This is a genomic window from Saccharopolyspora taberi, from assembly GCF_039534165.1.
Lineage (GTDB): Bacteria > Actinomycetota > Actinomycetes > Mycobacteriales > Pseudonocardiaceae > Saccharopolyspora_D > Saccharopolyspora_D taberi.
The window spans coordinates 1-46,041 of record NZ_BAAAUX010000033.1; the positions used below are offsets into that span (position 1 = coordinate 1).

42 protein-coding genes, 2 pseudogenes and 1 riboswitch are annotated in these 46,041 nt (G+C 72.3%); of the genes and pseudogenes, 24 read left to right on the forward strand and 20 right to left on the reverse strand.

Annotation, left to right across the window (positions count from 1 at the left end; translation table 11 throughout):
• The 3 genes and pseudogenes from ABD691_RS30820 to ABD691_RS30830 form a co-directional block, all read left to right on the forward strand.
• Nucleotides 1-611, forward strand: a pseudogene (locus ABD691_RS30820) (hypothetical protein); the annotation flags it as partial.
• The gene (locus tag ABD691_RS30825) at nucleotides 612-1,343 is read left to right on the forward strand and encodes an ESX secretion-associated protein EspG (protein WP_344685755.1); all 732 of its coding nucleotides are present in this window, start codon (nucleotides 612-614) and stop codon (nucleotides 1,341-1,343) included.
• A 109-nt stretch (nucleotides 1,344-1,452) separates the two neighbouring features.
• Complete coding sequence (locus ABD691_RS30830; protein ID WP_344685757.1) at nucleotides 1,453-2,121, forward strand: DUF3159 domain-containing protein; 669 nt, start codon at nucleotides 1,453-1,455, stop codon at nucleotides 2,119-2,121.
• A gap of 6 nt (nucleotides 2,122-2,127) precedes the next feature.
• On the opposite strand, the gene ABD691_RS30835 is transcribed toward ABD691_RS30830, so the two are convergent.
• The 3 genes from ABD691_RS30835 to ABD691_RS30845 form a co-directional block, all read right to left on the reverse strand.
• On the reverse strand, nucleotides 2,128-2,949 hold the full coding sequence (locus tag ABD691_RS30835; RefSeq protein WP_344685759.1) for a hypothetical protein: 822 nt from the start codon (nucleotides 2,947-2,949) through the stop codon (nucleotides 2,128-2,130).
• A gap of 9 nt (nucleotides 2,950-2,958) precedes the next feature.
• A complete protein-coding gene (locus tag ABD691_RS30840; protein ID WP_344685761.1) occupies nucleotides 2,959-4,656 on the reverse strand; it encodes a WXG100 family type VII secretion target in 1,698 nt (565 codons plus the stop codon).
• A 69-nt stretch (nucleotides 4,657-4,725) separates the two neighbouring features.
• Nucleotides 4,726-5,694 (reverse strand): N-acetylglucosamine kinase, encoded by a 969-nt coding sequence (locus ABD691_RS30845; RefSeq protein ID WP_344685763.1) that lies wholly within the window; start codon nucleotides 5,692-5,694, stop codon nucleotides 4,726-4,728.
• Nucleotides 5,695-5,815: 121 nt separating this feature from the next.
• On the opposite strand from ABD691_RS30845, the gene ABD691_RS30850 reads away from it, so the two are divergent.
• On the forward strand, nucleotides 5,816-6,571 hold the full coding sequence (locus ABD691_RS30850) for an SDR family NAD(P)-dependent oxidoreductase (protein ID WP_344685765.1): 756 nt from the start codon (nucleotides 5,816-5,818) through the stop codon (nucleotides 6,569-6,571).
• Entirely contained in the window at nucleotides 6,568-7,410 is an 843-nt protein-coding gene (locus tag ABD691_RS30855) for an amidohydrolase family protein (protein WP_344685766.1), read from the forward strand. Before ABD691_RS30850 ends, ABD691_RS30855 begins: the two co-directional genes overlap by 4 nt.
• Nucleotides 7,411-7,781: 371 nt before the next feature.
• Here ABD691_RS30855 and ABD691_RS30860 read toward each other — a convergent pair whose 3' ends face one another.
• A complete protein-coding gene (locus ABD691_RS30860; RefSeq protein ID WP_344685768.1) occupies nucleotides 7,782-8,831 on the reverse strand; it encodes an SIS domain-containing protein in 1,050 nt (349 codons plus the stop codon).
• A gap of 226 nt (nucleotides 8,832-9,057) precedes the next feature.
• Between ABD691_RS30860 and ABD691_RS30865 the strand changes: the two genes are divergently transcribed.
• The 3 genes from ABD691_RS30865 to ABD691_RS30875 all read left to right on the forward strand — a co-directional run bounded on the left by ABD691_RS30865 (nucleotide 9,058) and on the right by ABD691_RS30875 (nucleotide 12,541).
• Complete coding sequence (locus ABD691_RS30865) at nucleotides 9,058-9,813, forward strand: GntR family transcriptional regulator (RefSeq protein ID WP_344685770.1); 756 nt, start codon at nucleotides 9,058-9,060, stop codon at nucleotides 9,811-9,813.
• 129 nt (nucleotides 9,814-9,942) lie between these two features.
• The gene (locus tag ABD691_RS30870) at nucleotides 9,943-11,220 is read left to right on the forward strand and encodes a hypothetical protein (RefSeq protein WP_344685772.1); all 1,278 of its coding nucleotides are present in this window, start codon (nucleotides 9,943-9,945) and stop codon (nucleotides 11,218-11,220) included.
• A 196-nt stretch (nucleotides 11,221-11,416) separates the two neighbouring features.
• A complete protein-coding gene (locus tag ABD691_RS30875) occupies nucleotides 11,417-12,541 on the forward strand; it encodes a S1 family peptidase (protein ID WP_344685774.1) in 1,125 nt (374 codons plus the stop codon).
• A gap of 243 nt (nucleotides 12,542-12,784) precedes the next feature.
• Here the strand turns inward: ABD691_RS30875 and thiE are convergent, their stop codons facing one another.
• Nucleotides 12,785-13,456, reverse strand: a complete 672-nt coding sequence (thiE, locus tag ABD691_RS30880) for a thiamine phosphate synthase (protein ID WP_344685776.1) — start codon at nucleotides 13,454-13,456, stop codon at nucleotides 12,785-12,787.
• A gap of 86 nt (nucleotides 13,457-13,542) precedes the next feature.
• A riboswitch (TPP riboswitch) is annotated at nucleotides 13,543-13,650 on the forward strand.
• Between thiE and thiO the strand changes: the two genes are divergently transcribed.
• The 3 genes from thiO to thiG all read left to right on the forward strand — a co-directional run bounded on the left by thiO (nucleotide 13,642) and on the right by thiG (nucleotide 15,720).
• Entirely contained in the window at nucleotides 13,642-14,757 is a 1,116-nt protein-coding gene (gene thiO, locus ABD691_RS30885; protein WP_344685778.1) for a glycine oxidase ThiO, read from the forward strand. Its footprint overlaps the riboswitch before it by 9 nt.
• Nucleotides 14,754-14,954, forward strand: coding sequence for a sulfur carrier protein ThiS (gene thiS / locus ABD691_RS30890; RefSeq protein WP_344685780.1), 201 nt, complete (start codon nucleotides 14,754-14,756; stop codon nucleotides 14,952-14,954). Before thiO ends, thiS begins: the two co-directional genes overlap by 4 nt.
• A gap of 1 nt (nucleotide 14,955) precedes the next feature.
• Nucleotides 14,956-15,720 (forward strand): thiazole synthase, encoded by a 765-nt coding sequence (thiG, locus tag ABD691_RS30895; RefSeq protein ID WP_344685784.1) that lies wholly within the window; start codon nucleotides 14,956-14,958, stop codon nucleotides 15,718-15,720.
• Nucleotides 15,721-15,756: 36 nt separating this feature from the next.
• Here the strand turns inward: thiG and ABD691_RS30900 are convergent, their stop codons facing one another.
• Genes ABD691_RS30900 through ABD691_RS30910 form a run of 3 tightly spaced genes read right to left on the reverse strand, consistent with a single transcriptional unit; the run spans nucleotide 15,757 to nucleotide 17,600 of the window.
• Nucleotides 15,757-16,371 (reverse strand): putative T7SS-secreted protein, encoded by a 615-nt coding sequence (locus ABD691_RS30900; RefSeq protein ID WP_344685786.1) that lies wholly within the window; start codon nucleotides 16,369-16,371, stop codon nucleotides 15,757-15,759.
• A gap of 13 nt (nucleotides 16,372-16,384) precedes the next feature.
• A complete protein-coding gene (locus tag ABD691_RS30905; protein WP_344685789.1) occupies nucleotides 16,385-16,690 on the reverse strand; it encodes a hypothetical protein in 306 nt (101 codons plus the stop codon).
• 58 nt (nucleotides 16,691-16,748) lie between these two features.
• Complete coding sequence (locus ABD691_RS30910; protein WP_344685791.1) at nucleotides 16,749-17,600, reverse strand: hypothetical protein; 852 nt, start codon at nucleotides 17,598-17,600, stop codon at nucleotides 16,749-16,751.
• A gap of 223 nt (nucleotides 17,601-17,823) precedes the next feature.
• Between ABD691_RS30910 and ABD691_RS30915 the strand changes: the two genes are divergently transcribed.
• Nucleotides 17,824-17,970 carry a hypothetical protein gene (locus ABD691_RS30915; RefSeq protein WP_344685793.1) on the forward strand — a complete coding sequence of 49 codons (147 nt, stop codon included), beginning with the start codon at nucleotides 17,824-17,826 and terminating at the stop codon, nucleotides 17,968-17,970.
• A 53-nt stretch (nucleotides 17,971-18,023) separates the two neighbouring features.
• On the opposite strand, the gene ABD691_RS30920 is transcribed toward ABD691_RS30915, so the two are convergent.
• The 3 genes from ABD691_RS30920 to thiC form a co-directional block, all read right to left on the reverse strand.
• Nucleotides 18,024-20,009 carry an FUSC family protein gene (locus ABD691_RS30920; protein WP_344685795.1) on the reverse strand — a complete coding sequence of 662 codons (1,986 nt, stop codon included), beginning with the start codon at nucleotides 20,007-20,009 and terminating at the stop codon, nucleotides 18,024-18,026.
• 189 nt (nucleotides 20,010-20,198) lie between these two features.
• Entirely contained in the window at nucleotides 20,199-21,065 is an 867-nt protein-coding gene (thiD, locus tag ABD691_RS30925) for a bifunctional hydroxymethylpyrimidine kinase/phosphomethylpyrimidine kinase (protein ID WP_344685797.1), read from the reverse strand.
• A 69-nt stretch (nucleotides 21,066-21,134) separates the two neighbouring features.
• Entirely contained in the window at nucleotides 21,135-22,787 is a 1,653-nt protein-coding gene (gene thiC, locus ABD691_RS30930; protein ID WP_344685798.1) for a phosphomethylpyrimidine synthase ThiC, read from the reverse strand.
• Between the two features lie 375 nt (nucleotides 22,788-23,162).
• On the opposite strand from thiC, the gene ABD691_RS30935 reads away from it, so the two are divergent.
• Nucleotides 23,163-23,741, forward strand: a complete 579-nt coding sequence (locus ABD691_RS30935; protein ID WP_344685825.1) for a Uma2 family endonuclease — start codon at nucleotides 23,163-23,165, stop codon at nucleotides 23,739-23,741.
• Nucleotides 23,742-23,949: 208 nt separating this feature from the next.
• Here the strand turns inward: ABD691_RS30935 and ABD691_RS30940 are convergent, their stop codons facing one another.
• The gene (locus ABD691_RS30940; RefSeq protein WP_344685800.1) at nucleotides 23,950-24,525 is read right to left on the reverse strand and encodes a peptide deformylase; all 576 of its coding nucleotides are present in this window, start codon (nucleotides 24,523-24,525) and stop codon (nucleotides 23,950-23,952) included.
• A gap of 163 nt (nucleotides 24,526-24,688) precedes the next feature.
• On the opposite strand from ABD691_RS30940, the gene ABD691_RS33820 reads away from it, so the two are divergent.
• Both ABD691_RS33820 and ABD691_RS30950 read left to right on the forward strand, forming a co-directional pair.
• Complete coding sequence (locus tag ABD691_RS33820) at nucleotides 24,689-25,138, forward strand: DUF3263 domain-containing protein (RefSeq protein WP_425565197.1); 450 nt, start codon at nucleotides 24,689-24,691, stop codon at nucleotides 25,136-25,138.
• Nucleotides 25,138-25,764, forward strand: a complete 627-nt coding sequence (locus ABD691_RS30950; RefSeq protein ID WP_344685802.1) for a LytR C-terminal domain-containing protein — start codon at nucleotides 25,138-25,140, stop codon at nucleotides 25,762-25,764. The genes ABD691_RS33820 and ABD691_RS30950 overlap by 1 nt, the downstream gene beginning before the upstream one ends.
• A 55-nt stretch (nucleotides 25,765-25,819) precedes the next feature.
• Here the strand turns inward: ABD691_RS30950 and ABD691_RS30955 are convergent, their stop codons facing one another.
• From ABD691_RS30955 to moeA, 5 genes are all read right to left on the reverse strand, one after another.
• Nucleotides 25,820-28,054: an AAA family ATPase gene (locus ABD691_RS30955; RefSeq protein WP_344685804.1), complete on the reverse strand. Its 2,235-nt coding sequence runs from the start codon at nucleotides 28,052-28,054 to the stop codon at nucleotides 25,820-25,822.
• A gap of 460 nt (nucleotides 28,055-28,514) precedes the next feature.
• On the reverse strand, nucleotides 28,515-29,453 hold the full coding sequence (locus ABD691_RS30960; RefSeq protein WP_344685805.1) for a CDP-alcohol phosphatidyltransferase family protein: 939 nt from the start codon (nucleotides 29,451-29,453) through the stop codon (nucleotides 28,515-28,517).
• The gene (locus tag ABD691_RS30965) at nucleotides 29,450-30,160 is read right to left on the reverse strand and encodes a phosphatidylserine decarboxylase (protein WP_344685807.1); all 711 of its coding nucleotides are present in this window, start codon (nucleotides 30,158-30,160) and stop codon (nucleotides 29,450-29,452) included. The genes ABD691_RS30960 and ABD691_RS30965 overlap by 4 nt, the downstream gene beginning before the upstream one ends.
• A gap of 1,064 nt (nucleotides 30,161-31,224) precedes the next feature.
• Nucleotides 31,225-33,192 carry a M48 family metallopeptidase gene (locus ABD691_RS30970; RefSeq protein WP_344685809.1) on the reverse strand — a complete coding sequence of 656 codons (1,968 nt, stop codon included), beginning with the start codon at nucleotides 33,190-33,192 and terminating at the stop codon, nucleotides 31,225-31,227.
• 65 nt (nucleotides 33,193-33,257) lie between these two features.
• The gene (gene moeA / locus ABD691_RS30975; protein WP_425565198.1) at nucleotides 33,258-34,502 is read right to left on the reverse strand and encodes a molybdopterin molybdotransferase MoeA; all 1,245 of its coding nucleotides are present in this window, start codon (nucleotides 34,500-34,502) and stop codon (nucleotides 33,258-33,260) included.
• A 204-nt stretch (nucleotides 34,503-34,706) separates the two neighbouring features.
• Between moeA and ABD691_RS30980 the strand changes: the two genes are divergently transcribed.
• The 6 genes from ABD691_RS30980 to ABD691_RS31005 all read left to right on the forward strand — a co-directional run bounded on the left by ABD691_RS30980 (nucleotide 34,707) and on the right by ABD691_RS31005 (nucleotide 42,160).
• Entirely contained in the window at nucleotides 34,707-35,390 is a 684-nt protein-coding gene (locus ABD691_RS30980; protein WP_344685810.1) for a TIGR00266 family protein, read from the forward strand.
• Nucleotides 35,391-35,721: 331 nt separating this feature from the next.
• Nucleotides 35,722-35,937 carry a cold-shock protein gene (locus ABD691_RS30985; RefSeq protein WP_344685812.1) on the forward strand — a complete coding sequence of 72 codons (216 nt, stop codon included), beginning with the start codon at nucleotides 35,722-35,724 and terminating at the stop codon, nucleotides 35,935-35,937.
• Between the two features lie 149 nt (nucleotides 35,938-36,086).
• Entirely contained in the window at nucleotides 36,087-37,340 is a 1,254-nt protein-coding gene (locus tag ABD691_RS30990) for a serine/threonine protein kinase (RefSeq protein ID WP_344685814.1), read from the forward strand.
• Between the two features lie 248 nt (nucleotides 37,341-37,588).
• On the forward strand, nucleotides 37,589-39,223 hold the full coding sequence (gene groL, locus ABD691_RS30995; RefSeq protein ID WP_344685816.1) for a chaperonin GroEL: 1,635 nt from the start codon (nucleotides 37,589-37,591) through the stop codon (nucleotides 39,221-39,223).
• Nucleotides 39,224-39,298: 75 nt separating this feature from the next.
• Nucleotides 39,299-39,970 carry a copper homeostasis protein CutC gene (locus ABD691_RS31000; RefSeq protein WP_344685818.1) on the forward strand — a complete coding sequence of 224 codons (672 nt, stop codon included), beginning with the start codon at nucleotides 39,299-39,301 and terminating at the stop codon, nucleotides 39,968-39,970.
• A 213-nt stretch (nucleotides 39,971-40,183) separates the two neighbouring features.
• On the forward strand, nucleotides 40,184-42,160 hold the full coding sequence (locus ABD691_RS31005; protein WP_344685819.1) for a glycoside hydrolase family 84 protein: 1,977 nt from the start codon (nucleotides 40,184-40,186) through the stop codon (nucleotides 42,158-42,160).
• A 46-nt stretch (nucleotides 42,161-42,206) separates the two neighbouring features.
• On the opposite strand, the gene ABD691_RS31010 is transcribed toward ABD691_RS31005, so the two are convergent.
• From ABD691_RS31010 to ABD691_RS31020, 3 genes are all read right to left on the reverse strand, one after another.
• Nucleotides 42,207-42,434, reverse strand: a complete 228-nt coding sequence (locus ABD691_RS31010; RefSeq protein ID WP_344685820.1) for a PspC domain-containing protein — start codon at nucleotides 42,432-42,434, stop codon at nucleotides 42,207-42,209.
• Between the two features lie 103 nt (nucleotides 42,435-42,537).
• A complete protein-coding gene (locus tag ABD691_RS31015) occupies nucleotides 42,538-43,092 on the reverse strand; it encodes a suppressor of fused domain protein (protein ID WP_344685821.1) in 555 nt (184 codons plus the stop codon).
• A complete protein-coding gene (locus tag ABD691_RS31020) occupies nucleotides 43,089-43,616 on the reverse strand; it encodes an SRPBCC family protein (protein ID WP_344685822.1) in 528 nt (175 codons plus the stop codon). Before ABD691_RS31020 ends, ABD691_RS31015 begins: the two co-directional genes overlap by 4 nt.
• Nucleotides 43,617-43,675: 59 nt before the next feature.
• Between ABD691_RS31020 and ABD691_RS31025 the strand changes: the two genes are divergently transcribed.
• The 3 genes and pseudogenes from ABD691_RS31025 to ABD691_RS31035 form a co-directional block, all read left to right on the forward strand.
• Nucleotides 43,676-44,242, forward strand: a complete 567-nt coding sequence (locus ABD691_RS31025) for a TetR/AcrR family transcriptional regulator (RefSeq protein ID WP_344685823.1) — start codon at nucleotides 43,676-43,678, stop codon at nucleotides 44,240-44,242.
• Nucleotides 44,243-44,816: 574 nt separating this feature from the next.
• Entirely contained in the window at nucleotides 44,817-45,701 is an 885-nt protein-coding gene (locus ABD691_RS31030; RefSeq protein ID WP_344685824.1) for an AAA family ATPase, read from the forward strand.
• A gap of 12 nt (nucleotides 45,702-45,713) precedes the next feature.
• Nucleotides 45,714-46,041: pseudogene (locus tag ABD691_RS31035) on the forward strand (vWA domain-containing protein); the annotation flags it as partial.

The following is a 46,041-nucleotide window of genomic DNA, read 5'->3' on the forward strand; positions in this document are numbered from 1 at the left end:
GCCAGCGGCCGGAAGGCGCGCCGGGCCCCGACGACGCGGCTCCGCCGCGTCCGGGCCTGCCGCTCCCGCCGCCTCCGGCCGCGGGTCCGCCGTCCCCGCCCGAGGGGATCCCGGCTCCGCCGGATGGTCCGCCGTCTCCGCCGGAAGGCGTCCCGCAGCTGCCTCCGCCGCCGCCCGGGGCGCGTCCCGGTCCGCCGCCGGAGGGCGCTCAGGCTCCGCCGCGTCCGGGTCCGCCGCCGCGACCTCCGCAGTCGCGACCTGAGGGCAGGCCGGTGCAGCCGCCGGAACCGGCTCCGAAGCCCAAGCCCGCGCCGCGACCGCCGAAACCGGCCATCCGGGCCGACGGCGGTTTCGGTCCGATGGGTTCCGGTGGCTGGCAGTCGTCCGGGTCGCGGTCGAACTACGACCGCAGCCCGACGCGCTGGGGCGCCGACGAGGTCAAGGACGAGCACCGGGACGCCGAGTTCCGCGCGCCGAGGCAGGGCGAGTCCGGCGAGGTGCCGCAGTTCCTCGTGGAGGCCGACGACCTCTACGACGACGACTACGGCGAAAGCAGGCTGGTCGCCCCACCGGTCCTCGGTGAGGCCCCTTCGAGCTACCGGGACTTCTAGATGGTCGAGACGATCACGCTGCCCGTTCCAGCCGTCGACGTGCTGGGCGAGCAGCTGAACCTCAACGTGCGGCAGTACCCGTTCGAGATTCCCCGGCTCGGGGAGTCGCCGGAGGACCGGGAGCGGATCTCCGACCAGGTGTGGGCCGAGCTGGAGTCGGTCGGCCTGGCCCGCTCGGGCCGTCCGGAGCCGGAGGTGGAGGACGCCCTATACCTGCTGTCGACCTCGGAGGTGTCGATCGCGGCGGCCGGGCTGCTGGACCTGCGCACCGGGCAGCGGCTGGCCGCCCGCGTGGTGGCCACCGGCGAGGTCGGGGTGGTCGGGGTGATCGACGGGCGCGGGCTGCGGATGAGCTTCATCGCGCCCGACGAGCTGCCCGGCGTGTGCGCCGACCTGCTCCCGGACGCCCCGCCCGGCCAGGGAGAGCAGGTCCGCGCGACCGCGGACCGCACCAACGGCCCGCCGCAGGACGCCGACATCGAGGGACTGCGGGAGCTGGAGGCGATCACGAACCGGCAGAAGTTCCGGCTCGGCCACTTCGTGGTGACCAGCACCGACCGCCGCGGCAGGCGGGGCAGGCTGCCCGGCCTGACCTGGTTCGACACCGACCGCGGGCGCTACACCCTGGTCGGCGAGCGCGGCGACGGGCAGGACGTGGTGACCTGCGGCCCGGCCGACCGGCAGCGGATCGCCGGGCAGGTGCACTCGATGCTGGGCCGCGCCCGGGGCTGAGCGGGCCAGGCGGCCGAGCCGCTCAAAAAGATCAAGGACCAGCACCGGAGCCCACGCCGCCACCCGGGGGTGGATGCGCTCGCGGCGGTTGTTAGGGCAGGCTTGGTGCGTGACCGACGAGCGGCAGACCGAGACTCCCCCGGAGCGCGACACCGACCGTGATTCGCTGATGACCCTGCTCGGCGGGCGGACCAGCGCGGTGGACGCGAGTCTGCCGCCGGTTGCCTTCGGTGTGGGCTGGTTCGCGTTCGGCGAGTCCATCGCCGCGGGCGGGGCGGCGGCCGTCGTGGTCGGCGCGGTCATCGCCGGGTGGCGGCTGCGCAAGGGCGACCGTCCGCTGGCGGTGCTGGTGAGCCTGCTCGCGGTCATGTTCGGGGCGATCATCGCGCTGCGGACCGGGCACGCGGCCGACTTCTTCCTGGTCCGGCTGGTCACCAATGCCGCCAGCGCGCTGGCCTGGCTGGTCAGCATGGCGGTGCGGTGGCCGCTGCTGGGGCTCGTCGTCGGCACCGTGCTCGGGCAGGGCCGCAGGTGGCGGCGCGACCCGGCGCTGCTGCGCGCCTACACCAGGGCGAGCTGGGTCTGGGTCGGCCAGTACGTGGTGCGGCTGGTGGTGTTCATCCCGCTATGGGCGGCCAACGCGGTGGTGGCGCTCAGCGCGGCGCAACTGCTGCTCACCTGGCCGCTGGTCGCGGTCTGCGTCGCGGTGAGCTGGTGGGTGCTGCGGCGCGCGCTGCCCGGTGATCACCCCGGTCTGCGGCACCCGGTCGTTCCCTGAGCCGCGTCACATGGCCTCGTAGCGGAAAACCGGAACCGGATCGTCGGCGCGGTCGGTGGTGACCGACCGCAACAGCGCGATCGCCTCATCGGCGGTCCGGGCCGACAGCTCGGCCAGGGCGACGTGCAGGATCTTCCCCCGGCTCTTGGCCTCGGCGAGCAGCGGCGGCAGTGCGGTGATCAGTTCCTCGGCCTGCGACCGGTTGCGCACCCAGAACTGCTCGAAGCTGCGCAGGAGAACACCGCCACCACCGAGCGCGTCCCGCGAGAGCATCCGGAGCAGTTCCATCGCCATACCGGATTCGTTGTCCCTGGGCGCGACCGACTGCCCGTTGACGACGACCACGTCCGGGTTGGTGAGCCGGAGGTTGACCTCCAGCGCGATCCCCGCCGACCTGGAGAAGTAGTCGTCGAACAGGTTGCACTGCATGGTCGGGAAGTCGACGTGCAGCGCGACGGGCGGTCCGCCGAACAGGGCGTCCCGGCTGTCCGCCGGTCCCCGGTGGATCCGGATGCCGGGCGCGGGCTCCGGTCGAGGATCCTCGACGACGTTGAGCCCCGCCATGACCTCGTCGCGGTCCCGGAAGTACGGGTAGTGGTCGTCGAGCGGCATGTCGTCGTCGTAGAGCAGCGCCCGCAGTTCTTCGCGCTCCTTCGGCGAGATCGGAATCCGGTCCTCGATGAACCGGCCGGCGATCTGGTGCATCAGCTCGACGTGCTCACCGCCGATGATGAAGTTGTAGTAGAGACCGTAGATCGGCTCCTTGATCCGCCCTTTCAAGCCCATCAGGAGTTCTTCCACGCGCTCGGCGTATTCCGCGTCTTCCATTGCCGGCTCTCAGTTCTTCGGGGGGTTCTTGACCACACCATCGCCGCTCAGCGGGAAGGCGGTGCGCACGGAACCGTCACCGTTGACGACGACCTGGATCTCGACGCCGTCCCGCGTACCGACGACGAGCCACCCGTTCCCCGTGTCGGGCTGGGGGACGTGATCGGGGTTCTTGGCGACATCCAGCGCCTCCTGAAGGATCTTGTCCGGCCCCCAGCTCGCGGGAAACTCGGTTTTGCCCGGCCTTCCGGTGCCGTGCAGGTGCCCGCCTCGGTTCTTGCTCTCGCCCTCGATGATGTGCTTCTCGCTCTTGGCGTCGTGGTGCACGGACGCGGGATCGGGGTGCGGGGCCGAAACCTGGTCCCAGAGACGTGGTTCAGGGGCCGTGCTGATCTCCTCGGCCAGGCCACGACTGGCCTCATCGTACTTCCGGCGCTGCTCGGACGGGGTCGCCGAGCGTGCCGCGTTCTCCAGCGCGACCCTCGACTCCTCGGGCAGCATGGCCGCGGCGTTGTCGATCTCCTTCAGGTAGGTCTCCTGGATGATTTCGAGGTATCCGCCCGCGAGCACGAGCTTGGCCAGCTGGACGATCGCGGTCGAAGCGCCCCGGGTGTACATGTCGACGATCCTGGCCACCCCGTCGAACGCGGACAGGTCGTCGTTCGCCTGGAGCGCGGCGAGTTCCGATTCGGTCCGCGCCTTCTCCGCGGCATCCGCGACGGCGCGGCAGGCGCTCGACAGCCCCTGAGCCGCGTTCGGCACGGCGCCGAACAAGGTCGTGGGGCCGCAGTTCTGGTACAGCGACGACCAGTAGCTGCGCATCTGGTCGAAGACCGGTCCGGCGTTGGCTTCGAACATCCCGGTGAACATCCGGTCGGCCTGGATCGAGACGTCCAGCAGATCCCTGTGCAGGAAGTTCCACTGCTTCGACGCCAGCCGCAGCCTGTCGACGTGCACGTTCGGCCATGCGTCCTGCATCCATTCCGGAACGACCGCTTCCGGCCCCGGCCCCTCGCACGGTGGCGGCGGGAGGAAGGTCACCTCCGTCTGCGCGGCCGGGGTCGGTAATCGCTCCAGCACGCCCGAGCCCGAGGCGTCGGAGGCGTTCTCCGAGTCGACGTAGTTGTTGCCCGTGTCGGCGAGTCCCTGCGCGATGGCGCCCAGGGTGTTGGCCGTCGCTTGCAGCGCGGGGAGCAGTGCGCGCACGTATGCCTCGTACTTGCTCCGCCATGTAGCCAGCGGCGCATCCGTGCCGGCCATGTCCCGCGTCGCCTCAAGGTCGCGGATGGCCCAGCGGACCTTGTCGACCACGCGCTGGTGCATGCTGTCGAAGGCTCGCGCGCATCGGCGTATTTCGTCGATGGACACGTCGAATCCGCCGCCGGGACCTCCGGGAGCCGGTGCGGCCGAACCTGAGGCTCCCCAGATGGCGAGGTTGGCTTTGTGGGCGCTCTGGTAGTTCTCGTGCACCAGAGCGAGCAGTTTCGCCAGCTCGTCGAGGTTCTCGACCATCCCGTCGGCGGCGCGCATCCACTCCGCTCGCGCGGTTTCGTAGGCTTCCGCGGTTTGACCGGACCAGGTCGCGCGAAGGGGACCGAGGTAGGAATCCAGGTCGACTAGGCGCTGGCGGACGTAGTTGCCGGTGTCCTCCAGATTCGAGGTCGAGTCGGAGAGGCCGGAGAACTGGGCGGCGATCCGGTCGGTCATCGACCGCGACGATACTTGCCCCGGACGTCCTTGATCAGGCGTTCGGCGGACCTCCGGCAGCAGCCGCCGCTATTCCCCCAGCAAGTGCGAGTGCAGGGCCGGCAGCTCCGCGGGATCGACGAGGTCGACGGCCGCGAGCCAAGCGGCGCCCGCCGCACCCGGGCCCGCGGTGAGCGGTTCGACCGGGAACCGCTCGGCCAGCCGGGCGCGGAGCGCGTCGCCGACCGGGTTGCCCGGCGCGACCAGCCCGCCGGCGAGCACGATCGGCGTGGTCTCGCCGGGCTCGCGGGTGATCGCGGCGGTGTCGGCCAGCAGGTCCGCTGCGCGCTCGACGAGGTCGATCGCCGCCTTGTCGCCGTTGCGCGCGGCCGTGGTGACCAGGGGCGCGAGTTCGGCGAGCTTGATCGGCGGCTTCGCGTTGACCGCCGTGATCAGCGCACCGCGCGGATCCGCGGCGTCGCCGGCCAGCTCGGCGAAGACAGCCGTCACCAGCTCGCCGCGCTCCTCGCGCCGGTCCAGCCCGCGCAGTGCCGTGCGGACCGCTTCGCGGCCGAGCCAGAACGCCGAGCCCTCGTCGCCGAGCAGCCAGCCGTGCCCGCCCGCGGTCGCCGCCAGCCGGTGGTCGGTGATCCGCGCGGCCACTGCTCCGGTTCCGGCGATCACCACGGTTCCGCCGGATTCCGCCGTCCCGGCGGCGAACGCCACCTCGCAGTCGCCGATCACCCGCATCGGGCAGCCCAGCCCCAGCTCCGACCACGCGCGCTGGAACAGCGCTGCCACGTCGGGATCGGCCAGCTTGCTCGCCCCGGCCATGCCGAGCACCCCGCCGCGCACCGCGGCCGGGTCGACCCCGGCCAGCGCGGTCCGCGCGGCCTCGGCGACCTGCGCGGCGGCGCGGTCCGGCGGATGCGAGTTCGGGTTGCCCCCGCTGGCCGCGCCGGTGCCGATGACCTGCCCGGACAGGTCGCAGACCAGGGCGCGGCTGGAGGTGCCGCCGATGTCCAGGCCGAGGACGAACGCCGGATCGTCGCTTCGCATGCGCTCTTTGTACTCGCCGTGCCACGCGTCGTGGTGGCGGATGGCGTAATCCGACAGGGCCTGGCCGTGGTGGGGTGGGAGCCGATATACATCGGATGTCGCTTGGAAGTCGGGGAGACGCATGGGCGAGTTTGATGGTTTGCGCGCTGCGGTGACCGGGGGAGCGTCCGGGATCGGACTCGCCACCGCGCGGCTGCTGGCCCGGTCCGGAGCCGCGGTCGCCGTGCTGGACCTCCAGCCGCGCGAGGTCGAGGACCCGCTGCTCGGGGTGCGCTGCGACGTGACCGACGACGGCGAGGTCCGCGCCGCGATCGACGTCGTGCGCGAGCGGCTCGGCGGCCTGGACGTCCTGGTCAACAACGCCGGAATCGGTGCGCAGGGCGATGTTTCCGCCAACGACGACGCCGAGTGGCACCGGGTGCTCGACGTCAACGTGGTCGGCATCGCGCGGGTCACCCGGGCCGCGCTGCCGCTGCTGCGGGAGTCGGCGAGCGCCGCGATCGTCAACACCTGCTCCATCGCGGGGATCGCGGGTCTGCCGCAGCGGGCGCTGTATTCGGCGAGCAAGGGTGCCGTGCACGCGCTGACCCTCGCGATGGCGGCCGATCACGTGCACGACGGCATCCGGGTCAACTGCGTGGCGCCTGGGACCGTGGACACCCCGTGGGTGGAGAGGTTGCTGGACGCTGCGGCCGATCCGGCGGCCGAGCGCGAAGCGCTGGAGGCCAGGCAGCCGACGGGACGGCTGGTGTCGGCCGACGAGGTCGCGCACGCCATCGCTCATCTGGCGGGCCCGGCCTCGGGCGGCACCACCGGCACCGTGCTCACGGTCGACGGCGGGATGTTCGGACTGCGACTGCGTGGAGGACGGGCATGACCGTCGACGCCCACCACCACCTGTGGGACCTCGACGTGCGGGACCAGCCGTGGATCACCGGCGACCGGATGAGCCCGCTGCGCCGGGACTTCTCGACCGGCGACCTGCGCGCGGCCATCCGTGAGTCCACAGTGGACTCCACGGTGCTGGTGCAGACGGTGTCGGACCCGGACGAGACGCCGGAGATGCTGGTGCTGGCCGACTCCTGCGAGCGCATCGCGGCCGTCGTCGGCTGGGTCGACCTGACCGGCCGCGACGCGCGGGAGCGTCTGGGCGGGCTGCTGAGCCACCCGGCGGGCCGGTGGTTGCGGGGGATCCGGCACCAGGTCGAGGACGAGCCCGATCCGGACTGGCTGACCCGGCCGGACGTGCTGGCCGGGCTGGCGGCGGTCGAGGACGCCGGGCTGCTCTACGAACTGCTCGTCCGGCCGCACCAGCTCCCGGCGGCGACCAAGGCCGTCAGCCGGTTCCCGCAGCTGACCTTCGTGCTCGACCACTGCGCGAAACCCCCGGTGTCGTCCGGAGAACTGGAACCCTGGGCGAGCGGGCTGCGCGAGCTGGCCGCGCATCCCAACGTGGTCTGCAAGCTCTCGGGTCTGGTGACCGAGGACGACTGGGACGCGCAGCCGGACGCCACGCGACTGCGGCCGTACTTCGACGTCGTGCTCGAAGCGTTCGGGCCGGGGCGGCTGATGTTCGGGTCCGACTGGCCCGTGTGCTTGCTGGCGGCGGAATACCGCGAGGTCCTCGGCGTCGCCCGGGATCTGACCGCTGATCTGACGGAGACGGAGCGCGCCGCCGTCTTCGACACCACCGCTCGGCAGGTTTACGAGCTCTAGCCGGGTTGTTGCGGGAGAAACGTGTTATCCACAGCGTTGTCCCCAGGTTTGCGGCCTGTGGACAACGATCTCCACATGTGGACAACTTGTCGTTGTCCAGGTGGAATCGCGGTCCGGCGCAAGCCCGTGTCCGGCGTTCGCCGGGTGAGCGGATGGGCACTCCGTCGTTTGATGTTGCGCCACCCCGCTTTGGATCGCTGCTCCGTTCGGCGTAGCCTGGCGTTGCCCGTCTCACCCCGCCCCCTCGGTGAGGCGGGCTTTTAACGGCCGGACCAGCCGAGTCTCCGATCAGGCGCGCCGCCGATCAGCGGAGTCTCCGATCAGCGGAGCCCTCGATCAGCCGAGTCTCGATCAGCGGGGTGTGCCTCCGATCAGCGGGTGCGGGTGACCTTCTTGAGGCCGCGCGGGTTGTCCGGGTCGCCGCCGCGTTCCAGCGCCAGGCCGAGCGCGAGCCGCTGCACCGGCAGAACTTCCAGCACCGGCGCGACTTCCTCCGCGCAGTCGGGCACGCCGATGCGGTGCGAGGCGCGCACGGCGTCGGCGGCGGAACCGATCGCGCAGATGTCCGCCCCGCGTTCCTGCACCGCGTCGAGGACGTCCCGCATGGCTTCGCCGCCCTTGCCCGCGCTGCACAGCGCGAGCACCGCGGTCTCGGAGTCGACCGCCGCGACCGGTCCGTGCAGCAGGTCGGCGCCGCTGTACGCGCGGGCGGACAGGTAGCTGGTCTCGGCCAGCTTCAGCGCGGCTTCGGCCGCGGTCGCCGACGAGTAGCCGCGACCCGTGGTGACCATCCGGCCGGCGAAGCGGTAGCGGCGGACGGCTTCGGCGACCGCGTCGCCGGTGGTGTCCAGGGTGCGCTGGGCCAGTTCCGGCAGTGCGCGGGCGTGCTCGCCGCTGCCGCCGCGCACCGCGTCGATCAGCAGGTACAGCGCGAGCAGGGTGGCGCTGTAGCTCTTGGTCGCCGCGACGGCCCGCTCCTGGCCCGCGCGGATGTCCACGCCGAACTCGGCGGCGGCGTTGAGCGGGGAGTCGGAGGTGTTGGTGACCGCGACGGTCAGCGCGCCGCTCCGGCGGCCGGACTCGGTGACCTCCAGCAGGTCGGGCGAACCGCCGCTCTGGCTGACCGACAGCAGCAGCACGTCGGTCAGGTCGGGGCGCGCGCCGTAGAGGGTCGTGGTCGACGGCGAGACCAGGCCGACCGGCAGCTCCAGCAGCACCTCCAGGAGGTACTTGGCGTACAGCGCGGCGTGGTCGCTCGACCCGCGCGCGGCCAGCAGGGCGAACCGCGGCCTGCGCTCGGCGATCCGGGCGGCCACCTCGGCGATCCGGTCGTGCTGGGCCAGCAGGTCGGCGAACACCCGGGGCTGCTCGGCGATCTCGGCGGTCATGCGCTCGCCGGGGCGGGCGGTGGCCTCACTCATGGTCGTCCCTTCTCGCCTCTAGGTCTAGACCAATCGTAGAGCACCTCGCGGCGCCTCGGCACCCCGTCGGCCCGTGTCACGTGCGCCCGTGTTCCGCCCGCTGGTCCGGCGAGGCGAAACTGACGGGTGCGGCAATCGCACGTCCGACTTTCGGGCATGCTGAACGGGTAAGACGCACCGGCACCCGGGCGCAACCGGCGGGAAGGTTGCGGTGGTAGGAGGAACGATGCTCGAAACATCGGTGGCAGGCGGCGCGGAGAGCCCGGGCCGGACCCAGCGCGAACCCAAGTACTGGGGCCTCAAGCAGCACCTGCTCGACATGCTCCGATCGCTGCCGCCCGGATCGCCCATCCCCACCGAGCGCGCGCTGGCCGCCGAGTTCGACGTCTCCCGCACCACCGTCCGGCAGGCGCTGGCCGAGCTGACCGTCGAGGGCAGGCTGCTGCGGGTGCAGGGCAAGGGCACCTTCGCCGCCAAGCCCAAGGTCGCCCAGCGCCTCCAGCTCACCGGCTACACCGAGGACATGCTCGCCCAGGGCCGCCAGCCCGCGTCCCGCCTGCTGGAGGTCGTCGAGGAGCCCGCCGACGCCGAGCTCGCGGCCCTGCTGGGAACCCGCCCCAGCGCGACCGTGCTGCGGCTGCGCAGGTTGCGGCTGGCCGACGGTGAGCCGATGGCCATCGAGACGACCCACCTGCCGCTGTCCCGGTTCCGCGGCCTGACCGGCAGGCTGGAGTCCGGCGGTTCGCTGTACCAGGTGCTGCGCGAGGGCTTCGAGGTCGAGATGGGCTACGCCGAGGAGACCATCGAGACCGCGCTGGCCAGCCCGGAGGAGGCCGAGCTGCTCGGCGCCGACGTCGGGCTGCCGATGCTGCTGCTGTCCCGGCACTCCTTCGACACCGAGGGGCGGCCGGTCGAATGGGTCCGGTCGATCTACCGCGGCGACCGGTACAAGTTCGTCGCCCGCCTCAACCCGCCGGGCTGAGCCCGTTGCGCCGGAAGGTGCAGCCGCGTTACCCGAAGTGGCAGTACTCACGACTGGGCAACATCGGGGAGAAAAGGATCGTGGTTCCACGTTGGCCGTTACAGGACCGATACGTAGTGCGTGGGAGCCATGGCCGAGGAGAAGAAGGAAGCTGACGGCGAGGACAAGAAGCGCAAGCTGGACATATCCCCGGCCCAGGTCACCGGAGCCGCCCTGGCCTCGGTGACGGCGGCCTTCCTGGGATCCACCCTGGGGGCGGTGGGGACGCTCTGGGGAGCGGCGCTGACCAGCGTCGTGATCACCGTCGGCGGCAAGGTCTACCAGATGTCGCTGGAGCGGACCAAGGAGCAGGCGGAGAAGGCGTCGGTGCTCAAGCGGCTCCGGAAGCCCGGGGCGTTGTCGGCGGCCGGGGACGGGGAGGCCGGGGGCGAGCCGGGCGAGTCCGGGCGGGACGGGGCGACGCGGGTCGAGAGCGCCGGGTCCGGGCGGGCTGGCGCCGGGCAGGCCGGGACCGCGCAAGCGGGGATCGCGCAAGCCGGGCCGGGCAATGCCGGGACCGGGACCGCCGGGGCGGGGAAGGTCGCGCCCGCGGAGTCCGAGCAGCGGACCCGCTTCCTCCGCACGCCCGCGATGCACTGGCCGGGCGGCGAGCAGGTCGTCGACGATCCGAACCGGACCCGCCGGATCGACCGCGCCCAGGTCGACCAGGGTGCCGCCGACACCCGGCTGGTCGGCCGGGGTGACGCGGATGCTCGGCTGGAAAGTCAGGGCGCCGACGACACCCAGCTGGCCCGCCCGAGCGCAGCCGACACCCAACTGGTCGGCCAAAGCGCAGCCGACACGCGGCTGGTCGGCCCGGGCTCCGACGACACCCGGCTCGTGGGGCAAGGCGCCGACACGCAGCTGGTCAGCCCGAACGCCGCCGACCCCCGGCTCTCCGACAACGCCGCCGAACCGACCACGATGATCGCCCCGCCGGAGCAGCCCGACCGCCGCATCCGCTGGCGGCGCTGGGGCGTGGCGGCGGCCAGCAGCGCGCTCGCGTTCGCGCTGTGCATGCTGATCGTCACCGGCTTCGAAGGTCTCACCGGCCGCTCGCTGTCCGGCGACGGCGGCACGACGATCGGTGAGGCGCTGCACCGCAAGGCCCCGCCGGTGCGCGATGAGCAGCCCGCGCCGACCCCGGAGCCGAGCACCACCCAGAAGCCGACCACCTCCGCGCGGCCGACCGGCGAGCCGACCTCGGAACCCACCCAGGCGCCGTCGCCGACGCAGCCGCGGCCGACCGAGCAGCCGACGGTCCAGCCGCGGCCGACCGGCGACCCGTCGCCGACGCAGGAGCGCCCCGAGCCCTCCGGCGAGCCGACGCAGTCGGTGCAACCGAGCGTTCAGGGCATTCCGGAATGATCCGTTTGCGCGGCTTCGACCTGCGGTAACGACATCGTGGGACGGCCGGGTGGCACTCCGTTCGGCGGCGTGCCGCCCGGCCTCGGCGCATTTCGGCGTGTCGTCGCATATGCGTCAAATGATGGATGTGCTCTCCCTGGTCTCGACCAATAATCGGTCGCCACGGAGCCCCTTCCACGGACAAGGGAGACAGCACATGAATCGCAGAACCGCGGCCCGCATGACGGGAACCGTGATGTTCGCGGCCGGGACGATCGCGGCGCTGACCGTGCCCGCGACCGCGACCCCCGCACCCGCGCCGGCCAAGGCGGCAACCCTGCTGGAGGCCATGCAGCGCGACCTCGGCCTGACCGCGGAGCAGGCGACCGAGCGGCTCGCCGACGAGGCCGTGGCCAACCGAGCCGACCAGCAGTTACGCACCACCCTCGGGAACGCCTTCGGCGGCTCGCACTACGACGCCGCGCTCGGCAAGCTGGTCGTCGGCGTGACCGACGCGAACCTGGTCGACGAGGTCCGGGCGGCCGGTGCCGAGGCGAAGGTCGTGGACACCGGACTCGACCAGCTCAACGGCGTCGCCGACGGGCTCAACGCCCACGTCGCGGCCATCCCGCAGTCGGTCAGCGGCTGGTACGTGGACTCCACCAGCAACTCCGTCGTGCTGACCACCGCGCCCGGCACCGCCGGTGCGGCGGCCGACTTCGTCAGGGCGGCCGGCGTGAACACCGCCGACGTCCAGGTCGTCGAGTCCGCCGAGCAGCCGCGCACCTACGCCGACGTCATCGGCGGCAACGCCTACTACATCGGCAGCGGCTCCCGCTGCTCGATCGGCTTCTCGGTCCAGGGCGGCTTCGTGACCGCGGGCCACTGCGGCAACCAGGGCGACACCACCAGCCAGCCGACCGGCACCTTCGCCGGCTCGTCGTTCCCGGGCAACGACTACGGCTGGGTCGAGGTCGGCTCCGGCGAGACCCCGCAGCCGCTGGTCAACGACTACCAGGGCGGCACCGTCGGCGTCGCGGGCTCGACCGAGTCCGCCGAGGGCGCGTCGATCTGCCGGTCCGGTTCCACCACCGGCTGGCACTGCGGCACGGTCGAGGCCAAGAACCAGACCGTGAGCTACCCGCAGGGCACGGTGCAGGGCCTGACCCGCACCAACGTCTGCGCCGAGCCCGGCGACTCCGGCGGCTCCTGGCTGTCCGGCGACCAGGCCCAGGGCGTGACCTCCGGCGGCTCCGGCGACTGCTCGTCGGGCGGGACGACGTACTTCCAGCCCGTGAACGAGATCCTGCAGGCGTATGGACTGACGCTGCTCACGCAGTGAGTTTTCGCCGTTCGGCTCGTTCTGCTTGGGTGGTCGCTTGGCGGAACCTCAGACGCCGCCTCGCTGCGGGATCTTTTTCCGACGTATAGTCCAATACGACGGAAAAAGCTGTCCTCGCGAGGCGACGCCTGAGAACCCGCGGGTGGTCCTGCTGCGTGCTTGGGCTAAGCGGCTTCGCCGCTTGAGGACGATGGTTGGGTTGAATGGTGCGTACCCGGGGCTTTGGCGCCGGGTACGCGCGTGTCAGCTGAGCTTGGCGCGGAGGGACTGCGCCGCCGCTCGGGGGTCTTCGGCCTCGGTGATCGCGCGGACCACGACCACCCGCTGCGCGCCCGCGGCGATCACCTCGTCGAGGTTGTCCATGCTGATGCCGCCGATGGCGAACCACGGCCTGCCGTGTCCCCGGTGCTCGGCGGCGTGCCGGACCAGGTCCAGCCCGGCCGCCTCCCGGCCCGGCTTCGTCGGGGTCGTCCACACCGGCCCGGTGCAGAAGTAGTCCACGCCCGGCTCGGTCGCCGCGGAGTCGGCCTGGACGACGTCGTGCGTGGAGCGGCCGACCACCACCTGGTCACCGACGATCCGGCGGGCCAGCTCCACCGGCAGGTCGTCCTGGCCCAGGTGCAGCACGTCGGCCTCGGCGGCCAGCGCGACGTCGGCGCGGTCGTTGACCGCCAGCAGCGCGCCGTGCCGGAGGCACGCCTCGGCCAGCACCTCCAGTGCGGCCAGCTCGTGGCGCGCTTCCAGCGGTGCACCGCCGGACGCCTTGTCGCGGAGCTGGATGATGTCGACCCCGCCGTCGAGCGCCGCGTCGGCGAACTCGGCGAGGTCGCCGCGTTCGGTGCGCGCGTCGGTGCAGAGGTAGAGCCTGGCCTCTTCGAGGCGGGCGCGGATGCCGAAGCCGTCCAAACCGGGCATGCCCCAAGGGTAACCGCCGACGCCGGAGCCGCCGGGAGATCTCGCCTCGGCTGCTGACTGCCGGATCTCGGCCGGGTACGGTGGATCGCGGTGAGCACGGGAGTCCGCTGATGCCGGACTGAGAGGGGGCGCAGGCCCCGACCGTCGAACCTGATCCGGGTCATGCCGGCGCAGGGAGCGTGGAGTTGTCTGGTCTTGTGCGCGTCGCCGTCGTGGGCGGCGGAGTCATCGGCACGTCCGTCGCCTGGCGGGCGGCCACCGCGGGTTACCGCGTGAGCCTGATCGATCCGGAACCGGCGTCCGGTGCGTCCTTCGTGGCGGGCGGGATGCTGGCGCCGGTCGCCGAGGCGTGGCCCGGCGAGGAGGACCTGCTGGAGCTCGGCGCGGTCTCGCTGCGCCGCTGGCCGGAGTTCGCGGCCGAGCTGGAACGCGCGTCCGGCCTGCCGTCCGGGCTGCGCACCGAGGGCACGCTGGTCGTCGGCGTCGACAGCGCCGACCGGGCCGAGCTGGACAACCTCGCCGACTACCTCGCGACCCTGGGACGGGTGGTGACCAGGCACAGCGGGCGCGAGCTGCGGCGGCTGGAGCCGTCGCTGGGGCCCGCGGTCCGCGGCGGTCTGGAGGTGCCGGGCGATCTCGCGGTGGACAACCGCGTCGCGCTGGCCGCGCTGCGAGCAGCGGCGACGGCGGCGGGCGCGGAGCACGTCCTCGCGCGGGCACGCGCGGTGCGCGCCGGGGCGGTCGAGCTGGAGGATTCCGTTCTGGAGTGCGATGTCGCGGTCATCGCGGCCGGGGCGCACTCCGGGGAGTTGCACCCGCTGCTGCGCGGTGCGGTTCGCCCGGTCAAGGGCGAGATCCTGCGGTTGCGGGCGCGTTCGACCGCGCTGCCACCGCCGAGCCGCACTGTGCGCGGGCCGGTCCACGGCAGGCAGGTCTACCTGGTGCCGCGCGACGACGGCGGGCTGGTGCTGGGCGCGACCCAGTACGAGGTCGGCTTCGACACCGAGGTCACGGTCGGCGGGGTGCGCGACCTGATCGCCGACGCCGAGCAGGTGATGCCGGGGATCGCCGAGTACCAGCTGGTCGAGGCCATCGCGGGCCTGCGGCCGGGCACCGGCGACAACCTCCCGCTGCTGGGCCCGCTGGAGCCCGGCGTCATCGCGGCCACCGGCCACCACCGCAACGGCTTCCTGCTCGCGCCGGTCACCGCCGACGCCGTGCTCGGGATGCTGCGCGGCGAGACGCCGCAGGACGAGGTCAAGGCCGCCGACCCCGGCCGCCACAACGGAGGTCAACAGTGAACGTAGTGCTCAACGGAACTCCGAAGCAGGTCTCCGAGAACACCACGCTGGAGGTGCTGCTCCGGGATTTCGGCTTCCCGGAGCGGGGAATCGCCGTCGCGGTCGACGGCTCGGTGGTGCCGCGGGCGTCCTGGCCCGCGACCGGGCTGCACCCGGACGCCACCGTCGAGGTCCTCACCGCGGTCCAAGGAGGCTGACATGGACGACCCGCTGATCATCGCAGGGCGCGAGTTCGGTTCCCGGCTGATCACCGGCACCGGCGGCGCGGCGAACCTCGCGGTGCTGGAACGTGCGCTGATCGCCTCCGGCACCGAGCTGACCACGGTCGCGATGCGCCGCGCCGACGCCGGTGGCGGCACCGGCGTGCTGGAACTGCTGCGCAGGCTCGGCATCGAGGCGCTGCCCAACACCGCGGGCTGCCGCACGGCGGCCGAGGCGGTGCTGACCGCGCAGCTCGCGCGGGAGGCGCTGGGCACGAACTGGGTCAAGCTGGAGGTCGTCGCCGACGAGGACACGCTGCTGCCGGACCCGGTGGAGCTGCTCGACGCCGCCGAACAGCTGGTGGACCGGGGATTCGTGGTGCTCGCCTACACCAACGACGACCCGGTGCTGGCGCTGAAGCTGGAGGAGACCGGGTGCGCGGCGGTGATGCCGCTGGGCTCGCCGATCGGCACCGGCCTGGGCATCCGCAACCCGCACAACATCGAGATGATCGTGTCCCGCGCGTCGGTCCCGATCGTGCTGGACGCCGGGATCGGCACCGCGTCCGACGCCGCGTTGGCGATGGAGCTGGGCTGCGACGCGGTGCTGCTGGCCACCGCCGTGACCCGCGCGCAGGATCCGGAGCGGATGGCCGCCGCGATGCGCGCGGCGGTCGAGGCGGGCCGGCTGGCCCGGCAGGCCGGCCGCATCCCGCAGCGCTTCTGGGCCCAGGCGTCCAGCCCCGGCAGGCCCATCGGCTGATCCGGCACGCAGGGCTTTCGTTCGCGGAGCAGGTGATCAGGCGCGCCAAGCGTCGCGCACGGCGTTGTTGAGGTCCTGCACCTTCTGCTGGAACTCGACCGGATTTTCCCGCGCCTGGCTGAGGTCGGGTGGTGCCTGGACGGCGATCGGCGCGGGTCGCGGTGCCGGAGCGGGTTTCGGCGAGGCCGGAGCGGCGGCGCGCGGCGGCTCGCGGAGGACGCGGCGCAGGGTTTGGAGCTCCAGTCCCGCCGCCCGGATCGCGTCGGCGGCCACCGCCCCGGCGGTGTCGAGCTGGCCGCGCCAGCGCTCCAGCTGTCCGCGGACGATCTCGACGACGTCCGGCCGCATGCCGGACTCGCGCGCGTCCGCGATCGCCGAGTCCGCCAGGACCTGCACGTTCTCCAGCACGAGCCGGTAGTTGGTCAGCTCGGCGGCGGCCCGCCGGTGCGAGTCGGCCGCGCGCAGCCAGTTCGTGGCCAGGTCCGCCCGCGCCCGGTCGTGGGCGTCGCGGGCCCGCCCGGACCAGGACTCGGCCCGCGCGGACCGGATCGCGTTGCCCGTGAACTCCAGCTCGTCGGCGAGCGCGTTCAACCGGTCGCTCTCACCGGCGACACCCTGGTTGTTGCCCCGGATCGGGGCCAGCTCGTTCATCGGCGCTCAGGGGTCAGCGGAGATCGGCGATCTCGGACAGCCTGTCCGCGAGCCCGGCGTCCAGCTCCTCGTAGAGGTCGGCGCTGCCCACCAGCCGATCGGCCAGCTCCAGCGCGTCGGCGCGCAGCAGGTCGACCGCGCTCGCCGACTCCTGCTGGTAGGCGGCCAGCTCCGCGCCGAGCCGGTCGTGGCCGGCCTCGCTCGGGGCGAGCCGGTACTTCAGCGCCGACCGGGAGCTGAAGTCGTTGATCGTGTTGCGCGTGTTGCGCGCCGTGGCGCGCAGTTCGTGCGTATCGGCGGAGAAAATGCTCCGGGTCATGGCCGGGAATCCTATCCGGAACTGTTTCCGGTGGAAAAGGACCCGGCGCAATCTTCGTTCAGGGCAATCGGCCGGAGATCTGCTCCACCAGTTGCGGCGACAACGGAAGCGTCGCGACCGGGGCGGCATTCCGGGCGGCTTCCGGGTTGACCAGAATCCCTGCTCGGAGCCGTTCTTGACGCAGTTTCCGCAGCAGGTCGGCGCCGGTCGTGGGGAGCGGTTGCGGCCCCCACGGCGGAATCACCTCCCGCCGGTACTCGTCGAACCGGTGCGGGCTGCTGAAAGCGCACACCCAGTCGCCGTGGGCGGCGGTGCGGGCGAGTGCCAGCCGGTTCTCGGCGTCGCGCGGCACCAGCATCGTTCCGGCGAGGAATTCGTTGATCGACTCCTCAACCGGATCCCGCGGCACCAGCAGCGAACCGATGCTCGCGAGCAGCCGGGAATCGTCGGTCGGCGCGGGCGATCGTGCGGCGCGTTCCCGGGCGCGCACCCTGCGCAAGGCGTCGGCGGGCACCGGCGGCCACGCCCGCGCGAGCCGGGCGCCGATGTGCTCGCGCACGCTCTTGACATGTCGTTCCAGCGTGCGCACGGAGTTCTTCGGGCCGAGCCTGCCGCTGAGCGCCTTGATGCGGTCCATGTAGAGCAGGCCGACCAGGTCGGGATCGGGGTCCAGGTTGTAGGCGACGCGCGCGGTCCGGGCGAGGTCCGGTTTGGGCAGGTCCGACAGCGACTGGTCCAGGCGCACGATCGTCAGTTCCATGACCTCGGTGAGGTCCTTCGACGTGATCCCCCAGATCCGGCGCAGCTCCGGGCCGAGCCGTTCGCGGAGCTGTGCGTGCCGGACTCCGGCGCCCAAGTGCAGTCTCGTCAGCGCTTCCCGTGCAGCGTTGAGGTCTCGGTCCCCAGTCATCCGCGCGGCCCTCCGTCCTCGGCGGAACGTGGACTTTAGCAGTTCCGATCTGCGCGAACTCCGGAAACTCGCCAACTTCTCGCCACGGCCCGGATTCTCGCCATTTTCTCGCCAACCGGACCGGTGGCGGGTTCTTGGCGAGTAATGCGGAATTGCTCGTCCGGGCCGATGGGTCCTCCATAGCTTCGATCGCATCCGGACCTGACTGAATCGGAGGAGAGGAATGAGCCCCTTCTACATGTTCGCGCTGGCGGTTCTGCTGGGTTTCCAGAGCGGCTGGATCGTGATGTGGAGCCACTACCGGCGGCGGATCGCGGATCTGGAGCGGGAGCGGGAATGGGAGCGGATGCGCAGGCTGGCCCAGGTCTAGGCCGGTGTTCGCACCGGCCTGCTCGACCGCACCGAGCAGGCCGGGCGTCCGGGCTACCTGATGTGCAGCCGCTCGGTGCGGACGAACGAGATGGTGTAGCTCTTCCACGGCCGGTCGTAGCCGAAGGTGCGGTCGATCGCCGCGCGGGCGTGCAGCGCGTTCTCGACCAGCGAGCCCGCCAGCAGCTCGGTCGCGGGGGCGCTCCCCTCCGGGGCGTCCGGGATCTTCGCCGTCGGCTTGCCCGCGAGCAGGTCGTCCACCGCGCGCAGCGCGGGGACGGCGACCGCCCGCTCGGCCTCCGGCCGGAACGCGAGCGTCGCGACGTCCTGGCGCAGCGCGTCCAGGGCGATCGCCGCGTCGCGGGTGACCCGCTCGTCCTCGGTCTCCTCGCCGGTCCCGTCCAGCAGCGCGGGCATGCCCAGCAGGTCCTGGGTCCGGCGCATCGCCAGCACGTGCGCCGAGTGCATGGCCTTGAGCAGGTCGGCGCCCTGGCCCGCGGCCCGCACGCTGCGCAGCAGCTCCGAGACCGACCACACCGTCGACCGCACCGAGCCCTTCACGTCCGGCACGACGCTGCTCGGCAGCACCAGGAACGCCACGTAACCGACGATCAGCGCGATCGCCGCGCCGATCGCGGTGTTGGCCGCGAAGCTGATCGCCACGTCGACCAGCGGCCGGTCCAGCCGCATCGCCTGGTCGACGACGGTGATCGCGATCAACGCGCCCAGCAGGTACGAGTAGTCGGTGCGCAGCCGGTCGACGGTCACCAGCATCACCGCCACGACCAGCGGCACCAGCAGGTACGCCCCCGGCAGCAGGGTTATCAGCGCCGCCAGCGCGACCACCCCGAGCACCGCGCCTCCGGTGCGCTCCAGCGCTCCGGTCATGCTGTCCCGCGCGGCGGGCTGGAGCACCACGTACAGCGCCAGCAGCAGCCCCGACTCGGACGGGTCGTTGAGCAGCAGCACGATCACCATGCCGAAGCCGACCGCGAGCGTGCAGCGCAGCGCGTGGCGGAACAGCGACGAGCGCATCGACACGTGCGCGCGCACCGCGCCCAGCGCGCGGTCGCGACGGCCTCCGGGAGCGGGCGGGGTCGCGGGCGTCTCGTCGCGCTGGACCACCGCCGTCCGGATGCGCTCCAGGCCCTGGTTGATCGCCCGCGCGGCGTCGGGCAGGTCCTGCCGACCGCCGCGCCGCAGCACCACCTCGGCCGGGTCGAGCCGGGCCGCCGCGGGCAGCCCGCTGCACGCCCGGGACCGGACCGCGACGGCCAGCTGCTCGGCGACCTTGTCGGCCTCGTCGACGATCTGCCGCAGCCGCGTGGCCTCGGCGCGGTCGGCCTGCTGCGCCTGCGCCAGCAGCGTCTCGCGCGCCGCTCGGAACCGCGCCGCTCCGGCCAGCACCTGGCCGAGCCAGGTGCTCGCGCCGTCGGCCCGCCACGCGCCCGCGGCCAGCTCCACCACGCCCGGACCGGACACGGTCAGGGTCTCGGCCACCGCGTAGCGGGTGGCCCTGGTGGTGTCGCCGAGACCGACGGTGAGCCGCAGCAGCAGCGCGAACGCCGCACCCGCGACCGCCGAGGCGAGCAGGACCAGCGGGGGCTGGTCGCTGCCGATGCCGGTCGTGGTGGACACCAGCGTCGCCGCCGCGAACGTCTGCCCGCCGACGCGGTAGTGCTCGCCGAGAGCCGGCAGCATCCCGGCGCCGAAGACCACGAGCGCGACCAGGATTCCGGCCAGCACGGGCACTTTCGCCACCAGCGGGCCGAGCGTCATCGTCAGCACCAGCGCGGGCGTGAACCACACGAACCGCTGGAGGTCCGAGCGCAGCGCCTGCCCGCCCGCGGCCACCAGCGCGAAGACGGCGGTCAGCCCGGCGACGATGCCCGGCGACCGGAGGTCGAAGATCCACCCGATCGCGGTCGCGCCGACCACCGCGATCGCGACGAGCGCGGCGTACTGGCGCTGTCTCGGATCCGGCGCACCGGCTTCGGTCGCCAGTCGAGCCCGCACCCGTTTGAACACCGAATCTGCCACGCCTGCCCTGACCCCTGTAGTAGTCGCAAGATCGCCATGCGCACGCGCGCGCACTGACCGCCCACCTTGACGGCAACTGGTGGGGGTGCGCGCACGTCCACGCACTATGTCGACAATGCCGCCCTAACGGGTTACGTCCCGGGGACGGAAATCACTCTTACAGGTGGATAGTCGTGTCTGGGGTTGCCTTCAGTACGAACGCGGGCTGATCCGCCAGAAGGGCGAGACCGGCCCGACCCCGGCGCCCAGCGGGTAGGCGTGCCGGACGCTGCGGGTGACGAACCGCTTGCCCGCCCGCACCGCGTCCGGCATCGCCGCGCCCTTGGCGAGCGCGGCGGTGATCGCCGACGCGAACACGTCGCCCGCGCCGTGGGTGTGCGCGGTGGAGTAGCGCGGCCCGGGCAGCGGGACGGCCTCGCTGCCGTCGAAGAGCAGGTCGACGCACTCCGGGTCGTCCGGCAGGTGACCGCTTTTGATCAGCACCCACTGCGGGCCGAAGTCGTGGATCGCCTTGGCCGCGTCGAGCAGGTCCGCGCGGGTGCGGGCGTCGACCCCGGTCAGCAGCCGCACCTCGTCGAGGTTCGGCGTCACCAGCGTCGCGCGCGGGAACGCCTCCTGGCGCAGCGCGTCGAGGGCGTCCGGGCGCAGCAGCGGCTCGCCGGTGCGGGACGCGGCGACCGGGTCGACGACGAACGGCGTGCGCCCTTCGCGGCCGATGCCGTGCGCGTCGCAGACGCCGAGCACGGCCTCGATCGTCGCGGCGGAGGCGAGCACGCCGGTCTTGACGGCGTCGACGCCGATGTCGGAGGCGACCGCGTCGATCTGCGCGGCCACGGTCTCGGGCGGAATCTCCACCAGACCGGTGACGCCCAGGGTGTTCTGGACGGTCACCGCCGTCACCGCGGTCATGCCGTGCACCCCGCACGCGAAGAACGCGCGCAGGTCCGCGTGCATGCCCGCGCTGCCCCCGGAGTCCGATCCGGCGATGGTCAGCGCGGTCGGCGGGGCCATGTCGTTGGCGGGCCGCAGCTCGTGCCCGGCTGAGGTCTCGTGCATCCAGTCCATGTTACGGGCCCCCGGAACCAGTTCCGGGGCGGTTCCACCGCGGGAACCGCCCCGGACGGGTCAACTCGCCTCGACCACCGGCAGGTACACCTTGCCGCCCGCGCCGGAGAACTCCTCGGACTTCTCCCGCATCCCGGCCTCGATGGCCTCGACGCTGGTCAGCCCGCGCTCCTCGGCGTACTTGCGGACGTCCTGGGTGATCTTCATCGAGCAGAACTTCGGCCCGCACATCGAGCAGAAGTGCGCGGTCTTGGCGGGCTCGGCGGGCAGCGTCTCGTCGTGGAACGAGCGCGCGGTGTCCGGGTCCAGTGACAGGTTGAACTGGTCGTTCCACCGGAACTCGAACCGCGCCTTCGACAGCGCGTCGTCCCACTCCTGCGCCCGCGGGTGACCCTTGGCCAGGTCCGCGGCGTGCGCGGCGATCTTGTAGGTGATCACGCCGACCTTGACGTCGTCCCGGTTGGGCAGGCCCAGGTGCTCCTTGGGCGTGACGTAGCACAGCATCGCGGTCCCGGCCTGGGCGATCATCGCCGCGCCGATGCCGGAGGTGATGTGGTCGTAGGCGGGAGCGATGTCGGTGGTCAGCGGGCCGAGCGTGTAGAACGGCGCCTCACCGCACAGCTCCTCCTCCAGCCGCACGTTCTCGGCGATCTTGTGCATCGGCACGTGACCGGGGCCCTCGATCATCACCTGCACGTCCATGGCGCGGGCGATGTGGGTCAGCTCGCCGAGGGTCTCCAGCTCCGCGAACTGCGCGCGGTCGTTGGCGTCGGCGATCGAGCCGGGGCGCAGGCCGTCGCCGAGGGAGAAGGTGACGTCGTAGTCCCGCAGGATCTCGCACAGCTCGGAGAAGTGCGTGTACAGGAAGCTCTCCTGGTGGTGGGCCAGGCACCACGCGGCCATGATCGACCCGCCGCGCGAGACGATCCCGGTGACCCGCTGCGCGGTCAGCGGCACGTACCGCAGCAGCACCCCGGCGTGCACGGTCATGTAGTCCACGCCCTGCTCGCACTGCTCGATCACGGTCTCCCGGTAGATCTCCCAGGTGAGCTTCTCCGGGTCGCCCTTGACCTTCTCCAGCGCCTGGTAGATCGGCACGGTGCCGATCGGCACCGGCGAGTTGCGCAGGATCTGCTCGCGGGTCTCGTGGATGCGCTTGCCGGTGGACAGGTCCATGACGGTGTCGGCGCCCCAGCGGGTGGCCCACACCATCTTCTCCACCTCCTCCTCGACCGAGGAGGTCACCGCGGAGTTGCCGATGTTGGCGTTGACCTTCACCAGGAAGTTCTTGCCGATGATCATCGGCTCGCTCTCCGGGTGGCAGCGGTTGGCCGGGATCACCGCCCGGCCGCTGGCGACCTCGGCGCGGACGAACTCCGGGGTGACGTTCTCGCGGGCCGCGATGTACTCCATCTCGCGGGTGACCACGCCCGCCCTGGCCCAGCCGAGCTGGGTGCGGTGCTCGCGTCCGTCGGTCCACCCGGCGCGCAGCCGGTGGAGTCCGCTGTGGACGTCGATCTCGGCGTTGTCGTCGGTGTACGGGCCGGAGGTGTCGTAGACGTCGAGGTGCTCGCCGTTGGACAGCTCGATGCGGCGCATCGGCACCCGGAGGCCGGACTCGGTGGTGTTGTGGATCTTGCGCGAGCCGCTGATGGGCCCGGTGGTGATGGTGTGCTCGCCGCTTTCGGACAGGTTCGGGCGCACGTCGGCCAAGGCCGTTCACTCCCTACGCCGGCATTATCCGGTCAGGTTCAGGCGGTCGGCGGCCCCGGACGCAGAAGTCCAGCCACCCTCTCAGCCCGCTGTTGGTGCGAGCTCCCGCGATGTGTCGTTGTCGGGCCCAGACGTTAGCCGCGAGTCCGCCGGATGCCAACCCCGGGTCACCCCGCTGACGCCGGCCCGCCCGGCGTGAACTGCGGGGACGCGCCCCGGGAAAAAGTCCGCGCGCCGCGCGGGCGGCCCCGGATGTCGATCACGGGGGCATTACGCCGACCCGCGCGCCCAATTCTTGAATTTCCTTCGATATTCCCGAAGAATCCGCGACCGCCGCCGAAGCCCGGGATCACGAGTTGTACCCTGCGCGACGTGATGGAGACCCGTTGTGATCAGCAGGCGCCGCTGTGGGCGAACTGGGACTACCTGGTCGGGGCGTGGCGGGGCCTCAACATTCCCGAGGGCTGGCGGCTGGAGCTGATCGAGGAACGACTGGTGCCCGCGTCGCCGCCGGAATACCGGCACCGGCTGATCGCCGACGTCCTCTACCGGCACCTCGTCGAGCGTGGTCCGGGCGGCGCGCTGGTGCACCGGATGGCCAGCGTGGTGATCCCGTCCCGGCGCAGCCTGTTCATCCCGGACCTGGTGGTCGCGGGGGGTGCGCAGCACTCGCCGGACCCGGTTTCGGTCCCGGCGGAGACGGCGTGGCTGGTCGCCGAGATCGCGGCGGGGGAGCAGTCCGCGAAGGACCGCGAGATCAAGCTCTGGAGCTACGCGCACGCGCGGGTTCCGGTTTACCTGCTGATCGATCCCCGCGCGCCCGAGGGTCCGGTGCTGGAACTGCATTCGGATCCGGCGAACGCGGCGTACCGCGATTCCCGGAAAGTGCCCTTCGGCGGCGTGGTCGAACTGCCCGAGCCGATCGGTTTCATCCTCGACACCGCCGAGTTCTGAGCGCTATTCCCGAATCTTCAAGCGGCGCAGCCGCTTGGCCCAAGCACGCAACCGGCACCGCCGCGGGTTCTCAGGCGTTCTCTGGCGAGGACAGCGCTAGCGTCGCGTATTGGCGGACATACGCGAGTCTGCGATCCCGCAGCCAGCGGACGCCTGAGGTTCCGCCACCCGCGCCGCCACGCAAGACGAGTTCGAGCACAGTGTCGCGCTATTCGTCGGCGAAGGGGTCGCCCTCCTCGGCGGGATCCCAGCTGAGCCCGGGAATTCCCCAGCCGTTGCGCTTGACCGCCTTCTTCGCGGCCCGCGCGTGCCTGCCGATCAGCCGGTTCAGGTAGAGGTACCCGTCGAGGTGGTCGGTCTCGTGCTGGAGGCAGCGGGCGAAGAACCCGGTGCCCTCGACCTCGACCGGCTTTCCGTCCACATCGGACCCGGTGACCTTCGCCCAGGACGCCCGTCCGGTGGGGAACGATTCGCCGGGAACCGAAAGGCACCCTTCCCAGTCGTCGTCCGGATCGGGCATGCTCTCCGGCAGTTCGGAGGTCTCCAGCTCGGGGTTCACCACCACGCCCCGGTGCTGGACGCCTTCGTCGTCCGGGCAGTCGTAGACGAACAGCCGGAGGTCGATGCCGATCTGGTTGGCGGCGAGCCCGACCCCGTTGGCGGCGGCCATGGTCTCGAACATGTCGTCGACGAGCGCGCGCAGCTCGTCGTCGAAGGTCTCGACCGGGCGCGTCGGGTGGTGCAGCACCGGGTCGCCCACGATGCGGATCGGGTGAACAGCCATGCACGGCAGGGTATCGGCTCCGGTGTGCGGCTACCGACAGGCGTGATGCGACCACGTCGCGGGAGCGAACGTGGTGTAATGGCAGCCGGAATCACACTCGTGTGATTCCGGCGGACGCGGGGATCCCGATCGCTAGGCGAGGAGTCAGATGGACGCCGCCCAGATGCTGACCGCGCAGGAAATCGCTCGCCAGTGCGAGCAGCTCGCCCGAACGGTACAGCAACGCGAACAGTTTTCGGAAGCTTCCGGTCGCCGGTTGCGGCTCGCCGAGCCGGTGACCCAGCCGATCGCCCGGATCACCGAACAGCTGCCCGCTCCGGCCTCCGCCGACCACGACCGGCTGCCCGATCTGCCCGCGGACGGTCCCGGTGAGCGGGAGCTGAGCATCCTCGCCTTCGAGCGGCAGTGGTGGAAGCGGCCGGGGCGAAAGGAGCAGGCGATCCGCGAGCTGTTCGACATGTCGCCGTCGCGCTACTACCAGTTGCTCAACGCGATCCTGGACGATCCGGCCGCGATGAAGGCGGACCCCATGCTGATCAAGCGACTGCGTAAGGTGCGGGCGAGCCGGCAGCGCGTCCGGGCCGCTCGCGATCTGGGAATCGAGTTGGACTGATGACTTCTGGGGAACCGGCCTCCGGGCCGAGCAAGGCGAGGCTCGCCGGATTCGGGCTGATCGGCGTCGGCGTCCTGGCCGCCGTTCTCGGCGTGACCACCGCGGTGTCCGGAGAGCCGGGCGACACCGCGCAGCCCGCGCCGCCCGCCTCGTCGGCGGTCGCCGAGCCGCCCGGTGAACCGCGGCCGGAGGTCCCGCCGCAGGTGCCTTCGAGCACCGCTGTCCAGCCGCCGGCTGCACAGCCGCCGGCGCCCCAGCCGACGTCCCAGCAGCCGCCCGCGCCGACGGTCGTCGTGCCGCCGCGGGAAACGGGATCAGAGCAGGGAAGCCCGCGGATCGTTGTCCGGGTCTACAACAACAGCACCATCGCCGGGCTGGCGCACCGCGCGTCCGAGGACTTCCGCCGCGCCGGGTACGACGTGCCCGAGGTGGGCAACTACTCGGCGGGGCGCATCTACACGACGACGATCTACTTCCGCCCGGGTACCGAGGAGGAGGCGCAGGCCAGGGAGGTCGCCGCCCTGTTCGGCGCCCGGCTGGAGCCGCGGTTCCAGGGCATCGAGGGCGCGAGCCCCGGCGTGATCGCGATCGTGACCAACGACTACAAGGGCCCGGCTGGGAAGTGAGAACCGGCTGATTGGCCCCGCGCCCGCAAAGCGGGGCCACCGCGGGAAAATCCCGTCACTCGCGGCGGGTGTCGGCGTACGCCTCCAGAGCGGCGAGCTGCGCGGGGTCCAGCGACGGGCGGACGGCGCCGCGCGCGGTCGCCAGGTGCGCGGCCGAAACCTCCGCCGCGGACAGGGATTCCCGCATCGCGGTGAGCGCGGCCTCGCGGATCAGCGCCGCGCAGTCGGCGGCGGAGTAGCCGTCGAGGGAACCGGCCAGCGCGGTGAGGTCCACATCGGACGCGAGCGGGGTGTTCTTCGCCGCCGACCGCAGGATCGCCTCCCGCGCGTCGGCGTCCGGTGGCGGGACGTAGACCAGCCGCTCCAGCCGTCCGGGCCGGAGCAGGGCGGGGTCGACGAGCTCGGGCCGGTTCGTCGCGCCCAGCACGACGACGTCCCGCAGCGGTTCGACGCCGTCCAGCTCGGTCAGCAGCGCGGCCACGACGCGGTCGCCGACGCCGGAGTCCGACGACTGCCCGCGCCGCGGTGCCAGCGCGTCGACCTCGTCCAGGAACACCAGCGCCGGGGCGGCATTGGACGCCCGCAGGAACAGCTCGCGCACGGCGCGTTCGGACTCGCCGACGAACTTGTCCATCAGCTCCGCGCCCTTGACCGAGAGCACGTTGAGCCGCCCGCTGCCCGCCAACGCCCGCACCAGGAACGTCTTCCCGCAGCCGGGCGGGCCGTAGAGGAGCACGCCGCGAGGTGGCTGGACGCCGAGCCGGGTGAAGGAATCCGGGTACTGCAACGGCCACAGCACGGCTTCGGTCAGCGACTGCTTGACCTCGGTCATGTCGCCGACGTCGTCGAGGGTGAGGCCACCGGTCTGCAAGTTGTCCGATGTGGACATCGAGATCGGCCGGACGGAAGCCAGCGCGTCGAGCAGATCCTGTTGCCCCAGAACGGGATCCGCAGCGCCGTCCTGCTGCCGCAGCGCGGCGATGACGGCGGACTCCCGGCACAGCGCGACGAGGTCGGCGGCCACGAACCCGGGGGTGCGCTCGGCGACCTCGCCGAGCCGGACGTCGTCGGCCAGCGGAGCGTTGCGCAGCAGCACCCGGAGCAGGTCGGCGCGGGTCGCCGCGTCGGGCAGGCCGATGGTCAGCTCCCGGTCGACCAGCCCGGGTTCGCGCAGCCGCGGGTCGACCGACTGCGGCTGCGCGCTGGTGACCACGATCGCGAGCCGGTCGGTGCCGATCGCGGTGCGGAGCGCGTCGAGGACGACGGTCGCCAGCGGAGGCGGTTCGGCGGCGGGCAGCAGATCGTCCACATCGGTCACCAGCAGGACGCACCGGCCGCCGCCCTGGGCGATGCCCGTTGCCTGGTTCAGCGCGGTCTGGACCCGTTGCGACGCGGTGCGGGCCTCCAGCGCGGCAGCGCTCGGCGCGCTCAGCTCGACCAGCTCGGCGCCGACCTCACCGGCCACGGCGCGGGCGAGAGTGGCCTTCCCGACTCCGGAGGGGCCGCTGAGCAGCACGCCCAGGTGAGGCTGGGCGCCGAGCCTGCGGAGCAGGTCGGGCTGTTCGAAGGAGAGGCGCAGCCACTCCGCGAGCCGACCGGCGGTGTCGCGGGCGCCGACGAGGTCGGAGACCGCGACGGCCGGTTCGGCGGGGGGAGCGGGGCTTCGGACGGGCGCGGGGCCCTGATCAACCGCGGTGCCCTGACCGGGTCCGGAGCCCGGCCCGGGAACGGAACCGTCCCGCCATTCGACCACAGTGGACGGTTTGACCGCGACGGCCCCGGAGGGCTCGGTAGCGGTGATCGTGATGAGCTCGTTGGTCCAGGTCATGCCGATAGCGGCGGACAACTTGCGCCGCACCTCACCGGCATCGCCCGAACGAGCAGGCGAGACGTCCTGCGGCAACAGCGTGACGGTGTCACCGGTGCGGAAGACCTTGCCGGTCAACGCCAACCGAACGGTCTCAGGAGAGACGGTGGCGGTCGCCATCCGAGAACCGGAAACGGAGATCCGCTGAGCGGTCGAGACCTCAGCGGGAGCGACGCCCACCTCGGCCCCCTCGGCAAGCCCGAGGTTCGCCAACGCGACGTCGTCGAGCAGCAGAACGCCGGTAGGCCCACCGGGCGCAGCAGCAGCGGCCAGCGCCACGGTCACCCGACTCCCGGTGAGCTGCACCGCGCTCCAGGGCCGCAGCCCGAGCGCGTCGAGCACCTCGGGGTGCAGCCGAACGACACCCCGACGCGTGTCGGTCGCGGACGGGGAAAGGCGAGCGGTGAGCGTCAGCGAAGCCACTCCCGCAGCTTAGGTCGGTAGCCGGGAAGCGGGAGGCGGCGGTGACCGAAAGAACGCACGAGCTGGAAGAGGTCCCCACCCACGAGGGAGGGGTTTGGTTCTCATCCCGTCGACCTGGCGCCAGCCCAATCAGACCGTGTCAAGGGGGCACAGACAAGAAAACCGCAGCGCCCAAGCAGAACGGCCCCCTTGACGCGGTCTGATAGCCCTCCGTGGAGGTCGACGGGATGAGAACCACCCCAACCGAACCGCAGCGGAGATCGAGGACTCATCCCGGAGACCTGCCGGGGGTCTGGGGCCGGCGAGGGCCCCAGAAACCACGAGCCCTACCGGACTCCGAACCGGCAGAGCCGCTTCGGTCCCGGAGACCTGCCGGGGGTCCGGGGTCGGCGAGAGCCCCGGAAAACCCCACGAAACCGCAGCTAAACCGCCAAAGCCCCTCCGCCCCCGGAGACGACCCTCACCGCCCAGGCCCCCCACGATCCCGCCGAAGCCCCAACCGCCGCCAGCTCAACCGAGGCCCCTCGGGCCGACTGCTCCGCCGAGGCAGCCGCACCCGCGGCGACGCCCCCGCGACGCTGCGCCGCAGCGGGGGCCGGAGGCCCAGCCGCCGCTGCGCGCGGCGGCGGATCGCCCGCCGCTCCCGCGGCGCGGCCTCCCACGCCTCCGGGTGCGAGGCCAGCCAGCGGTACCGGTACACCGCGTACGGGATGTGCAGCAGGTACACCACCAGCGCGATCACCAGCGAGATCAGCGGGAACGTGATGATCCCCGCCGCGAGCAGGGCGACCGCGACCAGCAGCGGGGCCGCAGCCTTGGGCGGGACCCGGACGGTCTTGAGCGACAGCGTCGGAACGCGGCTGACCGCGAGCGCGGCGATCGCGACCATCCACACCATCACCACCGGCTGCTGCGCCCACCAGCCGAGGTAGCCGAAGTGCGCGGTCAGCACCAGCGGCAGCAGCGCCAGCAGGCCGGCCGCCGGGGCGGGCACGCCGACGAAGAACTCCTTGGCGAACGGCGGCTGCGCGGTGTCCTCGAGCAGGGTGTTGAAGCGGGCGAGCCGCAGCACCATGCAGACCGCGAAGATCAGGGCGATGACCCAGCCCGCGCGGTTGTCCTGCAGCTGCCACACGTACAGCGTCAGCGCGGGCGCGACGCCGAAGGACATCGCGTCGGACAGCGAGTCGAGTTCGGCGCCCATCTTCGTGGTGGCGTCGAGCAGGCGTGCTATCCGGCCGTCCAGCGCGTCCAGCACCGCCGCGACCGCGATCGCGGCGATCGCGCCGGTCGGCTGCTGGTTGAGCGCGAACATCACCGCCGACAGGCCGGCGCACATCGCCAGCACGGTGACGGCGTTGGGCAGCAGCCGGACTCCGGGGGTGTCGCGCATGCTCATGCGCGGGCCAGTTCGGCGACGACGGTTTCCCCGCCGATGGTGCGCTGGCCGGGCTCGACGAGGACCCGGCTGCCTGCGGGGACGTAGAGGTCGACCCGGGAGCCGAAGCGGATCAGCCCGTAGGTGTGGCCCGCGAGGACCTGGTCGCCCTCGGCGGCCGAGCAGACGATCCGGCGGGCGACCAGCCCGGCGATCTGCACCACGGCGACGCTCGTGCCGTCCGCGCCGCGGATGAGCATCGAGTTGCGCTCGTTGTCCTCGCTGGCCTTGTCCAGGTCGGCGGACAGGAACTTGCCCGGCCGGTAGGCGACCTTGGCGACCTCGCCCGCGAGCGGGATCCGCTGGACGTGCACGTCGAAGATGGTCAGGAACACGCTGACCCGAGTCATCGGCGCGTCGCCGAGCCCGAGCTCGGCGGGCGGCACGGCCTGCTCGACGTGCGCGACCGTGCCGTCGGCGGGAGCCACCGCGATCCCGGTGCGGTTCGGGGTGGTGCGGCGGGGCTCGCGGAAGAACCACGCGCACCAGGCGGTGAGGATGCCCCCGAGGACCCCGGCGCGGCGCCAGCGGCGACGCAGCAGCAGGGTTGCGACGGCGGCGCCGAGCACGAAGGGCCGACCGGCCGGGTGCATCGGCGGAACCGTGTCGCGGGCGAGCGCGACCAGGTGCGCCAGCGGGCTTGTCTTCGGTTCTTGCTCGGTGCTCATCGAGGTACTACGCCCCTGCGTCGGAGGTCATGGTGCGGCGGGATGGGCCCACCGCGGGCGGCGGCCGTCGCCACCGTGTCGTCGGTACAGCATCGCGGACGCGACCAGACTACCCGCGAGAGGGTGCGCAGTTGATCAACAAATGCCGCCTGACCAGCACGGGATGGGCAATCTCACCAGCCGGCGCGGCCGGGGTCCCTGCGGGCGGAGCGCGGCGAGGACGTGGGCACGAGCGGGGCGATCGTGAGGAAGACGCCGGTTTCGGGCGGACCGACGGCCGCCCGGGCACGGGCTCAGGCGCGCCTGCCGAGGCGGCGACGCGGGTTCGGGTGGGCCCGATCGCGGCGGTGACGTGAGTGGGCGGGTCGGTTGCGGCCAAGACGTGGGGTCAGGCAGTCCGGCCGTGTCGAAGGCGTGGGTTCGGGTGGGCCGACTGCGGCGAAGCCGTGGGTTCAGGCGGGGCCGACTGCGGAGGAGAGGCGAGTTCAGGTGGCCCGACTACGGCGGCGACGCGGGTTCAGGTAGGCCGACCGCGACGGCGACGTGAGCGGGCGGGCCAGCCGCGGCGGAGACGTGGCGTCAGGCGGACCGACAGCGGCCAAGACGCGAGGCCAACCAGCCCGGCCGTGCGCCCGCGTGCGCCGACCGGCAGCAAAACACGGGCCACCCAGCCCGTCCGCTGCGAAGACGTGCGCCCCCGTGCGCCAACCGCGACGAAACCGTCGCTCCAACCAGCCCACCGCGCCGAAGACGTTGATGCCGGAGCGGGACCGGCGCCCCCGAAGCGCCGGTGCCGCTCCGACACCGCGACCGCCAAGCGCCTCCCCGTTGGCGCCAAACGGCCTCCCCCGATATGGGTCCGTGCACCCCCCGACGGCACACGGTCCCGGTCCGGCTCGATCCCGTTCGGATCCGGGAAAGGCGGACATCTCTGAGATGTAGCAGATCCACGGGTTGTTACGCGGTTTCCAGTGTAATTGAGTTCACAGAAAGTCCGTAGCCGCTATCGGAGGACATTCAGACCACGTTCAGTAACGAAGCGTCAGGAACAGGGGGAACATCCTTCACCCGTCCGCGAAGTCGCGTTGGTCGTCCACCACCATCCGAGCGCCCATCAGCTCGCCCAGCCCGCCGTAGGGGTCGCCGTGCTCGACGGAGTCCGCCGTGCTGCGCAGCGCCACCGCGGCCGAGTCGTCCGGACCGGCCCGCACCACGCCCTCGTCGAGTGCTGACACCGCGTAGTCGTCCAGGTAGAGCTCCAGCGACAGCGACCAGCCGCGGCGCTCCTGAACCAGGTTCGCCGACGCCACGTCCCGGCTGTCCACCCACTGCGCTCCCGCGCGCTCCCGCAGGTCGGCCACCGCCGCCTCGGCCAGCTCCGCCAGCTCCCGCTGCTCGGCCCGCCGCGCCCGCGCGCTAGCGCCCGCGAGCAGCCGCTGCGCGGTGCTCGCCCGTGACGGCAGCAGCAGCAACCCGCGGTCGGTGACCACCAGGTCGTAGCGCTCGCCCGCGCACTCGACCGGGCTGACGACGCCCGCCGACTCCGCCTCCGGCTCCGCCGCTGGCGGCCTGCGGTGGTTCAGCGCGACGCCGAGCTCGACCAGCGCCCGGTGCAGCCCGGGCACCAGCCGCGGATCGGCCACCGCCGGGCGGACCAGCCGGTCCGGGTCCAGCGGGCGCCCGCTGGCCAGCCGCACGACCGACGGCCCGGCCCAGTTCAGCTCGTGGTGCGCGCGACCGGCGCAGACCAGCGAGTCGACCACCGCGCCGCCGAGCAGTTCGGTGAGGGTGTCGACCGCCGCCTCCGCGACGCGGCCGGGGTCCAGGCCCGGGTTCAGCGCCGGGTTGATCAGGTCCGGTCCCTCGCCCCGGTGCACGGCCTGGAGGATGCCGCCGATCGCGGGGTCGGCGCTGACCCCGCTCTGGGACACCGCCGAGCTCAGCAGCGCCGCCTGCTGGTGGACCTGCTCGGCGCCCGCCAGCCGCGCCAGCTCCGGCCACGGCACCCGCGGGCCGAGGCCGTCGACCAGGAGCCGGTCCTCCAGCTCGGGAACGCTCTTGCGCGGCGAGCGCAGCAGCGCGAACGCGGGCTTGTCGTCGACCTCCCGGTCGCCGCCACCGCCCCGCTTGATCGCGTCGATGCGCACCTTGGTCGTCGTGTGGTCACCCGCGGGGACCTCCTCGGCGATGGCCTGCTTCGCCCGCTCGGCCAGCCGCGGCTTGCGCTCCGGGTTCTCCATGAACGACCGGAAGCCGAGCAGCACGTCCGGGGTGCGTCCGACGCTGACGGCCATGCTCAGGTACTCCTCGGCGTACTCGCGCCAGCCGAACCCGATCGCGGTCGTCTTGCGCAGCGCGGTGACCGCGGCCTTCTTGCCCGCGACCCGCGCCGACACCGCGTCGCCGGTCAGCTCCAGGTCGCCCGCGGTGGTGGCCGCGGTCGCGGTCAGCAGCCGGGCGTAGCCGGCGAACAGCCACTTCGTGGGACCGCCGGTGAGCCCGTCCGCGGTCCGCTCGACGCTGGTCGCCGCCCGGTGGGCCATGGCGGTGAGCCTGCGGCTCCCGGAGAACCGGCCGATCTCGCGCGCCAGCACCGCGCGCAGCTCGCTGACGGTCAGTCCGGCCAGGTACGGCAGGCCGATCTCCAGGTACCGGCGCCGGACCCGCAGCCCCAGCAGCGCGGTGTCCTCGCGGACGCCCGCGTGCGGTTCCGAGGTGATCCGGACCTCGTGGATCGCGGGCGCCCCGGCCGCGTCGGCGATCGACTGGACCGCCTTCCACAGCCCGGGCTGCTCCGACCTGTCCACCGCGACGCCGCGCGGCTGGTTGCGCGTGCGCAGCACCGCGCGCAGCCCGACCGCGATCACCGCGCCGACCACGACCGCCGCGAGGGCGGCGCGCAGGCCGCCGCCGCGGTCGTAGCCGAAGGTCAGCGCTGCGATCGCGAGCAGTCCGAGGACGAGCCCGATCGGAAGGGCGAAGAAGCCGATGTGCAGCGCCAACGCGAGGATGGCGCGCCAGGGGCCACGCAATGTGCTCTAACTCCCGGTCGAGGGGGGCGGGTGGGGGTGCAGTCTTCGCGGAAAACGATCGGTCGTCAATCCGTCAACCATACGTCCACTGTGGACCCTTCCGGGATGAGCTGGGTGCTCTCCGGGATTTCGATCAGGCAGTTCGATCCGGCCATCGCGGACAACAGGTGCGAACCCGGCCCGCCGCGCGGGGTCACGGTGGTGGTCGCCGGGTCGAACCGAGCCCTGCGGTACTGCCGCTTGCCCGCGGGCGCCCTGAGCTCCTCGGTGATCGTCGCGGAGCGGATCTCCCGCCGGGTGCGCAGGTGCCCGGCCGCCGCGCGCAGCGCGGGCCGGACGAAGACCTCGAACGAGACCATCGCGCTGACCGGGTTGCCCGGCAGGCTCACCACCGCGGGCCCGCCCCGGTAGCGCCCCGATCCCTGCGGCATCCCGGGCTGCATCGCGACCTTCATGAAGTCCACGCCGTTGCCGGTCAGGGCGTCCTTGACCACTTCGTACGCGCCGGCGCTGACTCCACCCGAAGTGAGGATCAGATCGGTCGAGTCCAGTTCCGGAGCGAGCACGGCGTGGAACGCGTTCACGTCATCCGGCACGAACCGGAGCAACCGCGCGTGCGCGCCGGCCTCGCGCACCGCTGCGGCCAGCATCAGGCCGTTCGACTCGTAGATCTGCCCCGGCTGCAACGGTTCTCCGGGCGCGACCAGCTCCGATCCGGTGGACAGCACCAGCACCCGCGGCGGCCGGTGCACCGGCAGCTTCTCCGTGCCCACGGCGGCGGCCACCCCGAGCTGCGCGGGGGTCAGCGAGGTGCCGCGGGTGAGCACGGTCGCGCCCGTCCGCACGTCCTCGCCCGCGCGGCGGATGTGCGCGCCGGGCGCCGCCGACGCGCGGACGCGCACCTCGGAGACGCCACCGTCGGTCCGCTCGACCGGGACCACCGCGTCCGCGCCGGGCGGGACCTGGGCGCCGGTCATGATCCGGTGCGCGGTGCCCGGTTGCAGCGGCGGGTTCTGCACCCGCCCGGCCGGCAGGTCCTCCGGGACCGGGAGGAGCACCGGGGACTGCTCGCTCGCCCCGGCCACGTCGACCGAGCGCACCGCGTAGCCGTCCATCGCGGAGTTGTCGAACGGCGGCAGCGGGATCGGCGCGGTCAGGTCCGCGGCCAGCGCGAGCCCAAGGCAGTCGGCCACCGGCAGGGACTCCACCGGGGTCGGCACCAGCAGGTCGGCGATCCTGCGCTGGTAGTCGACGACCGGCATCGGCTCGGGCGTTGAGGTTGCATTCGGCACGCCCCGATGATCGGTCATCGCCCCCGCCGCTGTCCTCAGTGGCGTGCGCAATCCCATCGGGCGATGGGCGTGGCAGACTTCGAACGCTGGGGGCGTGACCGCGCGCAGCTGCCCGGAGCAGGTCTTTGACAGAGCAGGTCCTTTTGACCGAGCAGGGCTTCGGACAGGGCAGGGCTTCCGCCGCGCGAGCCGGCCAGCGAACGGTTTCGAAGGAGGATTCACGTGCAGGTACGCACCCGTCACACCCCGTCGTTCGGCGTGGCGAGGCTCATGCTTGCGCCGGGGGAGCCGGTCCAGGTCGAGTCCGGCGCGATGTTCGCGACCAGCTACGGCGTGACCGTCGAGGCCCGCGCGCAGGGCGGGTTCCTGAAGTCGCTGGCGCGGGCGGCGCTCGGCGGCGAGTCGCTGTTCGTCTCCACCTACACCGCGCCGCAGCAGGGCGGCTGGGTGGACGTGGCGCCGAACCTGCCCGGCGACCTGAACGTGCTCGAACTCGACGGCCGCACCGGCTGGTGCGTGACCCGGGGCTGCTGGCTGGCGTCGGCGAGCACCGTGCAGATGGAAACGCAGTGGGGCGGGTTCCAGAACCTGTTCGGGGGTGAGGGCGGATTCATGACCCACCTCGCCGGGCAGGGTCCGGCGCTCGTGTCCTGCTATGGCGCGCTCGACGTGATGACCCTGCAACCCGGTGAGTTCGTCACCATCGATACCGGGCACGTGGTGGCATATGCCGACACGGTGCAAACCCGGCTGCGCCAGATCAATCAGGGAATAACGCAGTCCCTCAAGAGCGGTGAAGGACTCGTGTTCGATTTCGCCGGACCCGGACAGGTCCTGACCCAGACCAGGAATCCGCGCGGTCTGGTCACCTGGTTGCAGGCAAACGGATTGGGCGCGCGTTCCTGACCGCCCAATCCGGTTGTTTTTGCGCGCCGCGTCACCCGGTGGAACAGCGCAGGCCCGGTGGGGCCGGCCGCGCGACCGGGTTCCTGAATCGGCTGAGCGGGGAATCCGCATTGGTACGACGAGGGGATCGGAGTTCGCGGTCGGCCGCCGCCAGAAGATCGAACCGGCAGATCGATAACTGAGTGTGGCCGTCGAAAACACCCGTTCGGCCCAGTGTTTCGCGGAAAAGTTGCATTGCCGAACCCGCGACGAGATCCATTTTCTCGGGTAGCGTTGCTCGTGCTCCATCGGCGTGCAATGCGCCGTGCATCACATTTCCAGGGAGGACGCCGTGGCGGTCGGCACGGTCAAATGGTTCAACTCGGAGAAGGGCTACGGGTTCATCGCGACTGACGGTGGGCCCGATGTGTTCGTCCATTACTCCGCGATCAACATGTCCGGATTCCGCACGCTGGCCGAAGGCGAGCGGGTGGAATTCGAGGTGAAAGCGGGGCGCGACGGCCGCAGCCAGGCCGACGGCGTGCGCAAGCTCGACAGCAGGCAGTGAGAGCGGCCCGCCCGCGGCTCGCGATCCGCTCGCCGGCCGGGCCGCGGGCGCGCTGAGCGTCACCGACCAGGCCCCTGCGGGCATCAGGGTGGTCACGCCTCGGTGGAACCCGCAGACGGGTGGAACCGCGAAACGTTAGGCTGCCTCGCGTGTCGGAAGACCTCACCGGACGTCGTCTGGGCCACTACAAGATCGACGGAGTGCTCGGTCGCGGCGGGATGAGCGTGATGTACCGCGCGACCGATACCCGCCTTGGCCGCAAGGTCGCGCTCAAGGTCATGGGTGAGCACATCACCGGTGACGCCGAGTTCCGCGAGCGGTTCGTCGACGAGGCGCGCAACACCTCGGCGATCGACCACGCCAACATCGTTCCGCTGTACGACTTCGGGGAAGTCGACGGCATGCTCTACATCGCGATGCGGCTGGTGGACGGCTCCGACCTGGCGAGCAAGATCAAGGACGGGCCGATCTCGGCGCAGCGCGCGCTGGAACTGCTCGGGCAGGTCGCCGAAGCGCTGGACATGCTGCACGAGCGCGGCCTGGTCCACCTGGACCTCAAACCGGCCAACGTGCTGGTCACCTCGCGCGAGTCGTCCAGCGAGCACGTCTACCTCGCCGACTTCGGCCTGACCCGGCGCGGCGCCACCGGGCACCGCACCAGCACCGGCGACTTCCTCGGCTCGCCGACCTACGCCGCGCCCGAGCACCTGCGCGGTGAGCCGGTCGACGGCCGCACCGACCTGTACGCGCTGGCCTGCATGCTGTTCGCCTGCCTCACCGGCCGCCCGCCGTTCCAGGGCCAGGTGCAGGAGGTCATCCAGGGCCACCTGCAGGGCGAGCCGCCGAAGGTGACCTCGCTGGTGGTGCTGCCCGCCGAGATCGACGACGTCCTGCGCCGGGGCATGGCCAAGACCGCCGACCAGCGCTACTCCACCTGCAAGGGCCTGATCGTGGCGGCGAAGGCGGCGCTGGCGCCGGTGGCGGGCGACGGCACCCCGCGCAGGCAGGGCGAGGTCCGGACCGGTCCGCCCTCCGGCGCGCAGCCGGTGCAGCACTACCCGGGCCCGCAGCCGCAGCAGCCGTACCCGGCGGCCCCCCAGCCGCAACCACAGCCGCAGTACCAGCAGCCGCCGCGCCCGCTGCCGCCCCCGGGCAACGACCCGGTCCGGCTGCGCCCGCCGATGCCGGTCGGCTCCTCGTCGTTCGCGACCAGGCAGAGCAACCCGGCGAAGTGGATCGTGCCGATCCTGGCCGCGGTCGCGCTGATCGTGGTTGTGGTGTTGTTCATCGTGATGGCCAACATGTCCGGCTCCGGCAGCGGCGGCAGCGAGCCGACCACCACGGAGACCTCGTCGTACAACAGCAACGACATCCCGACCGCGGTGCCGACGGTCGGCGGCTGAGCCAGGCGGCGGGTCACCCACCAGCCGCTTCTCGCTTGCACTCGCCGTGAGTGAGTGCTAAACACGGTACTGGCACTCAGCAAGGTTGAGTGCCAGGTCGGGACGGTGAGGCCGTTCTCGGCGGTGCCACACGACGGCGCCGCCGTCCGGTCGTCCGTCGCGGGCACCGAGCCTGGCCGAGCACGAGTCCTGCCGCGGGGAAGTACCTGTCCTCCGCGGCGTCCAGACAGGTGGAGGACCACACCGCAATGGCCAAGATGATCGCGTTCGACGAGGACGCCCGCCGCGGTCTTGAGCGCGGCATGAACACCCTCGCCGACGCCGTCAAGGTGACGCTCGGCCCGAAGGGCCGCAACGTCGTGCTCGAGAAGAAGTGGGGCGCGCCGACCATCACCAACGACGGCGTCTCCATCGCCAAGGAGATCGAGCTCGAGGACCCGTGGGAGAAGATCGGGGCCGAGCTGGTCAAGGAGGTGGCGAAGAAGACCGACGACGTCGCGGGTGACGGCACCACCACCGCCACCGTGCTGGCCCAGGCGCTGGTGCGCGAGGGCCTGCGCAACGTCGCGGCCGGCGCCAGCCCGATCGCGCTCAAGCGCGGCATCGAGAAGGCCACCGAGGCGATCGCCGAGCAGCTCCTCAAGAGCGCCAAGGAGATCGAGACCAAGGACCAGATCGCCGCCACCGCCGCGATCTCCGCCGGCGACCGTCAGATCGGCGAGCTCATCGCCGAGGCGATGGACAAGGTCGGCAAGGAAGGCGTCATCACCGTCGAGGAGAGCAACACCTTCGGGCTCGAACTGGAGCTCACCGAGGGCATGCGCTTCGACAAGGGCTACATCTCGCCGTACTTCGTGACCGACTCGGAGCGGATGGAGGCGTCCCTGGACGACCCGTACATCCTGCTGCTGAGCTCGAAGATCTCGAACGTCAAGGACCTGCTCCCGCTGCTGGAGAAGGTCATGCAGTCCAACAAGCCGCTGCTGATCATCGCCGAGGACGTCGAGGGCGAGGCCCTGGCGACCCTGGTGGTCAACAAGATCCGCGGCACCTTCAAGTCGGTCGCCGTCAAGGCCCCCGGCTTCGGCGACCGCCGCAAGGCGATGCTGCAGGACATGGCCATCCTCACCGGTGGTCAGGTCATCAGCGAAGAGGTCGGCCTGAAGCTGGAGACCGCGGACCTGTCCCTGCTGGGCCAGGCGCGCAAGGTGGTCGTCACCAAGGACGAGACCACCATCGTCGAGGGCGCGGGCAGCGACGAGCAGATCTCCGGCCGGGTCAACGAGATCCGCGCCGAGATCGAGCGCTCGGACTCCGACTACGACCGCGAGAAGCTGCAGGAGCGGCTGGCCAAGCTGGCCGGCGGCGTGGCCGTGATCAAGGCCGGTGCGGCGACCGAGGTCGAGCTCAAGGAGCGCAAGCACCGCATCGAGGACGCGGTCCGCAACGCCAAGGCCGCCGTGGAGGAGGGTGTCCTCGCCGGTGGTGGCGTGGCCCTGCTGCAGGCGACCGTGGCCGCGTTCGACGGCCTCAAGCTGGAGGGTGACGAGGCGACCGGCGCCAACAGCGTCAAGCTCGCCGTCGAGGCCCCGCTGAAGCAGATCGCCATCAACGCCGGCCTCGAGGGCGGTGTCGTCGCGGAGAAGGTGAAGAACCTGACCCCGGGTCACGGCCTCAACGCCGCGACCGGCGAGTACGAGGACCTGCTGGCCGCGGGCATCATCGACCCGGCCAAGGTCACCCGTTCGGCGCTGCAGAACGCCGCTTCCATCGCCGCGCTGTTCCTGACCACCGAGGCCGTGGTCGCGGACAAGCCGGAGAAGGAGTCCGCGGGCGCCGCTGCCGGTGCCGACCCGATGGGCGGCATGGGCGGCATGATGTAAGTCCTGCTCCGCAGGTTTCGAAGGGCCGTTCCCCTCGGGGAGCGGCCCTTCGTGCTGCCTGGGTACGGTCCGGGCATGGCTGCGCTGCTGGAGGTCATCGTGCTGGACGCCCGCGACGCGGAGGCCGCCGAGGACGGCGGGGCGGACCGGCTGGAGCTGGTCCGCGACATGGCCTCCGACGGGCTCACCCCGGATCCGGCCGCGGTGCGCGAAGTCCTCGCCGCGACCGGCCTGCCGGTGCGGGTGATGGTCCGCGAGGACACCGGTTTCCTGGCCGCGGACGTCGACGCGCTGCGCGCCCGCGTCGCGGAGCTGCGCGAGCTGGGGGCCACCGAGTTCGTGCTGGGGTTCCTCGACGAGCACGGCCAGGTCGACGTGGGCGCGACCCGCGCGGTCGTCGGTGAGCTCGGCCCGGAGTGCGCCTGGACCTTCCACCGCGCGGTCGACCACGCCGCGCACCCCCGGCTCGCCTGGGACCACGCGGTGTCGCTGGGGCCGGACTGCGTGCTCTCGGCCGGAGACCCCGAAGGAGTCGGCGAGGGCCTTGCCCACCTGCGGGAACGGGCCGAGCAGCAGGACGTCGACGGGGTCACGCTGCTGGTCGGCGGGGGCCTGCGGGAGGAGCACCTGCCCGAGCTGCGGGCCGCCGGCGTCACGGCTTTCCACATCGGCAGCGGGGCCCGCGGCGGGTGGTCCGAGCCGGTGAGCGCGGAGCGCGTCCGGCGGTGGCGGGCGCTCGTCAGCTGAGAGCGAAGCGGTTCAGGTCCACCTGCCGGGGTGACGCGCGGGGGTCGACCGTGTGATGTTCTGGTGGGAACGATGATCGGCGGAGGTTCGCGCATGTCCATTTCGCGCAGGTCCCGGTGCGGCCAGTCGTCGCCGCGGGGCCAGTCGTTGCGGCGCGGCCAGTCGTCACGGCGCGGCCAGTCGTCGCGGTGCGGCCAGTCCAGGTCTGGCTGGGTGGCGGCGCTGACGGGCGCGGTCGTCCTGCTGGCCGGGTGCACCGGCGGTCAGCCGGGTCCGCCGCCCTCGCCCGGTCCGGCGACGACGGCGCTGCCGCCCGCCGAGATCCCGCAGGTCACCCCGCAGCCGCGGGAGCTGGTCCGGCTCGGCGACGACATCGCCGTGCACGGCCGGGTCGAGCTGGTCGTCGATCCGATGGCCGATCGGCCGGCCAGGGACCTCGCGACGCGGGTGCTGCGGACCGCCGGAGCCGAGGACGTGGTCGTCCGCGAGCCGGGGCAGCCCGCGGAGGGCGTGGCGCTGTCGGTCCGGCTGGGCGACCGCGGCTCCCCGACCGTCACGAAGACGTTGCAGGAACTCGGCTTCGAGGCCCCGATCCCGATGCCGCCAGAGGGGTACGTGCTGGCCGGTCGCGGCGGGCCGAACCCGGTCCTCGTGCTCGGCGCGTCCGATCCGGCGGGCGCGTACTACGCGGTGCAGACGCTGCGCCAGCTCGCCTCGCCCGGCCGGATCTCCGGCGTCGGCGTGGTGGACCACCCGCGGATGCCGATCCGGGGCAGCATCGAGGGCTTCTACGGCAGCCCGTGGACGCACGCCGAACGCATGGACCAGCTCGACTTCTACGGCGACGTCAAGCTCAACACCTACGTCTACGCGCCGAAGGACGACCCGTACCACCGCGAGCGCTGGCGCGAGCCCTACCCGCCGGACAAGCTCGCCGAGGTCAAGGAGCTGATCGGGCAGGCGGCGGCGCACCACGTGAAGTTCACCTTCGCGCTCTCGCCCGGCACGTCGATCTGCTACAGCGACCCGCGCGATCCGCAGGCTCTGGTGGGCAAGCTCCAGGCGATGTACGAGGCCGGGGTCCGCGACTTCTCGGTCCCGCTGGACGACATCTCCTACACCCGCTGGAACTGCGCGCAGGACGAGCAGCGCTACGGGCAGCCGTCCGAGGGCGCGGCCGGGCAGGCCCAGACCGACCTGCTCAACCACGTGCAGCGGGAGTTCGTCGCGACCCACCCGGACGTCTCGCCGCTGCAGATGGTGCCCACCGAGTACTCCGATGTGGACGATTCGCCGTACAAGACGGCGCTGCGGGAGGGGCTGAACCCGCGCGTCCTGGTCATGTGGACCGGTGACGGCGTGATCCCGCGCCGGATCACCGTCTCCGACGCGCGGAAGGCCGAGCAGGTCTGGGGCCGCAAGGTCTTCCTGTGGGACAACTACCCGGTCAACGACTTCGACAAGTCGGTCGGGCGGCTGATGCTCGGCACCTACGCCAAGCGCGAGCCGGGCCTGGGCGACCAGCTCGTCGGCGACGTGGTCAACCCGATGAACCAGGCGGCGGCGAGCAAGGTCGTCGAGACCGGCGCGGCCGATTTCGCCTGGAACGACCTGGACTTCGACCAGCAGCGGGCCTGGCGCGCGGCGGCGGAGTACCTGGCAGGCGACCGGCTGGCCGGGCCCCGCCCGGGCCTGACGGCGGATCCGGCGGTGGCCGAGTCGCTGCTGGTGTTCTTCGACCTGGAGCACATGGCGCCGCTGGCCAACGGCAGGCCGTGGCTGGAACCGGCACCGGCGCTGGCGGCGCGGACCGCGCGGTTCCACGAGATGTGGGGCGCGGGCGACCGCGCGGGCGCGGTCCGCGAGCTGCGGCCGTACGCGCAGGCGATCGCGGACGCGCCGGGGCGCATCCGGGCAGGCGCGGCGCCGGACTTCGTCTCCGACGCGGCGCCGTGGCTGGACGCGACGGTGTTGTGGGGCCGGTCGCTGCTGGCCGCGCTGGACGGGCTGGAGGCCCGGACCGGCGGCGACGCGCCGGGCGCGGAGGAGCGGTTCCGCGAGTCCGCGAGGCTCGCCGAGCAGGCGGGGCGGATCGAGACCATCCCGGGGGAGACCCGTCCGCACGGCCCGGTCCGGGTCGCCGACGGCGTGCTGGACGTCTTCATCCAGCAGGCCCCGGGCCTGCGGTGAGTTGGTGGAATCGGGCTCGTCCTGAGCGGCGGTGCCTCGGACGTCATCACTCCTGCGGGACGATCAGCCAGCAGGCAAGGTAGAGCAGGATCCCGGTCCCGAAGCCCAGCAGCGCTGCGGCGACCAGGACCACCCGGATCAGGGCCGCGTCGACGTCGAGGGACCGGGCCGCGCCGCTGCACACACCGGCGATCATGACGTTTTCCCGGCTGCGCCGGAACTTCCGGCTGCTCCGCTGGGCGTTGAAGTAGTGCACGTTGGCGTTCTCGCTCATACCGCCATCGTGCGCGGCGGCGCGGTCCGCGACCTCCGGGAACAACCCCGGCGCGACCCGGACCGGACCCCGAGGAGCCGGTCACCGGACCCCCGGGGCCAGGTCAGCCGACCGTCGGCCGGTGGACGTCCAGCAGGTCGACGCCCTGCGCCTCCCACCGGTCGTAGAGCACGTCGCTGCCGTAGCGGGCGACCAGCTGCGCCTCGCCCCGGGTGATCGGCAGCAGGGTGATCAGCTGGAGCACCGGTTTCCCGTCGTGCAGCAGCACGTCGAACTCGTCGCCGAGGTACGGGTGGGGTGCGGCGAGCGCGCCGCTGATCTCGGTTTCCGGCAGCAGCGCGCGGTCGTTCATGATCAGCGCGCCGTAGCCGACGCGGCTGCGGGACTCGGTGAGCAGTTCGGCGATCACCCCGGTGAGGTGCCGCGCGTAGCGCTCCTGCGCGGAGTGCACCGTGCACACGAGTTCCTGCGGCAGCGGTGCGCCCGCGGTGTGGTCCCGCAGGCCGCTGGTCAGGACCGACACGCGCGTGCGGTCGTGGTGGTCGCAGTAGACGAGGTGGTAGCCGCGGTCCCGGCCACCGGCTCGACTGCTGTCGGCGCCCCGGACCGGACCGATGTGGGTCTCGATGTGGGCGGGAAGTCCGCTGAACCGGCTCATGTACCGGAGATCGTAGGGCGTTGCGCGGACTCGCCGCTGCGGCGGGGCAAGCCGAGCGCGGCGCGCAGCGCCCGGACCCACGGCGACCACCGCGCGGGCCGCCGCACGGTTCCGGTCAGATCGCGCTCGGCCCGGTCGAGCGCGTCCTCCAGCGCGGCGTCGTGCATGGGCCGCCACAACAGCGGCCAGGTGAGCACCGCCCAGCCGCGGGCGCGCATCGACAGCAGGTGGTGCAGTTCCGCGCCTTCGCCGCCGGTTTGCACGGAGAACTCGTGGAAGCCGGCGAAACCGCGCGGGGCGGTGAACCGGAACCGCACCCAGCGGCCCGGCGCGTAGCCGACGACGTGGTAGCGGACCGGGCCGTGCCCGCCGACCGCCCCGACGTCCAGCGGCCGGTCGAACCGCATCGGCCCCCAGTCCAGCGGCCACAGCCGGTCGTCTTCGGCGGACAGCGAGTCGATCAGCCGCCCGACCTCCTCGGGGTCGGCGGGCAGTCGGCGGACGTGCGTGTTGTGGACCTGCATGGCGGCCTCCTTATTGGAGAAGTCTCTCTAAAACTCAATTGGAGCATAGTCTCCACAACATGGGCAGGCCACCACGACACGACGCGGACAAGCTCCTCGACGCGGCCGTCGGACTCGTCGCCGAGGGCGGGCCGAGGGCGGTGACGATGGCGGCGGTGGCCAGGGCGGCGCGGGCGCCGAGCGGATCGGTCTACCACCGGTTCCCCGACCAGCCGGCGCTGCTGGCCGAGCTGTGGCTGCGGACCGTCACCCGGTTCCAGGCGGGATTCCTGGCGGCGCTCGACTCCGGCGGCCCGGTCGCCGGTGCCCGGCACGTGGTCGAGTGGTCGCGGCGGAACGTCCCGGAAGCGCGGGTGCTGCTGGCGGGCGCGAGAGCGTTCGGCGAGCCCGACTGGCCGCAGGAGGCCAGAGACCGGCTGGCGGCGGCCAACGAGGAGGTCTTCGCCGCCATGCGCAGGCTCGGCGCGGAACTCGGCTTCACGCGCAAGCGGGAGATGTCCCGCTTCCAGCTCGCCGTGGTCGACCTGCCGTACGCGGTGGTGCGGCGGAACCTGCTGCGGGGCGAGGAGATCCCGGCCTTCGAGGCCGACGTCGCGGCCGACGCCGCGCGGGACCTGCTCGGTTGAGTCTCCAGTGTGGACGGTTTCGGCGGGAGAGGCCGCGGCTCCTGCGGTTGGGCGGGCTGGACTCGCTGTCGAGCGTGGATCGGTTCGGGCGGGGCTCGTGCTGTCGGGTTCGGACGGCCGGGCCGGGATTCGTGCCGTCGAGTGCGGATCGGTTCGGGCTGGGGCTCGTGCCGTCGGGCTTGGGCGGCCGGGGCTGGGGCTCATGTCGCCGAGTGCGGATCGGTTCGGGCCGGGATTCAGGCTGTCGGGCTTGGGCGGCCGGGGCTGGGGCTCATGCCGTCGAGTGCGGATCGGTTCGGGCCGGGATTCAGGCTGTCGGGCTCGGGCGGCCGGGGCTGGGGCTCATGCCGTCGAGTGCGGATCGGTTCGGGCCGGGGCTCATGCTGTCGAGCGCGCGGCCGGGCTGAGGCTCATGTCGCCCAGTGCGGATCGGTTCGGCCCAAGGGCGCATGCCGCCGAGCCCCCGGCCCGGCCCATGCGAACGGTCCGGAGTCCGCCGTTGCGCCCACGGCCCGGCCCCGAGCGCCCCGGCTCGACCGGTGTTTTCCGCCGCCCCGGCGGATACGCTCGCGGCATGGTCGACGACCCGCTGGGCATGAAGTCGCCCGCCGACGTGGCGGCGGCGCTGGACGCGACCGGGTACCTGCCCGACGACGGCATCGCCACCGCCGCCTTCCTCTCCATGCGGATGCGCAGGCCGCTGCTGTGCGAGGGCGAGCCCGGGACCGGCAAGACCGCGCTCGCGCAGGCGCTGGCGAGCGCGCTCGGCGTCGAGCTGATCCGGTTGCAGTGCCACGAGGGCATCGACGCCGCGCAGGCCCTCTACGACTGGGACTTCCCGCGCCAGCTGCTGCACCTGCGCACGCTGGAGGCCGCCTCCGGCGGCGCGCTGGACGCGGGCGCGGCCGAGTCGTCCCTCTACACCTCGCGGTTCCTGCTCGCCCGCCCGCTGCTGCGCGCGTTGCAGGAGGCGCCGTGCGTGCTGCTGGTCGACGAGATCGACCGCGCCGACGACGAGTTCGAGGCGTTCCTGCTCGAAGTGCTCTCCGAGTACGCGGTGAGCATCCCCGAGTACGGCGAGGTCCGGGCCACCGAGCCGCCGATCGTGGTGCTGACCTCCAACCGCACCCGCGAAGTGCACGACGCGCTGAAGCGGCGTTGCCTCTACCACTGGCTGGAGCACCCGGGCCTGGACCGCGAGGTGGCGATCCTGCGCAGGCGGCTGCCCGGGATCTCGGCCGGGCTCGCCGGGCAGGTCGCCGCGACCGTGCAGCGGATGCGCCAGTTGGAGCTGCTCAAGCCGCCGGGCGTGGCCGAGGCACTGGACTGGGCGCAGGCGTTGCAGGCGCTCGGCCGCGAGGAGCTGGACACCGAGGTCGCCGCGAGCACGCTCGGTGCCGTGCTCAAGTACCGCGAGGACGCCGAGCGGGTGCGTGCCGCCGGATTGCAGATCGACTGACGGGAGAACGTGGTGGCCGACCGGGTGCTGACCGGGCTCGTGGGCTTCGCCCGCGCCCTCCGGCACTCCGGCATGGCCTGCGGACCCTCCCGCGTGCAGGCGTTCCTGACCGCCGCCGGGCACGTCGGCATCGACGACCGGGACTCCCTGTACTGGGCGGGCAGGCTCACGCTCTGCTCCGAACCCGAGGACATCCCCCGCTACGACACCGCGTTCGCGTGCTGGTTCGGCGAAACCCCGCTCCCGGCCCCGGCCGCCGGGCGCTCCGCGCCGCGTCCGGCCCGCATCGCGGCGTTGACCGCCGCGGGCGCGGGCGAGGACGCGGCGGAGCCGCTGGCCG

Excerpts from the sequence above, each read along its gene's own strand:
- ABD691_RS30825 (WP_344685755.1), top strand. The coding sequence starts at position 612 with ATGGTCGAGACGATCACGCTGCCCGTTCCAGCCGTCGACGTGCTGGGC.
- ABD691_RS30835 (WP_344685759.1), bottom strand. The coding sequence starts at position 2,949 with ATGGAAGACGCGGAATACGCCGAGCGCGTGGAAGAACTCCTGATGGGC.
- ABD691_RS30840 (WP_344685761.1), bottom strand. The coding sequence starts at position 4,656 with ATGACCGACCGGATCGCCGCCCAGTTCTCCGGCCTCTCCGACTCGACC.
- ABD691_RS30845 (WP_344685763.1), bottom strand. The coding sequence starts at position 5,694 with ATGCGAAGCGACGATCCGGCGTTCGTCCTCGGCCTGGACATCGGCGGC.
- ABD691_RS30850 (WP_344685765.1), top strand. The coding sequence starts at position 5,816 with ATGGGCGAGTTTGATGGTTTGCGCGCTGCGGTGACCGGGGGAGCGTCC.
- ABD691_RS30855 (WP_344685766.1), top strand. The coding sequence starts at position 6,568 with ATGACCGTCGACGCCCACCACCACCTGTGGGACCTCGACGTGCGGGAC.
- ABD691_RS30860 (WP_344685768.1), bottom strand. The coding sequence starts at position 8,831 with ATGAGTGAGGCCACCGCCCGCCCCGGCGAGCGCATGACCGCCGAGATC.
- ABD691_RS30865 (WP_344685770.1), top strand. The coding sequence starts at position 9,058 with ATGCTCGAAACATCGGTGGCAGGCGGCGCGGAGAGCCCGGGCCGGACC.
- ABD691_RS30870 (WP_344685772.1), top strand. The coding sequence starts at position 9,943 with ATGGCCGAGGAGAAGAAGGAAGCTGACGGCGAGGACAAGAAGCGCAAG.
- ABD691_RS30875 (WP_344685774.1), top strand. The coding sequence starts at position 11,417 with ATGAATCGCAGAACCGCGGCCCGCATGACGGGAACCGTGATGTTCGCG.
- thiE (WP_344685776.1), bottom strand. The coding sequence starts at position 13,456 with ATGCCCGGTTTGGACGGCTTCGGCATCCGCGCCCGCCTCGAAGAGGCC.
- thiG (WP_344685784.1), top strand. The coding sequence starts at position 14,956 with ATGGACGACCCGCTGATCATCGCAGGGCGCGAGTTCGGTTCCCGGCTG.
- ABD691_RS30900 (WP_344685786.1), bottom strand. The coding sequence starts at position 16,371 with ATGAACGAGCTGGCCCCGATCCGGGGCAACAACCAGGGTGTCGCCGGT.
- ABD691_RS30905 (WP_344685789.1), bottom strand. The coding sequence starts at position 16,690 with ATGACCCGGAGCATTTTCTCCGCCGATACGCACGAACTGCGCGCCACG.
- ABD691_RS30910 (WP_344685791.1), bottom strand. The coding sequence starts at position 17,600 with ATGACTGGGGACCGAGACCTCAACGCTGCACGGGAAGCGCTGACGAGA.
- ABD691_RS30915 (WP_344685793.1), top strand. The coding sequence starts at position 17,824 with ATGAGCCCCTTCTACATGTTCGCGCTGGCGGTTCTGCTGGGTTTCCAG.
- thiD (WP_344685797.1), bottom strand. The coding sequence starts at position 21,065 with ATGCACGAGACCTCAGCCGGGCACGAGCTGCGGCCCGCCAACGACATG.
- ABD691_RS30935 (WP_344685825.1), top strand. The coding sequence starts at position 23,163 with ATGGAGACCCGTTGTGATCAGCAGGCGCCGCTGTGGGCGAACTGGGAC.
- ABD691_RS30940 (WP_344685800.1), bottom strand. The coding sequence starts at position 24,525 with ATGGCTGTTCACCCGATCCGCATCGTGGGCGACCCGGTGCTGCACCAC.
- ABD691_RS33820 (WP_425565197.1), top strand. The coding sequence starts at position 24,689 with ATGCTGACCGCGCAGGAAATCGCTCGCCAGTGCGAGCAGCTCGCCCGA.
- ABD691_RS30950 (WP_344685802.1), top strand. The coding sequence starts at position 25,138 with ATGACTTCTGGGGAACCGGCCTCCGGGCCGAGCAAGGCGAGGCTCGCC.
- ABD691_RS30960 (WP_344685805.1), bottom strand. The coding sequence starts at position 29,453 with ATGAGCATGCGCGACACCCCCGGAGTCCGGCTGCTGCCCAACGCCGTC.
- ABD691_RS30965 (WP_344685807.1), bottom strand. The coding sequence starts at position 30,160 with ATGAGCACCGAGCAAGAACCGAAGACAAGCCCGCTGGCGCACCTGGTC.
- moeA (WP_425565198.1), bottom strand. The coding sequence starts at position 34,502 with ATGACCGATCATCGGGGCGTGCCGAATGCAACCTCAACGCCCGAGCCG.
- groL (WP_344685816.1), top strand. The coding sequence starts at position 37,589 with ATGGCCAAGATGATCGCGTTCGACGAGGACGCCCGCCGCGGTCTTGAG.
- ABD691_RS31000 (WP_344685818.1), top strand. The coding sequence starts at position 39,299 with ATGGCTGCGCTGCTGGAGGTCATCGTGCTGGACGCCCGCGACGCGGAG.
- ABD691_RS31010 (WP_344685820.1), bottom strand. The coding sequence starts at position 42,434 with ATGAGCGAGAACGCCAACGTGCACTACTTCAACGCCCAGCGGAGCAGC.
- ABD691_RS31015 (WP_344685821.1), bottom strand. The coding sequence starts at position 43,092 with ATGAGCCGGTTCAGCGGACTTCCCGCCCACATCGAGACCCACATCGGT.
- ABD691_RS31020 (WP_344685822.1), bottom strand. The coding sequence starts at position 43,616 with ATGCAGGTCCACAACACGCACGTCCGCCGACTGCCCGCCGACCCCGAG.
- ABD691_RS31025 (WP_344685823.1), top strand. The coding sequence starts at position 43,676 with ATGGGCAGGCCACCACGACACGACGCGGACAAGCTCCTCGACGCGGCC.
- ABD691_RS31030 (WP_344685824.1), top strand. The coding sequence starts at position 44,817 with ATGGTCGACGACCCGCTGGGCATGAAGTCGCCCGCCGACGTGGCGGCG.